Below are 42,563 nucleotides of genomic sequence, written 5' to 3'. Positions count from 1 at the left end.
TTTGGAATTTCAGGGTTGTCATGTTGTTAATTTTTCAAGGTTCTTTGTGTTCTCGCCTCTCAGCGACAACTTCTAAATACTATCACATTCATTTTTTAATGTCAACAACTTTTTTCATCTTTTTTCAAGTTATTTCATCAGCTCTTATAAACTGATTTCGTATCATAACCAGGTGATTATATAACGAATAAATCTCAAAATCTGATACTTTATAGAAGTTTTTGACACCGTCTCACGCGACAGCTTTTATAAGATACCACCATCATTTGGCAAAGTCAAGCACTTTTATTGAATTTTACACGAAATAATTTTGGCCACAATACCAAATGATACTGTGGCCATGCTCACCGCTATTATCGTGCTTTATATGATTGAATATTTTCTTCTATATATACTCCAGTGCCTGCTGTATATTTGCGACACCTACCACCTTCATGTCTCCAAGGTCTTTCATCTTCTTCACATTGTCCAGATTGGATCTCGGTATGATGCAGGTCTTAAATCCCATCTTTGCGGCCTCGCGTACTCTCTGCTCAGCACCTGACACTCCACGCACTTCGCCTGAAAGTCCCATCTCTCCGAACATGACCATATCAGAAGGTATGGCACGGTTCTTGAAGCTTGATACAAGAGCAAATACTATTCCCAGATCTGCCGACGGATCATCAAGGCGCATACCTCCGGCTATATTCACATATGCATCACAGCCCGCCATAACTATGCCGCCTCTCTTCTCAAGAACAGCAAGCAAGAGATTTACCCTGTTGTAGTCGAGTCCCACACTTGTTCTTCTTGGCAGATTGAAGCTTGACTGGCACACCAGAGCCTGGATCTCAAGCAATATCGGTCTTGTTCCTTCCATTGTACATACTACTACAGACCCGGATGTGTCATCAGGTCTTCCATCCAGCATAAGCTGTGACGGATTCTTCACCTCTGCAAGTCCGGTTCCCTTCATCTCAAATACACCGATCTCATTTGTCGAGCCAAATCTGTTCTTTACTGCACGAAGGACTCTAAACCCGGCATTACGCTCGCCCTCGAAATAGAGAACTGTATCTACCATATGTTCAAGGGTTCTTGGGCCTGCCACGGTTCCCTCTTTGGTAACATGTCCTACTATGAATATGGCGATCCCTGTCTGCTTCGCCATCCTCATGAGTCTGGCTGTAACTTCCTTTACCTGGGATACACTTCCCGGTGCAGACTCCACGTCATCCGTAACTATGGTCTGTATGGAATCTATAACAATGACCTTTGGAGTGTCCTTCTTGACATACTCCTCCACATCCTCGAGATTGTTGACACAGAGAAGCAGCATATCCTTTGTAAAATTTCCGATACGCTCTGCCCTCATCTTTATCTGTGAAAGGGACTCCTCACCTGACACATAAAGTATCTTCTGTCCCATCTCTGACATATTCCTGCACATCTGCAGCAATATGGTGGATTTACCTATACCTGGATCTCCTCCCACCAGCACAAGGGATCCGCTCACTATCCCGCCGCCTAATACTCTGTTTAATTCGCCTATTCCTGTGGTAAAACGCGTCTCGTCGGTGGTCTCCACCTCCAAAATGCTTGTAGGCGCCACGACAGCCCTTCTACCGGACTGGCTCTTGGCGCCTACTGTCACTTTCTCCTCGCAAAATGAATTCCACGCTTTACAGCCGGGACACTGTCCCATCCATTTTGTCGATTCGAATCCACATTCCTGGCAAAAAAACACCTGTTTTCCTTTTGCCATAAATATCTCCTGTGTATGCTATATTAGTCAAATGCTCTCTTAACATCAACCTTGACTGGTCTGCCCTCTTCAAGATCTACGCTTATGCTCATCTTGCCACCGAGGTTGGTCTTGTTCTTGCCGACATATACATCGTCTACGTGAACCTTGTACTCTGTCTCAGGCTCAAGCTCAAGTGTGATGGACGCATTCTCTGGTCCCTCAACTACAAATGTAACATCGTTCTCATCAGCCTTGAAACCATGTACTGCTGTTCCCGGTACTGACTCATATACGAACATTCCGTTCTTCTCAAGCTTTGTGATCTCGTTGAAAGTCTTTATCTTGTAGATATCTCCCTGGAACTCAAAACCGTCCTTCTTGGTCTTTGCTCCAAGCTCATAATTACCGAATTCCAATGACTCCCCCTGTGCATTTATCAATTCATTTACTACTGACATTGATCTTATCCTCCTGTTGTTTTTGTATGATCTGAACTCTATCGCAATAATATCCTGATATATATCAATAATCTCTGTATACTATCCGTTAGTGATTTTCATTATACAGTAATGCATCCTTTTTTTCTACAAAATTATGCATTTTCACCAATATTTCATATTAATTTCTACTGCTATTTTTCCGCACTTGGCACTACTGTATATCATGCTCACATCACAAATATCTAATCCGACATCATTCCTCTGTCTTTTGTTTCGCTGTAAGTGATATTTTCTCAGTGGTTTTTCCGTCGGCTTCCTTCTTTTTCTTCGTTGACACTGTGACTGTATCACCTTTTTTGACATCACCTCTAAGCATCGCCTCCGCAAGCACATCCTCCACATATGTCTGAATAGCCCTTTTGAGTGGTCTTGCTCCATACTTCTTGTCATAGCCTTTTCCAAAGATATATTTCTTTGCATGGTCGGTGAACTTAAGCTCAATATCCATCTGTGTCTGGACACGGTTCTTAAGTTCCTTTAACATAAGTCCGGTTATATCCTTTACATTTGCCTCGCTCAGGGCATGGAACACGATTATGTCGTCTATTCTGTTCAGGAACTCCGGCTTGAAGGTTCTCTTGAGCTCATCCATTACATTGCTCTTCATCTTCTCATGTTCCTTTGTCTCATCGCTTACCGTGACAAATCCAAGCTGCTTAGGGTCAACTATACCCTGTGCCCCTGTATTGGAGGTCATGATTATGATGGTGTTCTTGAAATCCACCTTTCTTCCCTGGGAATCCGTTATATGTCCGTCATCAAGTACCTGAAGGAGAATGTTGAACACATCGCTGTGCGCCTTCTCTATCTCGTCAAACAGCACAACAGAATACGGATTGGTCCTGACCTTCTCACTGAGCTGTCCGCCCTCCTCAAAGCCTACATAACCCGGAGGTGAACCTATCATCTTGGACACGCTGTGCTTCTCCATGTACTCCGACATGTCAACTCTTATCAGGGCATCCTCACTTCCAAATACTATATCTGCAAGAGCCTTGGAAAGCTCTGTCTTACCGACACCTGTAGGTCCGAGGAACAGAAATGATCCCATCGGTCTCTTCGGATCCTTAAGTCCGACTCTGCTTCTCTTGATAGCACGTGATACGGCTGTAACAGCCTCCTCCTGGCCAACTACCCTCTTGTGAAGTTCACTCTCAAGGCGTTCAAGCTTCTTTGACTCCTTCTCCGTGAGCTTGCTCACAGGGATCTTGGTCCACACGGACACAACATCCGCAATATCGTTCTCCTGAACTGTGATATTTCTCTGGCTGGAAGACTGCTTTCTTGCATTCTTCTTTGCAAGCTCCTTCTGTCTCGCGCTCACCTCTGCCGCCGCCTCTATATTGCCAGCCATGAGTGCCTTCTCCAGATCGTCGTTGAGCGTTGTAAGCTCAGCCTCCACAGCCTTTTTCTTCTCATAATTATGTCTGTCCGATGAGAATCCGAGCCTCTTTCTGGAGCATGCCTCATCCATAAGATCTATGGCTTTGTCCGGCAGGAATCTGTCTGTTATATATCTGATGGACAGATCCACCGCAGCTTCAACCGCATCATCGCTTATATCGACATTGTGATGCTGCTCATAGCATGGTCTGAGTCCCTTGAGTATCTCCACTGCCTCATCCCTTGTAGGCTCATCCACGTACACCGGCTGGAATCTTCTCTCAAGGGCCGCATCCTTCTCTATATACTTCCGATATTCGTTCAGAGTCGTAGCACCTATCATCTGGATCTCGCCGCGTGACAGGGACGGCTTCAGTATATTGGACGCATCTATTGCGCCCTCAGCGCCTCCCGCCCCTATGAGTGTGTGGAGCTCATCCACAAACAATATGATATTGCCATCCGATATGACCTCTCCGATGACCTTCTTTATCCTGTCCTCAAACTCTCCTCTGTACTTGGAACCGGCAACCATGCTTGAAAGGTCAAGCGAAAGAAGCCTTTTACCCTTTACAGTATCTGGCACTTCATCGTGGGCTATGAGATATGCTATGCCCTCCACAACAGCAGTCTTTCCAACACCCGGCTCTCCGACCATACATGGATTGTTCTTCATTCGTCTGCTGAGTATCTGCATGACTCTCTCTATCTCTTTTGTACGTCCGATGACCGGATCCATATTGCCCATCCGTGCTTCCTCTGTCAGATCTCTGGAATACTGATCCAGTGTAGGTGTGGATGTCTTGCTCTTATTTCTCGACTTTTTCAGTGCTGCATATTCTCTCTTTGCCGTATTCGCATCGCTTCCACAGGCCAGAAGTATGTCTGTGTACACCTTCTGGATATTTACATTCTCTGATGCCATAAGCTTTACAGCTACACAGTCTGTCTCCTTTATAAGTGCCAGAAGGATATGCTCTGTTCCCACCTCCTGGGAATTGAGTCTTCTCGCCTCATACTGTGAGTCATCGAGAATCCTTCTTGCGCTCATCGTATATTTGTCTCTCTCCCCTGTGACTACTCCACCGGGTTCCAATGTATACTTCAACGCATCTATGATCTTAACTATATCCAGACCATTCTCGTTCAGAATACTGTACGCTGTTGTATCTGCTACAGATGCCAGTGCAACGATAAAATGCTCGCTTCCGACAAAATTCTGTCCAAGCTTCCTCGCCACCCTGTTTGCCTCTTTTATAACTATGTCAGATTCTTTGCTGTACGGTAATTTCATTCAGTCCACCTCAAATCTAAATAATCTAGGATTTTATGCGCTTCATTATAGCATATGTCGTCGTGCGTAAGCGCGATGACCTACGCACGCATCAGCGTGCTTCATTATAACATATATATTACAGGAATACAAAAGAGGTTTTGAGACAAATTCTCTCAAAACCTCTTCCGTAAATATATATCTATAGATTACTGCTCGTCTATAGCCTTACCTATATCATGTCTCATGTACTTGTTGTCAAATGTGATCCACTCTGTCGCAGCATATGCATTCGCACGAGCCTCGAAAAGATCCTTGCCCTTTGCTGTAACACCGAGTACACGGCCGCCATTTGTCACGATCTGATCACCGTCAAACTTTGTGCCGGCATGGAATACAAAGTAGTCATCCTTGCCGTCAAACTTCTCAAGTCCATGTATAGGATAGCCCTTCTCATATGATACAGGGTATCCGTCTGATGCAAGAACTACGCACACTGCCGCATTGTCCTCAAACTGAAGATCAACTTTATCAAGTGTTCCGTCGATACATGCCTCCATGACATCGATAATATCATTCTTCATACGAGGAAGAACTACCTGAGCCTCAGGATCGCCAAATCTTGCATTGTACTCGAGAACCTTAACACCATTTGGTGTCATCATGAGTCCGCAGAACAGAACTCCCTTGAACTCTCTGCCCTCTGCCTTCATGGCAGCCATGGTTGGCTTGTAGATGTTCTCCATGCAATACTCGTCTATCTCTTTTGTATAGAAAGGACTTGGGGAGAATGTTCCCATTCCGCCTGTGTTGAGTCCCTGATCTCCATCCTTTGCTCTCTTATGATCCTGTGCTGAAGTCATAGGCTTGATCGTTGTTCCATCACAGAAGCAAAGGACTGATACCTCACGTCCTGTCATGAACTCCTCTATTACCATGGTATTTCCGGCTGAACCAAAGTGCTTGTCAAGCATGATCTCCTTGACGCCTGCCTTTGCCTCCTCAAGGTCATTACATATGAGAACACCCTTGCCGAGTGCAAGCCCGTCAGCCTTTAAAACTATAGGGAATGTGGCTGTCTCAAGGTACTTGAGCGCTGAATCGGCATCTGTAAAGTTCTCATAAGCCGCTGTAGGTATGCCATACTTCTTCATGAGATCCTTGGAGAACGCCTTTGAGCCCTCTATGATCGCTGCATTTGCACGAGGTCCGAATGCTCTGATACCGGCTGCCTCAAATGCATCGACCGCACCTGCAACAAGCGGATCATCCGGTGCAACAACAACCAGATCGACTGCCTTATCCTTTGCAAATGCAACCAGCTTGTCAAAATCCATCACACCTATATCAACGCACTCTGCAAGTGCTGCGATACCTGCGTTGCCAGGTGCACAATATATCTTGGATACTTTATCACTCTTTGAAATACTTGTAACTATAGCATGCTCTCTTCCGCCGCTTCCTACTACCAATACTTTCATGGATATTCCTCCTAATCTTCTACAACTGCAATTCCATCTTCAACATGTACTTTGCCATGGGCGATCTTGTCTATAACCGCAGGCAGAAGCTTCCACTCAGCCTGTTCCATCACACGCTGCTGCAGAGCTTTCGGTGTATCGCCATTCTGTACTGCAACCGCCTTCTGCATGATGATCGGACCTGTGTCAGTGCCCTTGTCGACAAAATGAACCGTAGCACCCACTACCTTGACACCTCTTGCAAGGGCTGCCTCATGAACTTTGAGTCCATAGTAGCCTGTTCCGCAGAATGCAGGTATGAGTGATGGGTGTATGTTGACTATCTTATTCGGATATGCATCTATCACTATCTCAGGTATGACCACGAGATATCCCGCGAGAACTATAAGGTCAGCTCCGGTCTCCTGAAGCTTTGCGAGAAGTGCCTCGTTGAACTTGGCTCTATCCTCGTAATCCTTAGGGCTTACGACCTCCGCTGCTATTCCCACCTTCTTCGCCCTCTCAAGAGCAAATGCATTCTTATTGTTGCTTATGACCGCAACTATCTCCGTATCTGTTATGACTTTATTATCTATGGCATCTATGATGGCCTGAAGATTGGTTCCGCCGCCTGATACCAGAACTGCAACCTTTAGCATAAGTCTACTCCCTTTTCACCAGCTACAACTGTACCGAGAACAAATGCCTTGTCGCCGGCAGCTTCTATAGCTGCAATAGTCTTATCTGCGTCTGCAGGGTCTATAGCAAGACACATACCAACTCCCATGTTGTATGTGTTGTACATCATATGCTCATCTATATCGCCTTTCTTTGCGAGAAGCTTGAATATAGCCGGTACCTCATATGAATCCTTCTTAACCTGAGCACGAACTCCGTCTGGAAGCATTCTTGGGATATTCTCATAGAATCCACCACCTGTGATGTGACTGCATCCCTTGATCGTAATGCCTGCATCCTTCACTGACTTGAGAGCCTTTACATAGATTCTTGTAGGCTCAATAAGTGCCTCACCGAGTGTCTTGCCAAGCTCGTCGTAATATGTATCAAGAGATTCCTTTGTCATCTCGAAAACCTTTCTTACAAGTGAGAAACCGTTGCTGTGCACTCCACTTGAAGCGATACCTATAAGTGTATCTCCAGGCTTAATGCTCTCTCCTGTAATAAGATCCTTCTTCTCAACAACACCTACTGCAAATCCTGCAAGGTCGTACTCATCCTCAGGCATAAGTCCCGGATGTTCTGCTGTCTCACCACCTACGAGGGCAGCTCCTGACTGGTTGCATCCCTCTGCAACGCCGCTTACTATAGTTGCAATCTTCTCAGGATAGTTCTTGCCACATGCTATATAGTCAAGGAAGAAAAGTGGCTCTCCACCAGAGCATGCGATATCATTCACACACATTGCCACTGCGTCGATTCCGATGGTGTCATGCTTATCCATAATATAAGCGAGCTGAACCTTTGTTCCGCATCCATCTGTTCCTGACAGAAGTATAGGCTCTTCCATATCCTTGATCTTAGCGAGACTGAAAGCTCCTGCGAATCCACCAATTCCGCCAAGTACCTCGGGTCTCATGGTTGTCTTGATATGCTTCTTCATAAGCTCCACAGACTTGTATCCAGCTTCAATATCTACTCCGGCATTCTTGTAATCCAATTTCTTATCCTCCTGTTATCTGTTTTGTACAAGGCGCACCGGCACCTTTTCAAATATTCCAATAAATTATAGATTATATCGAATACTTTGTAAAGATTGAGATGATTACAAATTGATAATGTGGTGAACGTGTGGTATAATCACAATATATTGTGATTATAGCTATCCGCAATATATAACAGTCGATTATACTACAGCAAAAGCAGTTACTAAAGGAGCACCCGCATGACCAACAACAGATTGAACATCGGTATTTTTACATGTCATATTGATAACGATTACGCAACAGAGGTTTGCAAAGGAGCTGAATACGCAGCAAAGGAACTTGACTGCAATCTCATCGTATTTCCGGGCATGTTTCTGAATGCCTCCTTTTATGATCCTGCCAATCAACTGTATGATTACCAGTATAATTCGATTTTCTACTATGCACATCCTGAGTGTCTGGACGCACTTATCATCTCCGTCGGAGCTATATCATCTCTGTTATCGGAGAAGGACATGAATTCTTTCCTTTCCCATTTTGATGGAATACCTATCCTCACACTGGAGGAGAAGCTTCCGGGATATCCATGCATCAGAACAGACAATTCAAGAGGAATGAGGGATGCCATAGAACATCTCATAAAAGAACACAAGAGAAAGCATATATGCTTTGTTGCCGGCAAGGATGACAACACCGACAGCAATCTCAGACTCAAGATATACAGAGAGGTTCTCTCTGAGAACGGACTCAGCGTTGAGGACCGCATGATAATACACGGCGACTTCGCAGAATACTGTCAGGAGGAGACTGCACAGCTTCTGGATGTAAACCCGGATGCCGATGCCATCGTATTTGCAAATGATCGCATGGCAATAGGCGGTTATGCAGAACTCAAGTCCAGAGGAATACGCATAGGAGAAACCATGTCAGTCATCGGTTTTGACGATTCACCATCTTCCGTCAACATGGATCCCCCCCTCACCACAGTCAATATCAATTCCTGTGAGCTCGGTTTCCGTGCAGTGTATGCGGCGGTGAGACTTGCCCAGACCGGCAACATGAAATCCGAGGCTTTGGATTCCAGACTTATAAACAGACTGTCCTGCTGCTGTCATCTGTGCACAGAGAATGACCTGATGAAGGATGGCAGACATTTGCTGGATCTGGATATACCAGACATCATCGATATTCTTGATGGCCGTCTCTTCGGTGAGATTGCAGATTCATTCTACGCATCCAAGGTCATGTCCGCATACAACAGGATACTCATTGATATAGTATCCGTGATCAAGAGCGACATTGATACGGAGTATCCACAGAACAAGATCATCGATGAACTCAAATGTATTCTCGAATCTGACCTGACCGATTTTTATTCTGTCCAGAAAACAGCATACATGTTCCGTGAACTGGCTTCCATCTTCTCAAGCTGTAAATTGTCTGCAGCCAAGAGTCTCCAGTTCAACAGACTTAACACGACCATAACCAACACCATATCACTCTTCATCTCGAATCAGCTTTACAACACGATATACGAGAACAAGATGATGGGCTGGTCATCAATATACATAACCCGTGACACCCTGACATACGGCGAGGATCTTGGCAAGACATACACATCCATCCTCCACAAGCTTCAGGGGCTGAATTACGAAGGAGCTTACATCTACACATACGACGATCCTGTGCGCATCACAGACACGGGAAGCTGGATCGTTCCAAAGTCAGTCTTCCTTCAGGCTTTCTTCAACCCGAACAATTGTCAGGTGCTTTTCGGAGAGTCCAGAAGGGTTCCTTCTGTAGAAATTTTTGACAACGAATATACATACTATGACAAGCGTTTTACATCCGTCATAGTTCCTATATTTACAAACGAGGATCAACACGGAGTGTTCATATGCAACACAGATGTGGCTCACTTCAGTTCCATATATTCCACCAGCCTGCAGCTCGGTGCAGCACTGAAATATATGTCGCTGCTCCGTGAGCAGAACATCACGCAGGAACAGCTCAGGATGTCTCTGAACGAGATCCACGAGAAGAACGAGCTTCTGAACCACCTGTCGACATCAGATGAGCTGACGGGTATATATAACAGACGTGGATTTATGGAGCGGGTTGAATACTATATCAACATTCCGTCAAACTGTGGAATGAAGGCCATACTTCTCTTCGCTGATATGGATTCACTGAAAGTTGTAAATGACAAATTTGGACACAAGGACGGTGACTTCGCCCTCAAGAACATCGCGAACATCCTGTCCCAGAGCTTTGGTCCACATGATGTCATCGGTAGAATAGGCGGCGATGAGTTCGTATGCTTTGCATTTATAGACGACTCCGATTACGTCACCGAAGTGCAGCGCAAGATCAAGGATTTCTCAGCCGAGCTGAACGCAACCTGTGGCAAGCCATACTTCATAGAGATGAGCGTTGGTGTTACTGAATTTGTCTGCGATGGAGAACAGACCATCGAGGATCTACTCTCACAGGCAGACACGGCACTTTACTCAAACAAGAGATACAAGAGAATGTCCATACTGAAGTAATCTTCAGTATCAGAACAAAGATATATACATAAAGAGAGACAGATATTTATTTCGACCGAAATAGATATCTGTCTCTTTTTGTCCTATAGGTCTACTTTGCCTGATCCAGCGCTTCATTGAGCTTCTCTGTTCCCGGCAGGACAAATCTGCCCTTCTCGATGATCGGAACTTCAGTTCCATCCGGATGAACGGAATATATTCCTCCTATCTCATCGTAAGGTATTGTTATGTCTGTATGGCAGTTGAAATACGCCTTTGACACATCTGTTTTTCTCAGAATAGAACACTCATTGTCCTTTGCCACGATCTCCTTGCCATCAGGATTGTGGAGCACATTTTCCTCACTCCAGCTATAGCATGTATCTCCCACAGCAAAATGCGGTCCCATCTTCTCAACTATGAGGATAGGCAGTTTATACACTATGTCATATTTGTTTGCCATGACGTATGCTGTCGTATTTGTTCCTATTGCAAACTCTCCTATAGGAAGTGTATCCCTTCCGCCCAGAAGATTCTCCTTTATATACGCCTTGTTCTTCTCCGTATCCGGATAGTTGTCACATGTATAGTCCGCTATTTTTCCATCCTCAAATGTAAGCTTGAGATTCACATATTTCAGGCCGTCTAGGAATACTTCACTTACGTTTAATATTCCGTGGGTTCCGGTGAGCTTCGGTGAAGTGAACACCTCTCCAACAGGTATATTCACATCGGCTACGCAGTTCTCAAAGTTGGTCTCCTTCGATGGATCTGTCATCTCGTGCATCATAACGGTCATATCAGTCACATTTGCTCCCTGACCGACAACCCTCACGTGTTCAGCCTTATCAAGCTCATCTATCATACTCTGATGGATCGCCCTGAACAGATCATTGTCCAGTGTGTTGATCCTGACAGTATCCCTGAATATATCTCTGTATCTATCTCCAATCTCCGGCACAGGGTATGCTATTATAGTGAAGCTGCACTGATCCTGGGCTATATATTCATTTACGATCTGTGAACTCATTGTGCGGTATGAGATCGCAGCCTCCTGCTGTTTCTTGTCGAGCACAGGATTCAGTTCACTGTTCTCCGGCTCAAATGGGTTCTCGCCGAACACCTCGACCACCGCAGGGCCCGCATATACTGAAGCCTCATAGGCCATATTCTTGTATGCCTGTCTGAGCACCTCCAGCTTTCTCTCCATGAGCTTCTTGTCCATGAAGAGTGCCTCATCCATCCTGTGATCGTACTCGAGCTGTCTGTTAGGAACGCTTGACGAATAACCTATCCTGTGTATAAGTCTCCTGTTGATCCTGTTTGCCGCATATCGGTAGCATATCGGCCTCAGACCCATCTGCTCAAACTGCAGTATCGCGGCTCTTATCATCCTCTCCTGTCCAAGGAAATATCGGATATTTACAGTTTTCTTCTTCGAGAGATCTATTCCGGCAGCCTCGAATCCCAGTCTGTAGCCCTTGGTGAATGTTCTTGCCATGGCCTCTATCTCTGAATCCGGCAGGGTACTCATGAAAATCGCCGTGTCGATCTCATTTTTTCCAACATACTCTCCATATCTGTACAGATACGTGACATCGCCCAAATCGCTGTTCATAATGATATCCGTCGCAAATGTGAGATCAGGGTCAAGCTGCTCTCTTATCCTGTACGTAATCCAGAACTCGGCATAATCGTTCTCAAAATAATACACAGCGGATTCCAGATCCTTCACGGAAAAATCATCCTGAAACATGAAATATATCTGGACAAACAGCTCCGCAAACAAAGTTATGTCAACCACTCTGCCCTCAAATGCGTACACTGTCATTCCTCTTATCTCGTTGTACACAAATCCCAGAAGCTGGGCGATGCGCTTTATCTCCTCTTTGTCACGGGTGTAATCCTTTGAAAACTCACCCATGATATATCTGTAATTTGCATAGCTTCTATTGTAGTTGTCTCCCAGTATGTCATTGTACAGCCCATGGTTCATCGCCTGAAGCTGATCAAGGCTCCTGTCTGGCAGTGCGTCATTTTTTACCAGTTCCAGAACATCTCCTATTCTAGCTATAAATCCGGCAACATGACTGAAATAATCTCTGTACGGCTCCTTTACCAGCGATTCATGGATTATCTGTCTCACACGTTCCATGATAAGCTCATAGCGCTCTTCTATATCATCATATTCTTCTGTAAGATTCTTATAATAATTCATCGCATGCCCTTTCTATAATCCCATCAATAAAAATATAACAGACGCTCCAAGAACTATAACATTAAGTATGATCGCCATCTTCTTGTTTGTTATACCTCCGTTGTCCGCCCTGTAGCCTATGGCCGAGAATACCAGGCCTGTAAATGCCATCAGCATCGCGCTGACCATGAGGACTCCGTACACCCTCTGTACCTTTCCCTGGGTAAGTATGGATTTTATGATGGATATGACCACAAACACTCCGCCAAATCCGCCCAGAAAGTATCCAATTATGGTGTCCGTCGGCAGACCCGGTGTCGAAACTTTGAATTCCTTACTTCTTTGCATGATATCTCCTGATAAGTTTTGCTGTAACGTAATATATACAATATCCTATGACTCCACCAAGCGTATTCATGATGATGTCATCGATATCGAACACACCCAGTTTGGTTATGTACTGCACCGTCTCTATGACAAGTGTAAATCCCAGAGAGTACAGCAGAGCCTGTACAAATGTCGTGTTCTTATTTCTCGCCCATCTGAGCAACATACCAAACGGTATAAATGCGATTATATTGCCATAGAGATTCAGAAATACACTCATTGGCGACATCTGATCACCGTATGTAATAAATCGCTGTATTTCCTGCAGAGGGTGAAGATTGTATCTGCGTTCATCATATCCCCCTCTGCCAAACATATCGCTGAAAATAAGAAAGTAAACGATACAGATTATATAAAGCACAAACAACACAGAGCACACAGCCCTGAGTTTTTTTCTATCTATCTGCTTCAAAATATTACTCCTGTCAGGACAGGTCTGCAACTTTACGCATCTCCATTATTCTGTCAAGAAGCATGTCTGCACACTCTTCCTTTGACATCATCGGAAGTTCACTGATACTGTCCCTTGTAATGAGAGTGAGAACATTGGTATCAACACCAAATCCCGCCCCTGCGACCTTTAAATTATTTGCCGCAATAAGATCTATATGCTTTGAATCTATCTTCTTCCTTGAATTCTCTATGAGATCCCTCGTCTCCATGGAGAATCCGCAGATGATCTGATCCTGTATCCCCTTTTCAATTCTCTGATTTCCAAGTGCAAGCAGAATATCCTTCGTTCTCGAAAGCTTGATGCTCATGTCTCCATCAGCCTTCTTGATCTTGTGTTCTGCCACCTCTGCAGGCCTGTAATCAGCCACCGCAGCAGCCTTGATGATCACGTCCTGCTCTGTACTTCTGTCCATGACAGCCTCGTACATATCCTGAGCCGATGTTATGTCAACCACATTGACAAATCTCGGCGGTTCTATCTCCACCTTGCCTGTGACCAGGGTGACGTCCGCCCCTCTGAGCATGGCCTGTCTGGCAATGGCATATCCCATCTTGCCTGTGGAGTGATTCGTTATATATCTGACCGGGTCTATGGCCTCACGGGTAGGGCCTGCCGTAACCAGAAGTCTCACCCCGGCCATATCCTTTTCTTTCGCTATGGCCTTAAGGATATAATCCTGAAGAACCTCCGCATCAGGGAGCTTGCCCTTGCCTGTGTCTCCACATGCAAGGTATCCAGTTGCGGATTCCACTATCTCATATCCATATGACTCAAGCTTCTTTATATTGTCCTGTACTATAGGATTCTCTATCATTCCGGTATTCATGGCCGGTGCTATGATCTTAGGACATTTTGCCGGCATGATCGTTGTGCTGAGCATATCGTCTGCTATTCCCCCCGCTATCTTGCCGATTATATTGGCCGACGCAGGTGCCACCATGAACACATCCGCCCTCTTTGCCAGTGCTACGTGCTCCACGTTGAACTGGAAATTCCTGTCAAATGTATCGACCAGGCATTTGTTGCCTGTGAGCGTCTCAAATGTGATCGGATTGATAAAGTTTGTTGCGTTCTCCGTCATGATGACATGCACATCCGCATGCTTTTTCACCAGCATACTTGCCAGATTGGCTATCTTATATGCCGCAATGCTTCCTGTGACTCCGAGAACTACTGTCTTTCCTTTTAACATACTGTGTATTTTATCCTTTCTTCAAAGGCTGTATTCTATAACTCAGCTATAAAGTTGTCAATCAGTCTCGCCTTGCCGAACTTGACTGCCATTGCACAGAGTACATGTCCTTCTGCCTTCTCTATGGACTGCATGGTATCCATATTGACCATCTCTACATAGTCGATAGTTGCAAGCGGTTCAGCAGAGATGAGCTTCTTCATCTCACCAACGATCTTCGCTGCGTCTCTCTCTCCGTCAGCTATCATGTCCTGACCAAGCTTTACGGCCTTGCTGAGAACTACTGCAGCCTTTCTCTCCTCTGGTGTGAGGTAGATGTTTCTTGAGCTCTTTGCCAGTCCGTCCGCCTCTCTTATGATCGGACAGCCGACTATCTCTATATCAAAGTTCAGATCCTTGACCATTCTCATGATGATGGCAAGCTGCTGGGCATCCTTCTGTCCAAAGTATGCTCTGTCAGGTGTAACTATATTGAAGAGCTTTCCTACAACTGTACATACACCCTTGAAATGTATTGGACGTGTAAGTCCGCAGAGTGCATTTGGAAGTCCTGTCATGTTGATGAATGACACGAAGCCGTCTGCGTACATCTCCTCAGGCTCCGGATTGAATATGATGTCTGCACCTGTGCTCTCACAGAGCTTTGCATCAGCCTCAAGATCTCTTGGATAGCTCTCAAGATCCTCGTTTGGTCCAAACTGTATAGGATTTACAAATACGCTTACAACTGTTCTGTCGTTCTGCTCCACTGACTTCTTGATAAGACTCTGATGTCCCTCGTGAAGATAACCCATTGTAGGAACAAGACCAACTGTAAGTCCCTGCTTCTTCCACTCTTTAACCTGCGCTCTTACCTCATCTATCTTCTTTAAAATTACCATGATCGTTTTCTCCTTTAGTATAACTTCTCTATTACTTCATCGTCTATCTTGTATGTGTGCTCAGGGCCCGGGAATGTTCCGGCATTTATCTCATCGATATAAGCCTTAACCGCACCTCTCATAACATCGCCCACATTTGCAAACTGCTTTACGAACTTTGGAACAAAGTCTGAATACATGCCAAACATATCCTGATTTACAAGCACCTGTCCATCGCAGTAACGGCCTGCGCCTATTCCTATGGTAGGGATGCTTACTGTCTCTGTGACTATCTTCGCAAGCTTCTCCGGTACGCACTCCATTACGAGCATGAATGCGCCTGCCTCCTCAACAGCCTTTGCATCCTCTATGAGCTTCTTGGCTGCAGCCTCTGTCTTGCCCTGCACCTTGAATCCGCCAAATGCGTTGATAGACTGTGGTGTGAGTCCAAGATGTGCACATACAGGTATGCTCGCCTTGACTATGGCGCTTATCTGCGGACACATGTCCTGACCGCCCTCAAGCTTCACCGCTCCGGCACGTCCTTCCTTCATGATCCTTCCGGCATTGACAACCGCGTCATACACGCTTGTCTGATAGGACATAAATGGCATATCTGTGATAACAAGAGCATTCTTTGCGCCCCTTGCCACCGCTGCACTGTGATGTATCATATCATCAACAGTTACAGAGATCGTGTCCTCATATCCGAGGATAGTGTTGCCCAGGGAATCTCCAACAAGAATAGTGTTGACTCCTGACTCATCCACGATCTTCGCCATGGTGTAATCATACGCTGTGATCATGGATATCTTCTTGTCCGTTCCCTTCATCTGCCTGAGTGTTGCCGTCGTGTTCTTCATAATTAAATTCTCCTATTCCGTTCAGTAGACGTATCAAACCGCTATAATCTCTGTCCGGGTGCTTTCTCTCTGCCACCGGCACAAGGCATCTGGACACCGCAGCATATGCGCTCCGTTCATCTCCGCTCAATGCATTCAGATGCTTTCTCACAGTTTCTGTATCGCATCTCTCAACAGGCCCTGTCAGGCTGTCAACCGTTCCCCTGTCAGCCGCAGCTTTCGCATTGCCGAGGAACAAAGGCACTATAGCCCTCTGTGCCTCCTCCGCCGAGAAGCCGCACTGTGTCAGAAGCTCCTGTGAAACCGCCAGCAGCCCTGTTACCAGATTGCTTGCAAACACCGCAGCGCCGTGATACTTCACCTTGTCGGTACCATCAATGCGCACACAGCTATTGCCGAGGGCTCTTATGACAGAACATACCTTATCGACATGTCTGTCATCTCCCTCAACTGTAAAAAATGAATTGTCCAGTTCTTTATAGGATTCGTACTTTGAACTTATTGCATACATAGGATGAATCGAATAACCAAAGGCTCCCGCCTCTGTTATACCTGAGAAAATATCTGATGTCATCGCCCCACTGGCGTGACAAATGATCCTGCCACGAATGTCAAGATCCTTTATACTCTTCCACACCTCTCCTATCTGTCCGTCAGGAACGGTGAGAAAAATAATTTCACTATACTCACACAGCTGCTCCAGGCTGTCGTACACACAGGTCTCGGTAAACTCTGCTGCAAGCTCCGCACTCTGTCTGCTGGCGCTAAAATATCCACCAACCTCCAGGCACAATGCTCCATCCGTTTTCTCTCTGACAAGCTCTCTCTTCTCTGCGATATACCTGCCAAATGTGAATCCGACTTTTCCAGCTCCAATAAATCCAATCCTCATACAATCACCTGCTTAAATCTGTTGTCAGTATCCGTGTATGCGCTTCCTGTGGAAGCATGATTCAGGTACAGCTTCTTTCGAATACCATCCATCCAACATACTAACATTCCACTTTTTAATTGTAAAGTTAGTACTTAAACTTTTCTATTACTTCTTCGTTAGCTTTCATGGCAGCCTTTTCCATGTCTCTACGCTCATCCTGAAGCTTTAATCTGACTGCCTCGTTGTTGACACCGATTATCTGAAGGGCAAGATATGCAGCATTCTTGCTTCCGTTTATCGCAACTGTTGCAACAGGGATTCCTGAAGGCATCTGAACGATAGAAAGAAGTGCATCCATTCCATCAAGAGTTGCGCCTGAGAGAGGTACTCCAATAACAGGGAGAACTGTCTGTGATGCCACAACTCCAGGGAGTGCTGCCGCCATTCCTGCAGCTGCGATTATGACCTCTGTTCCGTTATTGTTAGCTTCCTCGATGAATTCTGAAAGTCCTGCGTGTGCTCTGTGTGCTGAAAGGCATCTCACATCGACCTCCACACCGTAATTCTTAAGAATTGATACTGCCGGCTCAACCTTTGGCAGATCACTTGTTGATCCCATGATAATTGCTACTCTCATTTTTCATTTCCTCTTTTCTTGTTTATTTATATTGCAGCGCAGGCTTATTTTGCCTGCGCACTTTATATAATGTTAGATACTGTTGAGATACTGGTCTATCATCTCACTGGAGGTCTGGTAATCTCCTGTTCCCACATACTCCTTAAGTGCAGTGAAGAACTCTGTGTCTATATCTCCGTAGGAGTACCTGTCAATATCACGTATAAGGTCCTCCACAGGTCCGCGGTCCCCCGCTCTCAAGAATGCCCTGAGCTCCTTGAGCTTGCTCTTGTTTATTCCATCCCGGACTTCCTTCTCAGCAGGCTCCTCCACATGATTTATCTTTGACATGTACTTGTCTATCTGCTTGAAGAAGTCGTTCATCATAGCTATAAAATCGCGGGTATTATCGCGGGCATACTGCTGGTTTCCGATATTTATCGCAGACTCCAGGTTGGCCGCCTTGCGCTCGATTCCGTAAGCCCCGATATTTGCACTGCTGCTCTTGATGTCATGGATTATATTTTTGTACTTTCTCACATCGTCGTCTATATATTTTCTGAGCTGCTGTACCTCTTCCCGGTACTCATCCCTGTAATTTCTGACAAATGTGTTAAAGGTTCTGAAGCTTCCACCCATGGCTTTGACGGAATCTTCCACGGACACAAATCTTCCAAGCAGGACTGCATCCTCCATATAGTTGATGTCATCATCGGACTGGGAAAGCTCTGTGTCTCTCTCCTTTATCTTGTCCTCCGATATATAAGTCCTCAGCATGGATTCTGCCTGATCGAGCTCTATCGGCTTAACTATGACATCGTTGAAGCCCGATGTGAGTATCTCCTCTCTGGATGTCTCGACCGTGTTGGCGGACAGCGCAATGATAGGCATCTTCTTGTACTCCTCACCGTCAAGATTTCTCATCTCCCTGACGGTATCCAGTCCATCCATGACAGGCATAACGGTGTCGATAAATACCATATCGTAATTCTCCACCATGACCTTATCAAGTGCATCAAATCCCGATGTGGCTGTATCGCACGCCAGACCATATGTATCAAATATGGTCTTCTCCACCTGTAATGCAAGCTCTGAGTCGTCCACTATAAGTATGCGGGCATCTGGCAGCCACAGATGTGAATTGGCATTTCTTCTCGCCATCTCCTTGCGCTTTCTCTCATTGTAGTTGACATAACTATAATCAAACACTGACTGCTTGATGCTGAAGCGTATGGTCGTTCCTGCGCCATATATGCTCTCTGCGCTGATGCTTCCATCCAGCATACGCACAAGCTCCTTGGCTATGGCAAGGCCAAGACTGACTCTGAACATTCCTATATCTGATCTCTCATAGGAATCATCCAGCTCAAACAATGTTCCAAGTCTCTCTTCCTTAACTCCAAGTCCTGTATCCGATATCTTGAAGTCCAGATATATCTCATCGTGATCCCTGTCAAATATTCGGGATATCTCAGTCTCCGGTTCCTCTATGAGCTCCGAGAATTCACTGACTGTGTAATCCTCGGCCTCCGCCTCATCTACATCCTCGTCAGCTCTTCTGGCTATACGCCAGTCAATGTCTATGCTTATATAGCCCTCTTTTGTAGTATTTGCGGACCATGCAAATATGTTCTCAAGAATCTCTCTCACCGCCGTCATATCTCCTATGAGTCCGTTCGGTATCTTGTCCTCAATGCTGACCTTGAGATCGATGAGATCACTGTTCACCATGGACTTGAATTCGTCGGAGAGCTCATCTATGAGATCCGAGGCAAAATACTGCTTGTACTCCGGCTCTATGATGTCGTCCTTGAGGTTTGAAAGCTTCGATATTCCATCGGACATATCGAGTATCTCTCTTCCCGCAGCATACATGGCACCGTACTGTGCATACTCATCACTCTGGGTATCCTGACAGTTTCTCATGGCAAGCTCTGAGATGGCGATTATGTTATTGAGTGGAGTTCTTATCTCATGATTAAGATAGTTTACATAATCATTCTTTGCCTGATTGGACTTCTCCGCCTCCTCACTCTTCTTGCTGAGCTCTTCCACCTGCTCGTTCTGTCTTCTGAGAAGCTTGAAGATACTTCTCGCAACAGCTATTCCCACTAAGATAAGAAGAACTATAAATATCACAAGGAGCATCTTTGCCAGATTCGTCTCGAAAAAACCAAGTTCCTTGTCTATGACAAATGTAAGCGGCTGTTCACACTCCACGCCGTCCGCATTTTTTGCAGTTAACATAAAACGGTAAGTACCTCCCTCAAGATTGGTGTACTCGACCTCCATCTTGTCAGTTCCCGTGAGCGTTCTCTTCTCGCTCTCAAAGCCCTCAAGGTAATACTCCACTGATATGTCAGCACGGTTTACATAACTAAGGACTGAGAACTTGATAGTTATTCTGTTGGTGTTCTTCGGCACATCTATCTGTCCGTCCAGATCTGAGAACTGATGCTCAGTTCCATCCACCTCTATGGAGGCAATACGAACCCTAGGAGCTACCTCGTTCACATACTCTGAATTGAGATTTATCCTGCACAGCCCTTCATCGCAGCACACATACACAACGCCTGTCTTTGACACATAGTTGGTTGATTTCTCTGTTATGTTGGATATTATTCCGTCGTTCTTCGTAAAGCTTATATATTCAGGTGAGGCATTGCTCAGTATATCCTTCTCATAATATCTGTATAAACCTCTGGAACCAAACATCCACAGGTATCCCTGATCGTCCATTATGAGATCGTATATACCGTTGGTGTTATCCACGGTGGTGACCTGTCTGACGGTTCCCTCCTGATAATACAGACCATTGTCCGTTCCTATCCACAAACCGCTGCTTCCGCGGACCATACTTGACACAACGCTCATCTTCTGGGTATCATCCAGCTTCATCTTGCCGACAGTATAATCCGTGTCAACTATAAACACGCCAGCGCCGTTGGAACCGGCATACAGCTCGCCGGTCTCGTCTGCGTACAGGCTGATTATGTCAGGGTTATCAAGTCCATCCAGTCTCGATATGCTCTTTACGACATCATCGCCCTCTATCACAGATATACCGTTCTCTGTTCCAACCGCCACCGTTCCCGGCTTTATCTCAGTTATACAGTTCACGGCATTGCTTATGAGTGATGACTCTCCACGGCTGTAGCTCTTGTACTGCCAGTTTCGGCTCACCTTTATTACACCATATATCTTATATGTAGCTATCCACAGATGATCGTCCGAATCCACATACAGATCTCGTATACTTATACCGCTGAGCTTTGATACGAGCTCATTGTCCGCACTCATCACAAGCTTGCCATTTGAATCTACGATATACAGACCTTCATCAGTTCCTATAAACGTGTTGCCATTGTAGCTCGTCACACAGTTCACGATGGAGCTGTCTATGCCGTACTTCATGGTGACATTCTGGAACTTGCTCCTCTCCAACTGAAGAATACCTTTTCTGTATGACGTAAACCAGTAATTGCCCTCAAAGTCTATGATCATATCGCTCATCGACTCGTTAAAGCTCAGTCCCCCGATGGCTGTCACATTACCCTTTGATGAGATATATCCAACACCGTCATCGGCAAGCGCCCAGATGTTGTCGCCATCCGAATATATCTTGTTGATTCCGTGAAGGTTGCCCGTGTTGATGATCTCATTCTTGCCGTCTGTTCCTATCTTAAGGATGCTGTATCCGGCGGATCCATAATATCTGTTGCCATTCTCGTCAACATACAGTGAGTTTATATCGTCGACCCTGTACTCTGACTTGTTGGTTATGGAGACATGTCTTTCAGGATCAACGGTTATCAAAATATCATTATTGGCTATTGCATACACATAGTCCCCATGTCCTGATATATTTCCCACGCTGAGTCCTGACACGACATCATCAGCCAGAGCTTCCGCACCGTCAGATGACAGACGAAATATTCCCGACGAGGCCGCTATCCACAGATTCTTGTTATCGTCCTCGTACATGGCGTTGATGGTCGACACACCCAGATTGTACATCTCGGAAACTCTCTGAAAGGTTCCGTTATCATACATGTAGAGTCCATAGTTGTCCGTTCCAACATACAGCTTCTCATCACTTGTGAGATAAATGCAGTTGATCGAATATTTCGTGGCATCCTCGTCACCGTCCAGTGAGAACAGTGTAAATTCACTTCCGTCATACCTGTAAAGTCCGTTGTCCGTACCTATCCATATGTATCCACTCACAGACTGGCACACACAATTTGCCTCTCCACTGTCAAACCCATCGGTATCGGAGAATGTCCTCTGGTTATAATTTGATGTAAAATCCTCATCTGCAAACACACTAAGCCGTGGCCACATCACTGTCGCCACGGCAAGTATTATCACGTATATGATAAGTTTCTTTTGATGATCTCTCATTTTTTCCTCCGAAGATATGTCCGCTCCTACGCCTCTTTGAGGAATGCAACATATCCTTTCTTGGTCTCATATATATCTGCCTTGGATGTCACTTCCCATGGTGCATGCATGTTGAGTACAGCCACGCCACAGTCTATTACCTCCATACCATACAGTGAAAGTATATATGCGATGGTTCCGCCGCCACCGACATCTACCTTGCCGAGCTCGGCTGTCTGGTATGTGATCTCCGCATCATCCATGATCTTTCTTATAGCCGCCATGTATTCTGCATTTGCGTCATTTGATCCTGACTTTCCTCTTGATCCTGTGAACTTGTTAAATACCATTCCCTCACCGAAGATAGCCGCATTCTTCTTGTCAAATGCTGACTCAAATGTAGGATCAAAGCCCGCAGATACATCCGATGACAGCATCCTTGACGATGCAAGACATCTTCTGAGTGAGATCTCTGAGAAGCCACCCATGGCGTTCATGATCTCAGCTACAGTATTCTCAAAGAAGTGTGACTGCATTCCTGTTGCTCCAACACTTCCTATCTCCTCCTTGTCAGTGAGCAGACAGCAGGTCGTCTTCTCCGGATCGTCAGCCTCAAGCATGGCGACAAGGGATGTGTATGCACACACTCTGTCGTCCTGGCCATATGCCATGATCATACTCTCGTCTATACCGCAGTTCCTTGCCTTTCCTGCAGGAACGATCTCGAGCTCTGCTGAGAGGAAATCCTCCTCCTTCATATCGTACTTCTTCTCAAGTAGCGCAAGTACAGCTTCCTTTACAGCCTCCTTCTCCTTGCCCTCAAGCGGTCTGCTTGCAAACAGTATGTCAAGCTGCTCTCCCTCTATCACTGAATCCGCTCTCTTCTTGAGCTGCTCCTGAGAGAGATGTATGAGAAGATCTGTAACACAGAATACCGGATCATTCTTGTCCTCTCCTATGTTCACTGTCATAACGTCACCATTTGTCTTTGCAACAACACCGTGTATGGCAAGTGGGAGTGTTACCCACTGATACTTCTTGATTCCGCCGTAATAGTGAGTGTCGAGATATGCAAATCCACCCTTCTCATAAAGCGGATTCTGCTTCACATCCATTCGAGGGGAATCAATGTGTGCACCGAGTATGTTCATGCCCTTCTCAAGCTTCTTCTTTCCTATATTGAACATGGCGACCGTCTTGTTCATCCACACGGCATACACTTTATCTCCAGCTGCAAGGCTCTCCTTGTTCTTAATGATCTTCTTCAGATCTCTGTAGCCGTGATCCTCTGCCTGTCTGACGATCTCTTTAACGCATTCTCTCTCTGTCTTGCCATTGTCAAGGAATTCCCTGTAGTCCTTACACAGGCTCTCCAGCTCCTTTATCTCATCCTTCTTGTATTTGTTCCACGCATTTTTCTGTGCCATTTTCATTGCCTCCTGTTAATAACTGTACACATCAGTGTCTATATTCCACGCACTCCTGCGCATAGTAATACTGCGCAGGATAACGAGTATAGCTCCCATTATTATAAAGAAAATAATATATACTGCATATGACGGGATCATTGTAAACTTGAAAACAAGATATCCTGCCACACACAAAACAATTGCTATAACAATTGCAATAGCCATATTAAAGAATGCATTCAGATTGCCTCTGAGCGCACCGTATTCATCCTCCCAGTCAAGCTTCGGATGTGTTGAATCGAGAAGCACACCTGTGTATGTGCAAATGCCCGAGCCGAGGATTCCCAGCACAACATAATACACACTGTCTATAACACTACACTCCATATATATGCAGAGGATAACCGTGGTAACCGCGATCGTCACTCCGCTGAACAGCATGCTAACCCAGACCTTTGCGCGGATCTGGAGATCATATGTCATCGGGATGTGCTTTATAAATGATATATGGCTTCCCTCTCTGGTGAACGCCGTGGATGCGATACTGTTCATCGCTGTTGCAAAGAATGCCAGGGCGATGACCGCAACCAGCATGACCATGTCAGCCAGGAAAAGCCCTCTTCCAAATGTGTCTCTGAATGCCCTGATCGAATCCGCAGTTGCAGGTATATTGAACAATGCCACAACGAGTATCGGCCATATCAGGTTGACCACAACGCAATACTTCCTGTATGCCGGAGTCCTCACCAGTGTCTTTATCTCCTTTGCCATATATGATCTGAACGGTGTCTTTATGGCAAAGTCCTGCAGCCCGACAACTTCCTTCTGGCGGCGTCCCGACCTTCCTGTGGATGACACAAGGTATACGCCCCTGAGGTACAGCAGATTTCCAAGGAAAAACAGAAGTGCCACACAGGCAGCGTTCACAAGCACAAAGAGCAACATATACACGATGTTGTTACTGCCCAATGCCTTCAGGAACAGCGGAACTGTGAAAAATATATTGTTCATTACCTTTATGAATATATTGTCACCATTTTTAAGGCTGTCTATGTAATTATTTATATTCACAGAGTCCATCTGTGCAAATGACCATATGAAAAGGCCTGCAAACACTACAACCGCAAGTCCCACCATGAAGTCCACATTTCTGAGCAGTTTGAGTCTGCTGAAAAACGCCATGACTATCAGTGCAAATATACCACAGTACACCAGCGGCAGAACCGGAAGTAAAAATACGCCAAGTAATGAGGTTATCACGGATACCGGCTTTATCTCTGCGGCTACAAAGTAACCGATAAATCCACAGAAGAGAACCATAAACTCCATGACGCTCTCGGCAAAATATGCGTGTGTAAACTTGGCGGCCACAAGCTCTGCCGGTTTCACAGGCAGCGGCAGTAAATGATCAAGATCAGATGAAAAATAAAGCAGATTGAATATGACCATTATACTGAATATAACGCCGAACACCGACATGAGCTGGATAACGAGGTTGAGTCCCTCTGTACAGCCTCCCGCCTCCATGAGTGCGGCAGTCATTATGTAAACTATAAATCCCACAACGATACAGCACGGGATCATGATACAGCACATGGCGATGATTCCCATGACCTTATATGCCTTTGCCTTGTCCCCGTGCTCCGGCATCTCCATATCATTATTCCTGCTTATCATACTGAGCAATATCCTAAAATTCTTCATGCGTCATCTCCACAAATATCTCTTCAAGAGATTTGTTCCTGTGCTGTGTCTCAAGCTCATCCAGAGTTCCCTGGTATATATCCTTTCCCTTTCTTATCATGATTATCTTGTCGCAGAGCTTCTCTGCAACCTCGAGAACATGTGTTGAAAAGAATACACAGTTTCCTGCGTCGGCATGTTCACGCATCATCTTCTTGAGCTCATATGCCGCATTCGGATCAAGTCCCGTCATAGGCTCGTCGAGTATCCATACAGGTGGATTGTGCACAAGCGCAGCTATGACCATCATCTTCTGGCGCATACCGTGGGAATAGCTGACCATCTGTCTGTTCAGGCTGTCCTCCATACCAAAGCGTTCAGCCATCTGCTCTATCCTCTGCTTTCTCTCGGTGGTCGATACTCCATATATATCAGCGATGAAATTGACATACTCAAGTCCCGTAAGTCTGAGAAATATATCAGGATTGTCGGCTATATAACCCATGGACTGCTTGGCCTCCATCGGCTTTTCTCTCATATCGAAACCATTTATCTTTACTCTGCCCTCCGTCGGCATAAGTATACCTGTCAGCATCTTGATGGTAGTTGTCTTACCCGCACCATTCTGTCCAACAAATCCTACTATCTCACCCTTGTGTATATGGAAACTGAGATCATCAACTGATACAATGTCTCCGCCATACACCTTCTTAAGATTCTCCGCTATTATCATGCGCATGTCCTTTCATCACTATATCGTTTTTGCATACCCGGTCTTATTATATCAATTCAGCGTACGGTTTACAAGTTTACCGTTGTATCAAGACAGAATGAATATATGACCTTCTCCTTAACCTTCATGCCGGTGAGCTGTTCAAGCACATCGGCGTATTTGTCGAGCTGGACATGGTATCTCTTAACCAGCTCCGACGCATCCTTCACGCTGTCTGTCTTGTAATCCAGAAGAACTATGCCGCCATCCTCCTCGAAGTAGGCATCTATGATTCCCTGTACAACTATCGTCTCGTCTCCGCAGTCCTTAAGTGAGCTCATTATTTCTCCGGGCTTCATCATCATGTAGAACTGTCTCTCACGGTACAGTCTGTCCGACTTGCCCGCAGCCGCCATGCGCTGTCCTATCTCACTGTGTATCATCTTATATATCTTCTTTGGTCTTATCCGCTCTCTGTACAGCTCATCAAATAACCCAAGCTCAAACACTCTGTCGACATCCTTCTCTGCATCCGCAACAGTTTTCCCTGAGAAGTCTGCAAGCTCCATGATCTTGTGATAAATGTTTCCTATCTCATTTCCATGGACTATCCTCTCCTCACTCATGAATGCTGGGATTGGGACCTCACTTCTGGCACTGTACTCCCTGCTGGTTAGGATATCCGGTGTAATGGCATCCTCACCGTGCGCCTGAAGTCTTTTTATCTCGGTTATGGACATCTTGCTCTTAAGCCCCGAATGTCTGTAGCCATACCTGAATTCCAGTCCGTTCTTCACATGGTCATAAAGTTCTTTGTCGAGCTTCGCTTCAGAGGCTTCCACTGTCATATTTTCTGCTTCATCCTGATCAGTCTCAGGAGACATAAAGCTGTCGGCCTCCACCTCGATGCTCTTCACATGATCGCACTCTCCCACATATCTGAGCGCGGTATATATCCAGGCGGCATAGCCATTTGCTTTCATGATAGATGCATAATTCATCCTGTCTCCGATTATATACATATCACAGGCTGCCTTGAATTTATCTGCATCCTTCACGCACCCGGTCATGTACAACTTTTCCTTTGCCCTGGTTAACGCCACATACAGGACTCTCATCTCCTCGGCATAGGTCTCCGCAACGATATTCTTACTCATTATCCGCTTGAAAAATGTCATTCTTCTGGCTCTTGTTCTGAGGTCGACCTGGTCGCACGCCAGATAATGATCCTGGTGGACAAGCACATTTGATCTGGTGTCCATCAGATTAAACTCCTTGCCGAGCCCAGACACAAATACAACAGGGAACTCCAGTCCCTTGCTCTTGTGCATGGTCATGACTCGGACGACGTCCTCATTCTCACTGACCACATCAGCCTCTGCAAAATCCAGATCATTTGTCTTGAGCTCATCAACATATCGGATGAAGTTGAACACGCCCTTGCTGTTCTCCTCGAAATCATCCGCCTTCTTGATGAGCATGTCGATATTCGCCTGGCGTCTTCTTCCCATCGGTCTGGCACCGACAAACCAGTAAAATCCGGTGGTGTCCAGCACGTATCTTATTATGTCGCTTATGGACATATAATTTTTATTCTTCTTGAGATAGTCAAGCATGCGGAGGAATTCCCACAGTCTGTCCACAGCGTGTTTTTTCTCGCCCACATGGGTGTCCATATAATCTATGACCTTGTCATAAAGTCTGGCGTTCCAGTCCGTGCCGTTCTTCTCGTATCTGCTGCGGTATTCACCCACTATAACCGCAAGCTCCTCCTCATCAAGGCCCACCAGTGGCGACCTTAAGACAGCAGCCAGGTCGTAATCCACGTAGCTGTTATCAACTATGGAGAGCATGCTGACCAGTGTCCGTATCTCAGCAGCATCAAAGTAGCCACTCTCACTCTCAATATACAGAGGTATGCCCTTCTCCTGAAATACCCTGTCAAATATGGTGGATGCTGTGGACACACTTCTAAGCAGTATGACGATATCCTTATATCTGACAGGTCTCCTGTCAGCACCACTTCCAACATACAGAGGTTCACTTCCGTCAACAATATCACGTATCTTACCGGCGATATAATTCGCCTCAACCTCAGGATTGCCATACTCCTCAGATACATCCGCTTCTCTCATATTGTTGTCTATGAGTATGAACTCTGATACAGAGCCATGATCCACGTCATCCGGCTCCTTCATCCCTTCTCCGTCACTTATGGCAAATCTGGAATTGAGCTTTGCGCCCTCATCGTACTCTATGTCTCCTATCTCTCGCCTCATGAGCTGGGCAAATATTGAGTTCACCGTCTTTAACACATTTATCTCACTTCGGAAGTTTCTGGTCAGCAGTATGCTGTTGCCATCTATGTCCGGGTCCGCTATGTCAGCATCACCCAGCCTGCGGTAGCTGTCATACTTCTCTATGAACAGATCCGGTCTCGCCATTCTGAATCTGTATATGCTCTGCTTAACATCACCGACCATGAATGTGTTGTGGATATCCTCACCGTGTCCCGACACACTTGCCAGAATGTATTCCTGCAGAAAGTTACTGTCCTGATACTCATCTATAAGTATCTCCCTGTACCGCCTTGAGACTTCCTTTCCAATCTCTGAAGGGACAGCCCTGTCATCCTCTATTCCATCGCAAAGTATCCTGAACGCGAACTCCTCTATGTCGTGGAACTCGAACATATTCTTGTCCATCTTGACCTTCATCAGCTCATCCATATAAAGCTCAGTGAGCTTCAAAAGTGATGATATCACTGGCTCAGTCATGGCTGCCTGCCTCAGAATGTCATCCACATCCAGGACGACCGAAACTATGTCGTCTATGATCGACTTATACACATCCCGCCTTGATTTGACAAATTCCTTCTTCTCCGGGTCAGCTCCACCGCCCGGGTTCACAAATCTGTCAAATGCATAGCATATACTCCGGCCCTGGGCATCCTTCTCCATCTTGAGTCCCTCCGGTCTCAATGACGATCTGTATATATCTCTGAGTTCAAACAGGTCAACATGCAGGTCGTCTTCCCCGCCACAGCTTCTGAGCATGTGTGTTATCAGCTCAACATCCTTATCCACACGGAGTCCGTACGCCTCAAGGCCATACGCCTCCGTTGCATATTTCTGGCACTCCCTGACCATATCATCCGCAGTTCTGAGCATCATGTACACCCTGTCCGCAAATGTTCTGACCATCGGAAGCCCCATGACTTCTCTTCTCTTCTCCTCCTCAGTGGATGATGTATCCACGGCAAATTTCATGGCATCCGCCGCCTGCGCAAGCCATTTCTTCGGCTCCGGATAGCTAGATATAACCTTTATTATCCTCTCAACGATATCCGGCACGGCACTGTCACTCTCATTTCTCGCAAACGTCATTATCAGCCTGTCGAAACCGGGCACGACCGATTCATCCTCGTAGCACATCTCCATGACCTGATCCATCACGTCGTGCTTTATGATCTTCATCTCCGTGTCGTCCGCTATGCCAAATGCACAGTCGAGCTCCACCCTCGCAAAGTATTCCTTCACTATCCTAAGGCAAAAGCTGTCTATGGTGCAGATGTCAGCATGGTTGATCAATGTCATCTGCTTTATAAGATGCTCGTCATATTCGCCCTTCGCCATCATCTCATCTATCTTTTTCTGCAGTGCCTGTCCTATCTTCTCCTTCATCTGGGCCGCTGCCGCATTTGTAAATGTAACGACAAGAAGCTCATCCACAGATACCGGCTCGCTTCCCTCTATTCTGTCACCACGTGAATTTCTTCCAGCCACCATCTCTATGATACGCTCCACGAGCACCGCCGTCTTACCTGACCCCGCCGCTGCAGATACAAGAAGATTGCCATGCCTTGTGTCGATGACATGCGCCTGCTGGTCTGTCCACTTTATTCCATTGTCAGTCTTCATATCTTTTCCCATGTCATCATTCCTCACTTATCTCTATATCGAACTCAGCAGCTCTCTTCACTATCTGTTCAGACAGTTCCCTCAGCTCCTCAAGATGCACCCTCTCCTCCGCAAGCTTCCTGCCGGTGCTCTCGAGAGTATCCCTCATCTTCTGTGTTGCCTTATCGCCGCGGTCATCTACCTTCTTCTTTGCATCCTCATACTTTTTCCGGGCGCTGTCACATGACTTAACGGCCTTCTCCATATCGCCCCTGACCTTCTTGTATTCAGTCTTGATATTCTTTATATCCTCAGCTTTGCGGTTGTAATTTTCCGCCTCGCCCCTATAGATCCTGGAGTATGAATTGCCTGAATACTTGCTGTCAAATGTACATATGCCCTTAAAATCACAGTATTTGCACGCATTTGCCTTGCCCTCATTGACCGGATTTATCTCGATGCTTCCCTCGGCTATACTGCCGGCAAGCCTCTCTATGTTCCTGCGGTTCGCCTCCATGAGATCTGTTATAAGAGTCTCCTCAAGGCTCTGTCCGTTCTTGAGTGTCGCTGAGCTGTTGTCCATGACCTTCAGCGCCCTGTTATCTCCATTGTACAGGCCTGAATATCTGGACTCCTCAAGTATCTTCTTCTCGAAGGTGTCCACAAGCACTCCCCCGAACACCTCGTCATCGGCCGCAAATCCCATGCCGTCATCGGTGTATCTGATCTTATCTCCCATTGCCGTCACGTCACATGCCGGATTGTCAAAGGTATAATACAGAAGTCCGCCCACATGTATACCACCAGGTCTTCCAAGCTGTGCCATCCTGCGCTTTTCAAGCTCGCAGGCTATGGCGCCGTATGTCACGAGCTGCATCTGGAGTCCTCCGAGCACCTTGTCTATATCCAGCTTCTTATCAGATGACTTGTAATCTATGATCTTGAAATAAGCATCCCTGTCATCCGTAAATTCATCTATTCTGTCTATAACTCCCTTGAGGCTCATCGTGAGTCCATTTGGAAGATTGAATATATATCTGTCTATGTTGTCTGCATTTTCCGATGTGTTGAACCGCCGCTCAAAATTCTCCGGGTCCATCTCCCCACATCTGATAAATGTGCGGAGCGTCCTGGCTGTCCTCGACGCAACATCCGCCAGAAGCTTTTTCATGTATGCCGCTCTTGAAGAATCCTCAAAGTACAGCCCGGCTTCATCCTCCGCAGATTCATTTGCAAATTCCACCGCCTTCTGTTCCAGCTCCGCCTCGTCCAGATGTACCCAGTCGTTGTCCCTGAACATCCTGACAAATGAGAATATCTTCTCCATGGTTCTGTGAAGTATATTACCAACATTTGCAGCGCCTATCCTGTATGTCTCCCTCTCTCTGAGCGAAAGTCCGTATGTCAGGAAATACTTGAACTGGCACTCAGCATACCGCTCAAGCTTGGACACACTCTCCACCAGATTCTCTCCATATATAAGGCGTACAGTATCTGGAGACAGATTTTTTGACGAGTTAACATAATTCTGCCCGAAATTGATCGATCTGAGCTGTCTGCCATATCCCATCTTCGAAAGCAGTTTTCTGACAGCGTCCAGCGTCTCCCCTGCTTCAACGTCATCAGAATGTCTGATGATGTATCTGAGCGCTCCCGCCGCAGTCTCCGGCATCTGACCGTCCACATCATACTCCTCCGTCCGTATATCCGGGAATATATTCTTTATCCTGTCTATCAGGTATGACGGCTTCATGGACTTGAGATCCTCTCCGATCTTTCGGCACAGCACATAGATCATATCCGACGCCTTGGTGAGCGTGGTGTATATATAGAACTGTTCTATATACGCATTTGTCTTATCTGATGGAGCCAGCTCTATACCGTAGTCCTCAAGACTCTGGCGGTCTGCACCGGAGAGTATCCTGCCCTTCTTGGCCGGTTTCGGAATTATGCCTTCGTTCACTCCCGCCATGAACAGCACCTTTATATGGTTGAGCCTTGATCTCGTCATATCGCCGACCACCACGCGGTCTATAGTCGGAGGCACTATACCGATCTCCATATCCGCTATGCCTGCATCCAGGATTCCCGCATATTCTTTTACGGTAAGCTTCTCATCGCCGATTATAGCCTCCATCTTCTCAAACAGGGCAACAACCTTGTCAAATATCCTTCCGTATGCATCTCCCTCATCCCATCTCTCCTGCTCATACAGCACTTTCTTATGAGCCTCAAGCTTACCGCACACATCAAGCTGCGCAAGGAAGCTGTAAAGAGATTCCGTATATGTTCTCACTGTGTTCTTGGAGCCAGGGCTTGCCGGCTTCCACACATCGATACATTTATCCGGGAAAAGCTCCATGATCTGGGCTCTTATAGACTCCATGTCTGCCGCATAGTCAGGATTCCTGTCATCGGTTATCTCCTTCGTCCAGCTCCTGTAACCCCTGAGATTCCTGAGAAGCACATAGTTCTCCATCCTCTCAATGTCGTCCTGATCCACACCGGTCATTCCTGACTTTAACAGTCTGAACACGCTGTCAAATGAGAAGTTCTCCGTCATCACACCGAGGAAAGCCCTTATGGTGTCTGAGCACGGATCTCCCTTAAGAGATATATTTGCATCTATGAACACAGGGATATCGTATTCCTCCATCGCCTGACGGTAATACCTTGCCACATCCTGCAGATCACCCGCAACCACGGCTATATCCTTATAACGGTATCCCTTGTCCCTGACAAGCTCTCGTATTCTTCCCGCTATATACTCAGCCTCGTCTGCCGCCCTGTCCACAGCGACCACATGTATGTCTCCGTCATCGCCCGTGACTCTGCCATGGGGGTATCTGAACAGATTGGCCTCAAGTCCGGCAAGCTCCATGCTTTTCTCGAATCTGTACGGTCTGCGATCCTGACACATAACGACATTATCCAGTATGTCCACATGCTCATCGCCCGCCATTCTCACAAGCGCCTGCACGGTCTCCTTGGTGAGTCTGAACAGCTCGTACTCCTTCGGCTTTGTGAAGCCTATCTGGGACGCATCTATCGTAAATACAAATGTCATGCTCTCAACGCGTGTCATGAGCTTCCTGATAAGATCCATCTGTACCGGTGTAAATCCTGTGAATCCGTCAAGATACAGATGGCTGTGCGCCAGCATATCCGACCTGTCCACGCACTCAGCTAGCAGCTCTATGAGCTGCTCCGCAACTATATAGCTGCCATCCCTGTTGTACTCCTCAAATCTCTTATATATAAGCCTGATGTCATGCATTTTTCTGTATACCAGACTGTCCTTATCCAGCTTGTCCATGACTGCGTCGATCGAATCCCTGTCAACCGCATACTGGAACAGCTCAGACATCATGGATTTCATCTCATCTATAAAACCCATCTTGTTGATATAGCTTCCATAAACAAGGAGCTCGTCCTGTGACTCTATAAGTATCTTCTTGATGAGCATGCTCTTTCCAAAGTCCTCCAGAACCCTTCCCGGATTCACTGACAGCTCATCGAATACCCGGTACGCAAGCCTGTTGAAGCCTATGGCATCTATGTTCATTGTTCCATGCCTCGGATGCATGGTCACTATATCTCTCTGCGCCTCCATGGAGAACTGCTCTGGAACCACGTACAAATAATTCAGGTCTCCGTGAGCCATCGACTCCTCTATCAGCTTCTTTATCACATATTCTGTTTTTCCTGAACCGGCGGGTCCCAGTACAAACTGTATTGCCATCTGTATTCTCCTTACACCTCAATATACTGTTATCTATGCTGTTTTTTCATCTGCTAATAATTTTCTCATAAAATCGCTCTCTTGTGAATAAAATATATAAAAAACAGGGAGAGCAAATAATGTCATCAACTAAACTTATCGTATTAAAATCAAAAGAACTCATATACACCGCCATACTGCTGGCACTTGTGATCGTATTTGTCATTATACTTATCACCATGTTCCGCGGCAAAGATTCAGATGACACCAGTGGTTCAGCCAGGAGCATCGCAACCTCAGCCCAGACTGATCCGTCTCCTAAGCTCGACGAGATACATTACACACCGGGGACATACTCATCTTCCCTTGTTCTGGGAGAAAACACTCTGTCCGTCATGGTCACTGTGGATGAGGACTACATCACAGATGTGTCATTCAAACAGGTGTATGAGACTGTGACCACCATGTACCCACTTCTTGAAACGGCACTCGAGGATATCAATACTCAGCTTCACTACATATCTTCCGTGGACGATATAACACCTTCCGGAGACAGCACATACACTACCAGACTTATCATAGATTCCATACGAAATGCCCTGAAGGATGCCGTGATCAACTAGCTGTCACGGTGCTTTCTGCCAAAACAAAAGGACATATGACCGTATATATCTTGTATTATATACGGTCATATGTCCTTTATTTATCCCACCGTTTATACGGTCGTTACTGCTTTGCAACTATGTTATCCTTATCCTTGAAAATACTGCCTCCCGGCACATATCCCCTGACTCTTGATACAGGATAGATGTTGCTGAATCTTCCTATTACGGTTCCAGGATTGAGGACGCTGTTGCAGCCAACCTCAACATTATCTCCGAGCATTGCACCAAACTTCTTAAGTCCTGTTGCAATGTCAAAGCTCTGTCCGTCCACATTTCCCTTAACGTGAACCAGAGTCTTGTCAGACTTCACATTGGACGTGATGCTTCCGGCACCCATGTGTGACTTGAAGCCGAGGACTGAATCTCCCACATAGTTGTAATGAGGAACCTGAACGTTATTGAATATGATGACATTCTTGAGCTCTGTTGAATTGCCTATCACACAATTCTCTCCGACCAGTACGCTTCCTCTGATGAACGCACCCGGACGAACCTCTGTGCCTGCACCTATGATTGTCGGTCCAAGGATGGTTGCTGTTCCATACACCTTACAGCTCTTGTGGATCCACACATGCTCATCCACCTCATTGTACTCATCCTTGTCCAGGCTCTTTCCAAGCTCAAGCACGAAATCCTTAATAAGTGGAAGCGCCTCCCATGGATAGGTAAGCTTCTCAAGAAGAGGCTTTGCCATGGTCTGATCCAGGCTGTAGAGCTCCTTTATTGTTACAACTGACTGTATATCTTCCATAATAATAGTCTCCTTTTCTATCACATATAACTGATACATACTATGTTATACACCTTTGAATCAGTATGTGCAATCACTGTGTATCCGCATTCTTCTCCGCCTTTGCGCCTGTTCTGGCTGTGGCTCTTGTCTCCTTCTTCTGGGTACCTCCGCCCTTGGCGTAGAAAACCTTCGTTTTGTCGAATACCCCTGTTATTCCATTCTGGTTCTGTATCTGCTTCACAAGGTTTGTGTATTTGGTGACAAATGTAGTCATCTTATCCGTGTATTCCTGCTTGGATATCTGACCTTCAGCGACACCCTCAAGCCCCTTTTCCCAGCTCGCCGTCAGGTCCGCTCTCAGCAGACCGTTGATGGAATAATATACTATATCGTATATTATCTCCCCAAGGAATGTCGGGGTCACTATCTGCGTCTTCTTGTTCAGCGATATATATTTGTTCTTCTCCAGCTTGGTGATGATCCCGTCTCTTGTGGCACTTGTTCCGATTCCAGCTCCCTTGATCTGCTCTCTGAGCGCCTCATCCTCTATGAACTGTCCTGCATTCTCCATGGTCAGGATCAGTGATCCTGAGTTGTATCTCTTAGGTGGGGATGTCTCGCCCTCCTTTATGTCGATTTCCTGGACGCTCAGCTTGTCACCCTTCTTTATTTTCGCAAGCCTTGCTATGAATTCAGGGCTGTACTTCACATCATCCTTCTTCTTGGAAAAGCTGTTGGCAGCCACCTTGAGGTAACCATCGTTTATCAGATATTTGAAGTTGGAAAATAGCTTCTCTCCATTCTTGGAGAGTGTCATTGCAACCTTCTGGTACTCTGCAGCAGGGTAAAATATGCTGAGGAATCTCCTGCATATGATCTCATATACCTTGAGAGCTGTAGGTGCCAGACTTCTAAGTGCTCCAAAGCCCTGTCCGGTAGGTATGATGGCGTAGTGGTCGGTGATCTGCTTATCGTTCACATATTTCGTCTTTGCGATTCCCTTATATGTGCCGCTCTCCATGGCCCCCTGTGCAAATTCTGCCACAGGCTGGAAATTCTTAAGTCCCGATATGTTCCGTCCTATCTCCTTTGCCACGGCCGTTGACAGCACTCTGGCATCTGTTCTCGGATAGGTTACCAGCTTCTTCTCGTAGAGCTCCTGGACTATCTTGAGGGTATCGGACGGACTGATCTTGAAAAATGATGAACAGTCATTCTGAAGCTCCGCCAGATTGTACAGCATCGGAGGCTGTTTCTTCTCTTTCTTGCGCTCCACAGCCTGGGCCACAGCCTCGGGCTCCCCTGCCTTCAGCTCCGCCAGAAGCTGCTCCGCTGCGGGTCTCTCTTTAAATCCATTCTCCTTATACAGAAGAGGCGACTCGAAATACTTTGTGCCCTTCACTGCCTTCCATTCTGCATCAAATGTCTGTCCTTCCTCGCCCACATTTGCAACGAGTCTGTAGAACGGAGTCTTTACAAACTCCCTGATCTCACGCTCTCTCTTCACTATTATACCGAGGACACAGGTCATGACACGACCCACGGCTATGACACATCTATCCATGCCGAGATACCTCTGGACTACATTTGAAAACTTCAGCGACAGCGCCCTTGAAAAGTTGATACCCATAAGGTAGTCCTCCTGGGCCCTAAGGTACGCTGCGTCGCTGAGACTGTCGTACTCTGAGAGTGGCTTCGCCTCACGGATTCCCCTGAGGATCTCCTCCTCGGTCTGTGAATCGATCCACACACGGCGTTTCTCCTTGCCGGTTACGTGAGCCATTGAATCCACAAGCCTGTATATGTATTCTCCCTCTCGTCCTGAATCCGTTGCCACATAGATACAGCCTATGTCATCGCGGGTAAGCAATCCCGCAACGATATTGAACTGTTTCTTTGTGTCAGGAAGAACTTCATATTTGTATTCAGTTGGAATAAATGGAATAGTTGAAAGGCTCCACTTCTTAAGATTCGGATCATAGACCTCCGGGTAGCTCATGGTGACCAGATGTCCGACACACCATGTGACAACCGCTGTATCCGACTCCAGGTAACCATTTCCCGCATTGCCCTTCACCCCCAGCACGTCGGCAAACTGCCTCGCCACGCTGGGCTTCTCTGCTATATATAAATTCTTCAAATTATGCTCCTATTCTTTCAGCATCCGCCACACACATGATCCTGTTTATGCCGTGACCGGTGCAAAAATACATCACAACACATCTGTATATAATAGCAGAATTTGAAGTAAGGGGCAAGCTGCCATATAAATTGCGCGTTATTCCAGAATTGCTCCGCACTTCGTGCTCCTGCAATTCTACGCGGCATTCACACTCCGGCCTGTCGGCCTTCGTGTTCATGTCGCGTCATCCCGTCAAATGCGCTACATGCCGCGAGCAAGCTCTCGCATGTGCGCGCTTGACGGGATTTTAACGCGCAAAAAGCACCCCGCCTGCGATACCGCAGACAGGATGCCTCTAAGCTATTTTATATAGAATTTAGTAGGATTAGCAAACTCAATCTATGTTTTACTGCTCGAATAACAGCTGCTCGTATGTTGGGAATGGCCAAGCTGTCTTTGGAAGTTCCTTCTCAAGTTCATCAGCAGGCTTTCTCACTGTGTCAAATGCTGCAAATACTGTGTTGTGGAAGTACTTAGCCCAGGCCTCTGTATCTCCCTCGTAATCTGCTGCCTTTGCAACCAGCTCCTCAAGGGCTACTGTAGCGCTCTTGAGCTCTGTGAGCTTCTCTGAGATGGTGTTCAGAAGTGATACCTGAACTGTAGGATCAATTCCGAGAGCCTTGATCTCAGCTGCACCCTTTGCAAGCTCTGCCTGATATTCCATAACTGCAGGGATGATCTCCTCATTAGACATCTCTATCATGGTTAGTGCCTCGATGTTGATCTTCTTTGCATAGTTCTCAAGCATTACATCAGCTCTCGCCTCAAGCTCTGCCTTATCCATAACTCCAAGGTTCTCGAAGATCTTAACGCTCTTATCTGCTGCAAGATAAGGAACAGCATCAACCATGCACTTGATATTTGGAAGACCACGCTTTGCTGCCTCCTCAACCCACTCATCTGAGTAACCATTGCCATTGAAGATGATTCTCTGATGTGCTGTGAGTTCTCTTCTGATGAGTGCCTTGCAGGCTGTCTCGAAATCGTCAGCACCCTCAAGTTCATCTGTCATCTTCTTGATCTGATCTGCAACTATTGTATTAAGTACCATCATTGGGAATGCGATGGACTGTGTTGAACCAACCATTCTGAACTCGAACTTGTTACCTGTGAATGCAAATGGTGATGTTCTGTTTCTATCTGTGGCATCCATTGTAAATGTAGGAAGTGTTGATGCACCTGATACATATGTCTTGCCCTTTGGGGACTCTGTAGCCTCACCCTTCTCGATGATCTGCTCAACGATCGACTGGAGCTGCTCTCCAAGGAATGCTGAGATGATTGCTGGAGGTGCCTCGTTAGCTCCAAGTCTGTGATCATTTCCTGCTGATGAAGCAGAAAGTCTCAGAAGCTCAGCATTGTTATCTACTGCTGCCAGAACTGCTGCCAGGAAGAACTGGAACTGGAGATTTGTCTCAGGATGCTTGCCTGGATCGATGAGGTTCTCGCCCTCGTCTGTTGAGATCGACCAGTTGTTGTGCTTACCTGAACCATTTACGCCGGCAAATGGCTTCTCATGGAGTACGCACTCAAGGTCATGCTTTGCAGCGATCTTCTTCATGGTTGCCATAACCAGATGGTTCTGATCTGTGGCGATGTTGGTTGTTGAGAAGATTGGTGCAAGCTCATGCTGTGCAGGTGCAACCTCATTGTGCTGTGTCTTTGCAAGGATGCCGTATTTCCACAGCTCCTCGTTCAACTCTGTCATGTATGATGCGATCTTATCCTTGATCGCTGCGAAATACTGATCATCAAGCTCCTGTCCCTTTGGAGGCATTGCTCCGAAAAGTGTACGTCCGCAGAGCTTAAGATCTGTTCTCTTTGCAAATTTCTTCTTATCTATCAGGAAGTACTCCTGCTCAGGACCAACTGATGAAGTAACCTTCTTGGCTGTTGTGTTGCCGAACATTGCAAGAGCCTTAAGGGCTTCCTTGCTGATGGCATCCATTGAACGGAGAAGAGGTGTCTTGTAGTCAAGTGACTCTCCTGTATATGATGTGAATGCTGCCGGAATACAGAGGATACATGTTCCCTCATCTGTTGTCTTTACAAATGCAGGTGATGTACAATCCCATGCTGTATATCCTCTTGCTGCGCATGTCTCACGAAGACCGCCTGAAGGGAATGATGAAGCATCCGGCTCTGACTTGATGAGCTCCTTGCCTGTGAACTGAAGGATAACGCCGCCATCACCGACTGTGCTTACGAATGAGTCGTGCTTCTCTGCTGTTGTCTCTGTAAGTGGCTGGAACCAATGTGTATAATGTGTTGCACCAAGCTCCATTGCCCATTCCTTCATGGCTGCTGCAACTGAATCTGCGATTGATGTATCGAGAGGCTCGCCCTTGTCAATAGTCGCCTTGAGTGACTTGTAAACTGCTTTTGGAAGTCTCTCTCTCATGACCTGATCTGAGAATACGTGTGAGCCAAATACGGCCGAAATTTTGTTCATCATAATTACTACTCCTTTTCTTGATTAAAAATGAATCCTTAACGTATCCTCAAAAAAAGAGAAAGGTGTCCTCCTTCTTGAGAACACCTTTGTCCATTTCGTATCATCTAATTGTTGAATATAAAATACTCCATATTCTTTCAAAAATCAACCCCTAATTTTAAAAAAATCTCATATATAAAAAATACTGTCGTCGTCCACGCAATAGCACGCCAGCTTTCCGCCCCTGTTTCTCTCTCCATTTCCGCAGTCGAGATCCGTATAGTATGATGTCACATAAGCGTTATATGAATGATCTTCATTGAGTCTGTTCGTCGTCACATGTCCGCAGAACACATACCTGTCAAATGCCTTCTTATCCGAAAACGGAACATTGTGGATATCCGGCGATATGAGAAACCTGTATTCATCTCTTCCCACGGCATTCGTAATAGACTCGGTAATGTTGATCGTCCTGTCAGCATTTCTGACATACGATCCACAATGAATTCCCGGATGGGTAACAACACAATCCCCGTACTTTGGCGAATGTATCTCTGTGTAATGTGGCAGATGAGCCAGATACCCGTGCAGCTTCATCTGTTCATCTACATTGAGCTTCTTTATATCTCTGACCGTACCACCACCGCCGAATATGATCCACTGTCTCTCTGACATGCTCCCATCTATGTACATCTGGGCAAACAGCTCATGGTTGCCCTTTATGAGTTGCATTGAACCATCCACAAGATAGTCAGACATAAACTCAAGAAGAGAAATTCCCTCATCGTTCCAGTCAAATATGTCTCCCATGACTATCATGTGGTCCACGGCTGGATCAAAGCTTATCTTTTTCAACATTTTTCTGAATGACATGACATCTCCGTGGATGTCGGATATGAGATATAGCATTTATTCTTCCTTTGATAATCGTTCTATCAGTCCAGCCTCTTAATAAGCTCCTCATATATCTCCTCCGCCACCGCCAGCTTATATGCAAGTCTTGTCGGCTGAGGCGGGAGCTCCACATAATACTCTTCCACATCACCATCTATATCTATGGCAAAGTATACCTGTCCCGGAATCGAAGCGTCTGGATTTGCCGGATCCACATTTCCCATGGTTCCAGTCACGCCGATCCCTATATTCGCATTATACGCCTTTCTACACACCTGCGCCATTGAACCTGCAGTTTCCTTTGAATAGACTGTATACTTGTCTATGATCTCTGCGGGAACCCCCTGCATGATCTTTGCCTCATTGCAGTAGGTGATAAATGCCCCTTTCAGCACCGCAGAGGAACCTTCCGTGTCGGTGATCAGGGAAGCTATCTGCCCTGAGGTAGCGGATTCCATAGTGGTGATGGTGAGGTGACGGGTGATAAGGATTTTAGTCAATTTATGATAGTTGTCTCTTATATTATTCTCGTTATATTGTTTCATATACGCATATATCTCCCATTTTCGATACTTCTTTATTTTTTATTTATCATCAGAGTAATAATTTTCAATCGTGCGTCAAGCTGAATACTCAATATTGCAAATAAAAATAGTTCACCATACTAAATTATATTTACTCCGGTGAACTATATTTATTATAGCTTATATATTATTGTTGCCAGTTCTAAATACAAACATTCTAAGGCACAATATCATAACCGGAATTACCACATCCGTAAGAAGCACCAACGTCTCTGCCGGTTTGATAATACCAATCTCCGCCAATACAGTGTATATGATCAAAAATGCCTCAATCATGTATACTCCCAATACAAATATTCCTCGCCTAGCAGAGACTTTCATAAGCTTTGCTGCAGCTCCGATAACTGCAAATGACAAAATTGCAAATAATACAAACCACAATATACACACGGGGATTCCCGCCTGTTTTTCAATTATTGTAATATTGTATCTTGCTTCGAAAAATTTGTCCGGTACACTCCCAGGCTGAGACATATCACTTACAAGTGCCGCACCTGACATCTTATGCTTACTGGTAAATATATCCTCACATCCAGCAAACATCATTATTGCTCCACATAGTAATGATGCAATACACATCGCAATATTCAACCTATACTGCACCGCCATATATATAATAAACATAATAGTTTCAGCACATATAATTGCAAATGTAAGATCATCTTTACCTGTCACAAGCTTTACGCTTGTAACATTTGCCAATTCAATCAGGAACCATATCAGCATTCCAGCCCAGTTGTTCTTTATCAGATCTGCGCTCTTTATCATCACTACAAATGCAAGTATCGTTATAACCAGCGCATATATCCTGTCACTTCCAGATCTAAATAATCCCCAGTGACCACCATCATCAAATCCACTGTCCGTACATAGGGAAAACACTGTTCCCGCCCAGCAAACCAACGCATACAAAAACACAAGTAAGAATACAGTCGTTCCATCCTTGTACTTCTTTTTATCTGTCAAAAGAGAACCGCAGTAACATATCACGCAATATGTCTTGTCGCATATTTTTTCAAGAGGCAATACAAAAAGTATCACACCAACAAGAATACATATTAGAATATGTTTTACTTGATCCACTGTCCCTACTCCACCTATGTATCCGGCAAAGAATGCGTTTTCTGTTCTTGCCATTATTGCCCTCATTGCCGCGTAACAGACGGCTGATGTTATGAAGGCGGGGATGGCCGGACTGGTAATTTGTTTTTTTGTTTGTGGATTATGTTTCATTCTTTACCTTGTATGATTATTTAGAAGCTAATAATCATTCATTCCTTTCAT

General features: G+C 45.8%; 28 protein-coding genes. 2 read left to right on the top strand and 26 right to left on the bottom strand.

Annotated elements, in window-relative coordinates; genetic code table 11:
- Positions 1–385 precede the first annotated feature (385 nt).
- The 6 genes from radA to purM form a co-directional block, all read right to left on the bottom strand.
- Positions 386–1,747: a DNA repair protein RadA gene (gene radA, locus DWW70_RS13830; protein WP_022216879.1), complete on the bottom strand. Its 1,362-nt coding sequence runs from the start codon at positions 1,745–1,747 to the stop codon at positions 386–388.
- A 23-nt stretch (positions 1,748–1,770) separates the two neighbouring features.
- Positions 1,771–2,187, bottom strand: a complete 417-nt coding sequence (locus DWW70_RS13825) for a hypothetical protein (RefSeq protein ID WP_022216880.1) — start codon at positions 2,185–2,187, stop codon at positions 1,771–1,773.
- A 235-nt stretch (positions 2,188–2,422) separates the two neighbouring features.
- Complete coding sequence (locus tag DWW70_RS13820; protein WP_117874927.1) at positions 2,423–4,906, bottom strand: ATP-dependent Clp protease ATP-binding subunit; 2,484 nt, start codon at positions 4,904–4,906, stop codon at positions 2,423–2,425.
- 188 nt (positions 4,907–5,094) lie between these two features.
- On the bottom strand, positions 5,095–6,366 hold the full coding sequence (gene purD / locus DWW70_RS13815) for a phosphoribosylamine--glycine ligase (protein WP_022216882.1): 1,272 nt from the start codon (positions 6,364–6,366) through the stop codon (positions 5,095–5,097).
- 11 nt (positions 6,367–6,377) lie between these two features.
- The gene (gene purN / locus DWW70_RS13810; RefSeq protein WP_117874929.1) at positions 6,378–7,004 is read right to left on the bottom strand and encodes a phosphoribosylglycinamide formyltransferase; all 627 of its coding nucleotides are present in this window, start codon (positions 7,002–7,004) and stop codon (positions 6,378–6,380) included.
- Entirely contained in the window at positions 6,998–8,023 is a 1,026-nt protein-coding gene (gene purM / locus DWW70_RS13805; protein ID WP_022216884.1) for a phosphoribosylformylglycinamidine cyclo-ligase, read from the bottom strand. Before purM ends, purN begins: the two co-directional genes overlap by 7 nt.
- 225 nt (positions 8,024–8,248) lie before the next feature.
- Between purM and DWW70_RS13800 the strand changes: the two genes are divergently transcribed.
- Positions 8,249–10,558, top strand: coding sequence for a diguanylate cyclase (locus tag DWW70_RS13800; protein ID WP_117874931.1), 2,310 nt, complete (start codon positions 8,249–8,251; stop codon positions 10,556–10,558).
- Positions 10,559–10,649: 91 nt separating this feature from the next.
- Here the strand turns inward: DWW70_RS13800 and DWW70_RS13795 are convergent, their stop codons facing one another.
- The 14 genes from DWW70_RS13795 to DWW70_RS13730 form a co-directional block, all read right to left on the bottom strand.
- On the bottom strand, positions 10,650–12,755 hold the full coding sequence (locus DWW70_RS13795; RefSeq protein ID WP_117874933.1) for an aminopeptidase: 2,106 nt from the start codon (positions 12,753–12,755) through the stop codon (positions 10,650–10,652).
- A 12-nt stretch (positions 12,756–12,767) separates the two neighbouring features.
- Positions 12,768–13,082: a hypothetical protein gene (locus DWW70_RS13790; protein ID WP_015535076.1), complete on the bottom strand. Its 315-nt coding sequence runs from the start codon at positions 13,080–13,082 to the stop codon at positions 12,768–12,770.
- On the bottom strand, positions 13,069–13,533 hold the full coding sequence (locus DWW70_RS13785) for a VanZ family protein (protein ID WP_055223402.1): 465 nt from the start codon (positions 13,531–13,533) through the stop codon (positions 13,069–13,071). Before DWW70_RS13785 ends, DWW70_RS13790 begins: the two co-directional genes overlap by 14 nt.
- Positions 13,534–13,546: 13 nt before the next feature.
- Entirely contained in the window at positions 13,547–14,767 is a 1,221-nt protein-coding gene (gene coaBC, locus DWW70_RS13780) for a bifunctional phosphopantothenoylcysteine decarboxylase/phosphopantothenate--cysteine ligase CoaBC (protein ID WP_055223400.1), read from the bottom strand.
- 35 nt (positions 14,768–14,802) lie between these two features.
- Positions 14,803–15,648 carry a pantoate--beta-alanine ligase gene (panC, locus tag DWW70_RS13775; RefSeq protein WP_015535078.1) on the bottom strand — a complete coding sequence of 282 codons (846 nt, stop codon included), beginning with the start codon at positions 15,646–15,648 and terminating at the stop codon, positions 14,803–14,805.
- A 14-nt stretch (positions 15,649–15,662) separates the two neighbouring features.
- Complete coding sequence (panB, locus tag DWW70_RS13770) at positions 15,663–16,490, bottom strand: 3-methyl-2-oxobutanoate hydroxymethyltransferase (protein WP_015535079.1); 828 nt, start codon at positions 16,488–16,490, stop codon at positions 15,663–15,665.
- Positions 16,417–17,382, bottom strand: a complete 966-nt coding sequence (locus DWW70_RS13765; protein ID WP_117874935.1) for a Rossmann-like and DUF2520 domain-containing protein — start codon at positions 17,380–17,382, stop codon at positions 16,417–16,419. Before DWW70_RS13765 ends, panB begins: the two co-directional genes overlap by 74 nt.
- Positions 17,383–17,509: 127 nt before the next feature.
- Positions 17,510–18,001 carry a 5-(carboxyamino)imidazole ribonucleotide mutase gene (purE, locus tag DWW70_RS13760; RefSeq protein WP_015535082.1) on the bottom strand — a complete coding sequence of 164 codons (492 nt, stop codon included), beginning with the start codon at positions 17,999–18,001 and terminating at the stop codon, positions 17,510–17,512.
- A 72-nt stretch (positions 18,002–18,073) separates the two neighbouring features.
- Entirely contained in the window at positions 18,074–22,384 is a 4,311-nt protein-coding gene (locus DWW70_RS13755) for a hybrid sensor histidine kinase/response regulator (RefSeq protein WP_117874937.1), read from the bottom strand.
- Positions 22,385–22,410: 26 nt separating this feature from the next.
- Positions 22,411–23,790 (bottom strand): aminopeptidase, encoded by a 1,380-nt coding sequence (locus tag DWW70_RS13750; protein ID WP_022216893.1) that lies wholly within the window; start codon positions 23,788–23,790, stop codon positions 22,411–22,413.
- A gap of 15 nt (positions 23,791–23,805) precedes the next feature.
- Positions 23,806–25,476: a hypothetical protein gene (locus DWW70_RS13745; protein ID WP_118650069.1), complete on the bottom strand. Its 1,671-nt coding sequence runs from the start codon at positions 25,474–25,476 to the stop codon at positions 23,806–23,808.
- On the bottom strand, positions 25,463–26,188 hold the full coding sequence (locus DWW70_RS13740) for an ABC transporter ATP-binding protein (protein ID WP_022216895.1): 726 nt from the start codon (positions 26,186–26,188) through the stop codon (positions 25,463–25,465). Before DWW70_RS13740 ends, DWW70_RS13745 begins: the two co-directional genes overlap by 14 nt.
- A gap of 68 nt (positions 26,189–26,256) precedes the next feature.
- Positions 26,257–30,099, bottom strand: coding sequence for a helicase-exonuclease AddAB subunit AddA (addA, locus tag DWW70_RS13735; RefSeq protein WP_118650070.1), 3,843 nt, complete (start codon positions 30,097–30,099; stop codon positions 26,257–26,259).
- Between the two features lie 4 nt (positions 30,100–30,103).
- Positions 30,104–33,808, bottom strand: a complete 3,705-nt coding sequence (locus tag DWW70_RS13730) for a PD-(D/E)XK nuclease family protein (RefSeq protein ID WP_118650068.1) — start codon at positions 33,806–33,808, stop codon at positions 30,104–30,106.
- Positions 33,809–33,927: 119 nt separating this feature from the next.
- Between DWW70_RS13730 and DWW70_RS13725 the strand changes: the two genes are divergently transcribed.
- Positions 33,928–34,410 (top strand): hypothetical protein, encoded by a 483-nt coding sequence (locus tag DWW70_RS13725; protein ID WP_118650067.1) that lies wholly within the window; start codon positions 33,928–33,930, stop codon positions 34,408–34,410.
- A gap of 103 nt (positions 34,411–34,513) precedes the next feature.
- On the opposite strand, the gene DWW70_RS13720 is transcribed toward DWW70_RS13725, so the two are convergent.
- From DWW70_RS13720 to DWW70_RS13690, 6 genes are all read right to left on the bottom strand, one after another.
- Positions 34,514–35,203 (bottom strand): hypothetical protein, encoded by a 690-nt coding sequence (locus DWW70_RS13720; protein WP_015535088.1) that lies wholly within the window; start codon positions 35,201–35,203, stop codon positions 34,514–34,516.
- Positions 35,204–35,276: 73 nt separating this feature from the next.
- Complete coding sequence (locus DWW70_RS13715) at positions 35,277–37,325, bottom strand: DNA topoisomerase (RefSeq protein WP_118650066.1); 2,049 nt, start codon at positions 37,323–37,325, stop codon at positions 35,277–35,279.
- A gap of 388 nt (positions 37,326–37,713) precedes the next feature.
- Positions 37,714–39,822 (bottom strand): glutamine synthetase III family protein, encoded by a 2,109-nt coding sequence (locus DWW70_RS13705; RefSeq protein WP_117549155.1) that lies wholly within the window; start codon positions 39,820–39,822, stop codon positions 37,714–37,716.
- A gap of 168 nt (positions 39,823–39,990) precedes the next feature.
- Complete coding sequence (locus DWW70_RS13700) at positions 39,991–40,710, bottom strand: metallophosphoesterase (protein WP_118650064.1); 720 nt, start codon at positions 40,708–40,710, stop codon at positions 39,991–39,993.
- Between the two features lie 26 nt (positions 40,711–40,736).
- On the bottom strand, positions 40,737–41,240 hold the full coding sequence (locus DWW70_RS13695) for a CinA family protein (RefSeq protein ID WP_118650063.1): 504 nt from the start codon (positions 41,238–41,240) through the stop codon (positions 40,737–40,739).
- A gap of 159 nt (positions 41,241–41,399) precedes the next feature.
- Positions 41,400–42,416, bottom strand: a complete 1,017-nt coding sequence (locus DWW70_RS13690) for a hypothetical protein (protein WP_118650062.1) — start codon at positions 42,414–42,416, stop codon at positions 41,400–41,402.
- Positions 42,417–42,563 lie beyond the last annotated feature (147 nt).

This window comes from Coprococcus sp. AF16-5, from assembly GCF_003479365.1.
In the GTDB taxonomy this organism is placed as follows: Bacteria; Bacillota; Clostridia; order Lachnospirales; family Lachnospiraceae; genus Coprococcus; species Coprococcus aceti.
The sequence above is the reverse complement of the archived record's forward strand: the minus strand, read 5'-3'. Positions and strand labels throughout refer to the sequence as shown.

Excerpts from the sequence above, each read along its gene's own strand:
- radA (WP_022216879.1), bottom strand. The coding sequence starts at position 1,747 with ATGGCAAAAGGAAAACAGGTGTTTTTTTGCCAGGAATGTGGATTCGAA.
- DWW70_RS13825 (WP_022216880.1), bottom strand. The coding sequence starts at position 2,187 with ATGTCAGTAGTAAATGAATTGATAAATGCACAGGGGGAGTCATTGGAA.
- DWW70_RS13820 (WP_117874927.1), bottom strand. The coding sequence starts at position 4,906 with ATGAAATTACCGTACAGCAAAGAATCTGACATAGTTATAAAAGAGGCA.
- purD (WP_022216882.1), bottom strand. The coding sequence starts at position 6,366 with ATGAAAGTATTGGTAGTAGGAAGCGGCGGAAGAGAGCATGCTATAGTT.
- purN (WP_117874929.1), bottom strand. The coding sequence starts at position 7,004 with ATGCTAAAGGTTGCAGTTCTGGTATCAGGCGGCGGAACCAATCTTCAG.
- DWW70_RS13800 (WP_117874931.1), top strand. The coding sequence starts at position 8,249 with ATGACCAACAACAGATTGAACATCGGTATTTTTACATGTCATATTGAT.
- DWW70_RS13795 (WP_117874933.1), bottom strand. The coding sequence starts at position 12,755 with ATGAATTATTATAAGAATCTTACAGAAGAATATGATGATATAGAAGAG.
- DWW70_RS13790 (WP_015535076.1), bottom strand. The coding sequence starts at position 13,082 with ATGCAAAGAAGTAAGGAATTCAAAGTTTCGACACCGGGTCTGCCGACG.
- coaBC (WP_055223400.1), bottom strand. The coding sequence starts at position 14,767 with ATGTTAAAAGGAAAGACAGTAGTTCTCGGAGTCACAGGAAGCATTGCG.
- panC (WP_015535078.1), bottom strand. The coding sequence starts at position 15,648 with ATGGTAATTTTAAAGAAGATAGATGAGGTAAGAGCGCAGGTTAAAGAG.
- panB (WP_015535079.1), bottom strand. The coding sequence starts at position 16,490 with ATGAAGAACACGACGGCAACACTCAGGCAGATGAAGGGAACGGACAAG.
- DWW70_RS13765 (WP_117874935.1), bottom strand. The coding sequence starts at position 17,382 with ATGAGGATTGGATTTATTGGAGCTGGAAAAGTCGGATTCACATTTGGC.
- purE (WP_015535082.1), bottom strand. The coding sequence starts at position 18,001 with ATGAGAGTAGCAATTATCATGGGATCAACAAGTGATCTGCCAAAGGTT.
- DWW70_RS13755 (WP_117874937.1), bottom strand. The coding sequence starts at position 22,384 with ATGAGAGATCATCAAAAGAAACTTATCATATACGTGATAATACTTGCC.
- DWW70_RS13750 (WP_022216893.1), bottom strand. The coding sequence starts at position 23,790 with ATGGCACAGAAAAATGCGTGGAACAAATACAAGAAGGATGAGATAAAG.
- DWW70_RS13745 (WP_118650069.1), bottom strand. The coding sequence starts at position 25,476 with ATGAAGAATTTTAGGATATTGCTCAGTATGATAAGCAGGAATAATGAT.
- DWW70_RS13740 (WP_022216895.1), bottom strand. The coding sequence starts at position 26,188 with ATGATAATAGCGGAGAATCTTAAGAAGGTGTATGGCGGAGACATTGTA.
- addA (WP_118650070.1), bottom strand. The coding sequence starts at position 30,099 with ATGGGAAAAGATATGAAGACTGACAATGGAATAAAGTGGACAGACCAG.
- DWW70_RS13730 (WP_118650068.1), bottom strand. The coding sequence starts at position 33,808 with ATGGCAATACAGTTTGTACTGGGACCCGCCGGTTCAGGAAAAACAGAA.
- DWW70_RS13725 (WP_118650067.1), top strand. The coding sequence starts at position 33,928 with ATGTCATCAACTAAACTTATCGTATTAAAATCAAAAGAACTCATATAC.
- DWW70_RS13720 (WP_015535088.1), bottom strand. The coding sequence starts at position 35,203 with ATGGAAGATATACAGTCAGTTGTAACAATAAAGGAGCTCTACAGCCTG.
- DWW70_RS13705 (WP_117549155.1), bottom strand. The coding sequence starts at position 39,822 with ATGATGAACAAAATTTCGGCCGTATTTGGCTCACACGTATTCTCAGAT.
- DWW70_RS13700 (WP_118650064.1), bottom strand. The coding sequence starts at position 40,710 with ATGCTATATCTCATATCCGACATCCACGGAGATGTCATGTCATTCAGA.
- DWW70_RS13695 (WP_118650063.1), bottom strand. The coding sequence starts at position 41,240 with ATGAAACAATATAACGAGAATAATATAAGAGACAACTATCATAAATTG.
- DWW70_RS13690 (WP_118650062.1), bottom strand. The coding sequence starts at position 42,416 with ATGGCAAGAACAGAAAACGCATTCTTTGCCGGATACATAGGTGGAGTA.